50 protein-coding genes, 4 tRNA genes, 1 rRNA gene and 1 pseudogene are annotated in these 42,736 nt (G+C 56.3%); 53 read left to right on the top strand and 3 right to left on the bottom strand.

Going from position 1 to position 42,736, the window contains the following annotated elements; all coding sequences use genetic code 11:
* The first annotated feature begins 85 nt into the window (after positions 1–85).
* The 50 genes from rrf to bfr all read left to right on the top strand — a co-directional run bounded on the left by rrf (position 86) and on the right by bfr (position 35,753).
* Positions 86–201, top strand: a 5S ribosomal RNA gene (gene rrf / locus AC1DVE_RS27500).
* Positions 202–336: 135 nt separating this feature from the next.
* Positions 337–1,296 (top strand): bifunctional biotin--[acetyl-CoA-carboxylase] ligase/biotin operon repressor BirA, encoded by a 960-nt coding sequence (gene birA, locus AC1DVE_RS27495; RefSeq protein ID WP_223453686.1) that lies wholly within the window; start codon positions 337–339, stop codon positions 1,294–1,296.
* Positions 1,286–2,035 (top strand): pantothenate kinase, encoded by a 750-nt coding sequence (locus AC1DVE_RS27490; RefSeq protein WP_223453684.1) that lies wholly within the window; start codon positions 1,286–1,288, stop codon positions 2,033–2,035. The genes birA and AC1DVE_RS27490 overlap by 11 nt, the downstream gene beginning before the upstream one ends.
* 7 nt (positions 2,036–2,042) lie before the next feature.
* Positions 2,043–2,483, top strand: a complete 441-nt coding sequence (locus tag AC1DVE_RS27485; RefSeq protein ID WP_223453682.1) for a hypothetical protein — start codon at positions 2,043–2,045, stop codon at positions 2,481–2,483.
* A gap of 143 nt (positions 2,484–2,626) precedes the next feature.
* Positions 2,627–2,711: transfer RNA gene (locus AC1DVE_RS27480), tRNA-Tyr, on the top strand.
* Between the two features lie 24 nt (positions 2,712–2,735).
* Positions 2,736–2,809, top strand: a tRNA-Gly gene (locus tag AC1DVE_RS27475).
* A gap of 26 nt (positions 2,810–2,835) precedes the next feature.
* Positions 2,836–2,911, top strand: a tRNA-Thr gene (locus AC1DVE_RS27470).
* 174 nt (positions 2,912–3,085) lie between these two features.
* A tRNA-Trp gene (locus AC1DVE_RS27465) sits at positions 3,086–3,161 on the top strand.
* Between the two features lie 45 nt (positions 3,162–3,206).
* Entirely contained in the window at positions 3,207–3,575 is a 369-nt protein-coding gene (gene secE / locus AC1DVE_RS27460) for a preprotein translocase subunit SecE (protein WP_007984402.1), read from the top strand.
* A 9-nt stretch (positions 3,576–3,584) separates the two neighbouring features.
* The gene (gene nusG, locus AC1DVE_RS27455; RefSeq protein ID WP_007984405.1) at positions 3,585–4,118 is read left to right on the top strand and encodes a transcription termination/antitermination protein NusG; all 534 of its coding nucleotides are present in this window, start codon (positions 3,585–3,587) and stop codon (positions 4,116–4,118) included.
* A 117-nt stretch (positions 4,119–4,235) separates the two neighbouring features.
* Positions 4,236–4,667: a 50S ribosomal protein L11 gene (rplK, locus tag AC1DVE_RS27450; protein ID WP_007933726.1), complete on the top strand. Its 432-nt coding sequence runs from the start codon at positions 4,236–4,238 to the stop codon at positions 4,665–4,667.
* Positions 4,667–5,362: a 50S ribosomal protein L1 gene (gene rplA / locus AC1DVE_RS27445; protein WP_003186095.1), complete on the top strand. Its 696-nt coding sequence runs from the start codon at positions 4,667–4,669 to the stop codon at positions 5,360–5,362. The genes rplK and rplA overlap by 1 nt, the downstream gene beginning before the upstream one ends.
* A gap of 198 nt (positions 5,363–5,560) precedes the next feature.
* Positions 5,561–6,061, top strand: a complete 501-nt coding sequence (gene rplJ / locus AC1DVE_RS27440; RefSeq protein ID WP_007970413.1) for a 50S ribosomal protein L10 — start codon at positions 5,561–5,563, stop codon at positions 6,059–6,061.
* 75 nt (positions 6,062–6,136) lie between these two features.
* The gene (gene rplL / locus AC1DVE_RS27435) at positions 6,137–6,502 is read left to right on the top strand and encodes a 50S ribosomal protein L7/L12 (RefSeq protein WP_108218340.1); all 366 of its coding nucleotides are present in this window, start codon (positions 6,137–6,139) and stop codon (positions 6,500–6,502) included.
* 220 nt (positions 6,503–6,722) lie between these two features.
* On the top strand, positions 6,723–10,796 hold the full coding sequence (gene rpoB, locus AC1DVE_RS27430) for a DNA-directed RNA polymerase subunit beta (RefSeq protein WP_477784344.1): 4,074 nt from the start codon (positions 6,723–6,725) through the stop codon (positions 10,794–10,796).
* A 64-nt stretch (positions 10,797–10,860) separates the two neighbouring features.
* On the top strand, positions 10,861–15,060 hold the full coding sequence (gene rpoC, locus AC1DVE_RS27425; protein ID WP_150726866.1) for a DNA-directed RNA polymerase subunit beta': 4,200 nt from the start codon (positions 10,861–10,863) through the stop codon (positions 15,058–15,060).
* A 216-nt stretch (positions 15,061–15,276) separates the two neighbouring features.
* Positions 15,277–15,648, top strand: a complete 372-nt coding sequence (gene rpsL, locus AC1DVE_RS27420; RefSeq protein ID WP_003186084.1) for a 30S ribosomal protein S12 — start codon at positions 15,277–15,279, stop codon at positions 15,646–15,648.
* Between the two features lie 108 nt (positions 15,649–15,756).
* Positions 15,757–16,230, top strand: coding sequence for a 30S ribosomal protein S7 (gene rpsG / locus AC1DVE_RS27415; RefSeq protein ID WP_007994653.1), 474 nt, complete (start codon positions 15,757–15,759; stop codon positions 16,228–16,230).
* A gap of 30 nt (positions 16,231–16,260) precedes the next feature.
* Positions 16,261–18,366 (top strand): elongation factor G, encoded by a 2,106-nt coding sequence (gene fusA, locus AC1DVE_RS27410; RefSeq protein WP_007994652.1) that lies wholly within the window; start codon positions 16,261–16,263, stop codon positions 18,364–18,366.
* Positions 18,367–18,396: 30 nt separating this feature from the next.
* Positions 18,397–19,590: an elongation factor Tu gene (gene tuf, locus AC1DVE_RS27405; protein ID WP_223453680.1), complete on the top strand. Its 1,194-nt coding sequence runs from the start codon at positions 18,397–18,399 to the stop codon at positions 19,588–19,590.
* A 157-nt stretch (positions 19,591–19,747) separates the two neighbouring features.
* A complete protein-coding gene (rpsJ, locus tag AC1DVE_RS27400) occupies positions 19,748–20,059 on the top strand; it encodes a 30S ribosomal protein S10 (RefSeq protein WP_003186070.1) in 312 nt (103 codons plus the stop codon).
* An 80-nt stretch (positions 20,060–20,139) separates the two neighbouring features.
* Positions 20,140–20,775, top strand: coding sequence for a 50S ribosomal protein L3 (gene rplC / locus AC1DVE_RS27395; RefSeq protein WP_003186059.1), 636 nt, complete (start codon positions 20,140–20,142; stop codon positions 20,773–20,775).
* A gap of 12 nt (positions 20,776–20,787) precedes the next feature.
* Positions 20,788–21,390: a 50S ribosomal protein L4 gene (gene rplD / locus AC1DVE_RS27390; protein ID WP_003228735.1), complete on the top strand. Its 603-nt coding sequence runs from the start codon at positions 20,788–20,790 to the stop codon at positions 21,388–21,390.
* Positions 21,387–21,686: a 50S ribosomal protein L23 gene (gene rplW / locus AC1DVE_RS27385; RefSeq protein ID WP_002555488.1), complete on the top strand. Its 300-nt coding sequence runs from the start codon at positions 21,387–21,389 to the stop codon at positions 21,684–21,686. The genes rplD and rplW overlap by 4 nt, the downstream gene beginning before the upstream one ends.
* Before the next feature lie 14 nt (positions 21,687–21,700).
* Positions 21,701–22,525, top strand: coding sequence for a 50S ribosomal protein L2 (gene rplB, locus AC1DVE_RS27380; protein WP_003176423.1), 825 nt, complete (start codon positions 21,701–21,703; stop codon positions 22,523–22,525).
* 16 nt (positions 22,526–22,541) lie between these two features.
* Positions 22,542–22,817 carry a 30S ribosomal protein S19 gene (gene rpsS / locus AC1DVE_RS27375; RefSeq protein WP_002555486.1) on the top strand — a complete coding sequence of 92 codons (276 nt, stop codon included), beginning with the start codon at positions 22,542–22,544 and terminating at the stop codon, positions 22,815–22,817.
* An 11-nt stretch (positions 22,818–22,828) separates the two neighbouring features.
* The gene (rplV, locus tag AC1DVE_RS27370; protein WP_003103908.1) at positions 22,829–23,161 is read left to right on the top strand and encodes a 50S ribosomal protein L22; all 333 of its coding nucleotides are present in this window, start codon (positions 22,829–22,831) and stop codon (positions 23,159–23,161) included.
* A 13-nt stretch (positions 23,162–23,174) separates the two neighbouring features.
* A complete protein-coding gene (gene rpsC, locus AC1DVE_RS27365; RefSeq protein WP_008065719.1) occupies positions 23,175–23,861 on the top strand; it encodes a 30S ribosomal protein S3 in 687 nt (228 codons plus the stop codon).
* 12 nt (positions 23,862–23,873) lie between these two features.
* On the top strand, positions 23,874–24,287 hold the full coding sequence (rplP, locus tag AC1DVE_RS27360) for a 50S ribosomal protein L16 (protein WP_003232424.1): 414 nt from the start codon (positions 23,874–23,876) through the stop codon (positions 24,285–24,287).
* Positions 24,287–24,478, top strand: a complete 192-nt coding sequence (gene rpmC, locus AC1DVE_RS27355; protein ID WP_002555481.1) for a 50S ribosomal protein L29 — start codon at positions 24,287–24,289, stop codon at positions 24,476–24,478. The genes rplP and rpmC overlap by 1 nt, the downstream gene beginning before the upstream one ends.
* A gap of 2 nt (positions 24,479–24,480) precedes the next feature.
* The gene (gene rpsQ / locus AC1DVE_RS27350; RefSeq protein ID WP_003176419.1) at positions 24,481–24,747 is read left to right on the top strand and encodes a 30S ribosomal protein S17; all 267 of its coding nucleotides are present in this window, start codon (positions 24,481–24,483) and stop codon (positions 24,745–24,747) included.
* A 23-nt stretch (positions 24,748–24,770) separates the two neighbouring features.
* Positions 24,771–25,139: a 50S ribosomal protein L14 gene (gene rplN / locus AC1DVE_RS27345; RefSeq protein WP_002555479.1), complete on the top strand. Its 369-nt coding sequence runs from the start codon at positions 24,771–24,773 to the stop codon at positions 25,137–25,139.
* Positions 25,140–25,150: 11 nt separating this feature from the next.
* Positions 25,151–25,465, top strand: a complete 315-nt coding sequence (rplX, locus tag AC1DVE_RS27340) for a 50S ribosomal protein L24 (protein ID WP_003176416.1) — start codon at positions 25,151–25,153, stop codon at positions 25,463–25,465.
* Between the two features lie 22 nt (positions 25,466–25,487).
* Positions 25,488–26,027: a 50S ribosomal protein L5 gene (gene rplE / locus AC1DVE_RS27335; RefSeq protein WP_003210069.1), complete on the top strand. Its 540-nt coding sequence runs from the start codon at positions 25,488–25,490 to the stop codon at positions 26,025–26,027.
* A 13-nt stretch (positions 26,028–26,040) separates the two neighbouring features.
* On the top strand, positions 26,041–26,346 hold the full coding sequence (gene rpsN / locus AC1DVE_RS27330; protein WP_003176414.1) for a 30S ribosomal protein S14: 306 nt from the start codon (positions 26,041–26,043) through the stop codon (positions 26,344–26,346).
* A gap of 209 nt (positions 26,347–26,555) precedes the next feature.
* Positions 26,556–26,948: a 30S ribosomal protein S8 gene (gene rpsH / locus AC1DVE_RS27325; RefSeq protein ID WP_003186040.1), complete on the top strand. Its 393-nt coding sequence runs from the start codon at positions 26,556–26,558 to the stop codon at positions 26,946–26,948.
* A 12-nt stretch (positions 26,949–26,960) separates the two neighbouring features.
* A complete protein-coding gene (gene rplF / locus AC1DVE_RS27320; RefSeq protein ID WP_003176412.1) occupies positions 26,961–27,494 on the top strand; it encodes a 50S ribosomal protein L6 in 534 nt (177 codons plus the stop codon).
* 10 nt (positions 27,495–27,504) lie between these two features.
* A complete protein-coding gene (gene rplR, locus AC1DVE_RS27315) occupies positions 27,505–27,855 on the top strand; it encodes a 50S ribosomal protein L18 (RefSeq protein ID WP_003186037.1) in 351 nt (116 codons plus the stop codon).
* A gap of 3 nt (positions 27,856–27,858) precedes the next feature.
* Positions 27,859–28,359, top strand: a complete 501-nt coding sequence (gene rpsE / locus AC1DVE_RS27310; RefSeq protein WP_003186035.1) for a 30S ribosomal protein S5 — start codon at positions 27,859–27,861, stop codon at positions 28,357–28,359.
* Positions 28,360–28,361: 2 nt separating this feature from the next.
* On the top strand, positions 28,362–28,538 hold the full coding sequence (gene rpmD / locus AC1DVE_RS27305) for a 50S ribosomal protein L30 (protein ID WP_003176408.1): 177 nt from the start codon (positions 28,362–28,364) through the stop codon (positions 28,536–28,538).
* A gap of 3 nt (positions 28,539–28,541) precedes the next feature.
* Positions 28,542–28,979, top strand: a complete 438-nt coding sequence (gene rplO, locus AC1DVE_RS27300) for a 50S ribosomal protein L15 (RefSeq protein WP_003228720.1) — start codon at positions 28,542–28,544, stop codon at positions 28,977–28,979.
* On the top strand, positions 28,980–30,308 hold the full coding sequence (gene secY / locus AC1DVE_RS27295) for a preprotein translocase subunit SecY (protein ID WP_003228718.1): 1,329 nt from the start codon (positions 28,980–28,982) through the stop codon (positions 30,306–30,308).
* A gap of 24 nt (positions 30,309–30,332) precedes the next feature.
* The gene (gene rpmJ / locus AC1DVE_RS27290; RefSeq protein ID WP_002555468.1) at positions 30,333–30,449 is read left to right on the top strand and encodes a 50S ribosomal protein L36; all 117 of its coding nucleotides are present in this window, start codon (positions 30,333–30,335) and stop codon (positions 30,447–30,449) included.
* Between the two features lie 130 nt (positions 30,450–30,579).
* Entirely contained in the window at positions 30,580–30,936 is a 357-nt protein-coding gene (gene rpsM, locus AC1DVE_RS27285) for a 30S ribosomal protein S13 (RefSeq protein ID WP_009045849.1), read from the top strand.
* A 30-nt stretch (positions 30,937–30,966) separates the two neighbouring features.
* Positions 30,967–31,356: a 30S ribosomal protein S11 gene (rpsK, locus tag AC1DVE_RS27280; protein ID WP_002555466.1), complete on the top strand. Its 390-nt coding sequence runs from the start codon at positions 30,967–30,969 to the stop codon at positions 31,354–31,356.
* A gap of 18 nt (positions 31,357–31,374) precedes the next feature.
* Positions 31,375–31,995 (top strand): 30S ribosomal protein S4, encoded by a 621-nt coding sequence (rpsD, locus tag AC1DVE_RS27275; protein ID WP_003176404.1) that lies wholly within the window; start codon positions 31,375–31,377, stop codon positions 31,993–31,995.
* Between the two features lie 22 nt (positions 31,996–32,017).
* Positions 32,018–33,019, top strand: coding sequence for a DNA-directed RNA polymerase subunit alpha (locus tag AC1DVE_RS27270; protein ID WP_007970428.1), 1,002 nt, complete (start codon positions 32,018–32,020; stop codon positions 33,017–33,019).
* Positions 33,020–33,061: 42 nt separating this feature from the next.
* Positions 33,062–33,448: a 50S ribosomal protein L17 gene (gene rplQ, locus AC1DVE_RS27265; RefSeq protein WP_046041617.1), complete on the top strand. Its 387-nt coding sequence runs from the start codon at positions 33,062–33,064 to the stop codon at positions 33,446–33,448.
* Positions 33,449–33,685: 237 nt separating this feature from the next.
* A complete protein-coding gene (locus AC1DVE_RS27260) occupies positions 33,686–35,140 on the top strand; it encodes a catalase (protein WP_223453678.1) in 1,455 nt (484 codons plus the stop codon).
* A 148-nt stretch (positions 35,141–35,288) separates the two neighbouring features.
* The gene (bfr, locus tag AC1DVE_RS27255) at positions 35,289–35,753 is read left to right on the top strand and encodes a bacterioferritin (RefSeq protein WP_223453677.1); all 465 of its coding nucleotides are present in this window, start codon (positions 35,289–35,291) and stop codon (positions 35,751–35,753) included.
* A 65-nt stretch (positions 35,754–35,818) separates the two neighbouring features.
* Here the strand turns inward: bfr and uvrA are convergent, their stop codons facing one another.
* The gene (gene uvrA, locus AC1DVE_RS27250; protein WP_057713101.1) at positions 35,819–38,653 is read right to left on the bottom strand and encodes an excinuclease ABC subunit UvrA; all 2,835 of its coding nucleotides are present in this window, start codon (positions 38,651–38,653) and stop codon (positions 35,819–35,821) included.
* 191 nt (positions 38,654–38,844) lie between these two features.
* Between uvrA and AC1DVE_RS27245 the strand changes: the two genes are divergently transcribed.
* On the top strand, positions 38,845–40,242 hold the full coding sequence (locus tag AC1DVE_RS27245; RefSeq protein WP_223453675.1) for an MFS transporter: 1,398 nt from the start codon (positions 38,845–38,847) through the stop codon (positions 40,240–40,242).
* A 9-nt stretch (positions 40,243–40,251) separates the two neighbouring features.
* Positions 40,252–40,770: a single-stranded DNA-binding protein gene (locus tag AC1DVE_RS27240; RefSeq protein ID WP_223534543.1), complete on the top strand. Its 519-nt coding sequence runs from the start codon at positions 40,252–40,254 to the stop codon at positions 40,768–40,770.
* Positions 40,771–40,859: 89 nt separating this feature from the next.
* On the opposite strand, the gene AC1DVE_RS27235 is transcribed toward AC1DVE_RS27240, so the two are convergent.
* Entirely contained in the window at positions 40,860–41,408 is a 549-nt protein-coding gene (locus AC1DVE_RS27235) for a cysteine hydrolase family protein (protein ID WP_223453673.1), read from the bottom strand.
* Between the two features lie 101 nt (positions 41,409–41,509).
* On the opposite strand from AC1DVE_RS27235, the gene AC1DVE_RS27230 reads away from it, so the two are divergent.
* Positions 41,510–42,502: a GlxA family transcriptional regulator gene (locus AC1DVE_RS27230; protein WP_223453671.1), complete on the top strand. Its 993-nt coding sequence runs from the start codon at positions 41,510–41,512 to the stop codon at positions 42,500–42,502.
* Between the two features lie 51 nt (positions 42,503–42,553).
* Here the strand turns inward: AC1DVE_RS27230 and AC1DVE_RS27225 are convergent.
* A pseudogene (locus AC1DVE_RS27225) lies at positions 42,554–42,736 on the bottom strand (IS110 family transposase); the annotation flags it as partial.

Below are 42,736 nucleotides of genomic sequence, written 5' to 3'. Positions count from 1 at the left end.
TCGAGATACTCACAAAACACCGAAGCTATCACATACCCAATTTGCTGAAGCGAGACCAACCGGTCACGACTCAGTACCCGAATTTCTTGACGACCATAGAGCGTTGGAACCACCTGATCCCATCCCGAACTCAGCAGTGAAACGATGCATCGCCGATGGTAGTGTGGGGTTTCCCCATGTGAGAGTAGGTCATCGTCAAGATTAAATTCCGAAACCCCAATTGCGAAAGCAGTTGGGGTTTTGTTTTTGTCCGCGGGAAAGCCACGACTACTGGATTTCTATGCAATCGCTCGATGCGTGGCTATCATGCGGGCCTCATTGTGAGGCGAGACCTGCATGCTGACGTTGTTAAAGCTTCTTAAAGATGGCCGATTCCATTCGGGTCAAGCATTGGGTGCTGCCCTGGGCGTCAGTCGTAGTGCTGTGTGGAAGCAGCTTCAGCATTTGGAAGCTGAACTGGGTTTGTCTATTCATAAAGTTCGTGGGCGTGGCTATCAATTGTCCGCGCCATTAGCGCTGCTCGATCCTGCCGAGATAAGCGCTCAGGCGCTTTCTTGCGCCTGGCCCGTCCAGGTTTACGATTCAATCGACTCCACGAATGCCGAGGCGCTGCGTGCTATTGAGCGCGGGCAAGCGGCACCGTTTGTGGTGCTTTCGGAGCGGCAGACAGCCGGACGCGGGCGACGTGGTCGCAAGTGGGTCAGTCCATTCGCAGAAAACGTCTATTACAGCCTGGTGCTACGCATTGATGGTGGGATGCGTCAGTTGGAGGGTTTGAGTCTCGTCGTTGGGCTCGCTGTCTTGCAGACGTTGCGTGAACTCGGTATTGCAGCCGCTGGATTGAAGTGGCCTAACGATGTCCTTGTGGGCCAGAAAAAGATCGCGGGAATATTACTCGAGTTGGTTGGTGACCCTGCTGATGTGTGCCACGTGGTCCTGGGGGTTGGAATCAATGTGAACATGCAGTCCGCTGACGAGGTGGACCAGCAATGGACATCCCTGCGGCTCGAGTCGGGCAAATTGTTTGATCGCAACCAATTGGTCGCGGTGCTGGGGGAGATGCTGCAGCGATACCTGGCTCGTCACCAGGCGGGTGGTTTTTTGGCCATCCAGTCGGAGTGGGAGCAAAATCACCTGTGGCAGGGGCGAAGCGTGTCGTTGATTGCCGGTGTCAATCAAATTGATGGTGAGGTACTTGGTATCGATGGCCAAGGCGCCTTGCGCCTGAAGGTGGATGGTGTGGAGAAAGTCTTCAGTGGTGGTGAGTTGAGCCTGAGGTTGCGTGATGATTCTTGAGCTCGATTGTGGGAATAGTTTCATCAAGTGGCGTGTACTTGCTGTTAATGCTGGGCAGGTGCTCGGTGAGGGGGTCGTCGATTCCAATCTCGCATTGCTGGAGGGGTTGGGGGGGCTCAAAGGGCTTGCCCTTACGTTTTGCCGGCTGGTGAGCGTCAGGACCGCGGAGGAAACCGCTGCGCTGACGTCTTTGCTCAGGGATACCTTTGATATGCCGGTTGTGTGCGCAACGCCAGCACGTGAAATGTCAGGCGTGCGCAATGGGTATGAGGAGTTTGAGCGGCTGGGTCTGGATCGGTGGCTTGCAATGCTCGGAGGCTTTCATCTGGCTTCAGGTGCGTGCCTGGTGCTCGACTTCGGTACGGCCGTGACTGCTGACTTTATCGCTGCGGATGGGGAGCACCTGGGTGGTTTCATCTGTCCGGGGATGCCGTTGATGCGTAATCAATTGCGCACCCACACTCGCAAAATTCGTTATGGGGATCTGGCGGCCGAGCAGGCTCTGGAAAGTCTTGTTCCAGGTCGCGCGACTGTCGAGGCTGTAGAGCGTGGTTGTCTGTTGATGTTGCGCGGTTTTGTGCTGACCCAGCTCGAGTTGGCGCGCAGTTACTGGGGGGAGGACTTTGTCCTGTTCCTCACCGGAGGGGATGCGAGCCTGGTTACTGAGGTCGTGCCTCAGGCCAGGGTTGTTCCGGACTTGGTGTTTGTCGGATTGGCCATGGCCTGTCCCTTGTCCTGAGGTTTTTATGCGTTGGTTGTTTCTGCTGTTGCTTGTCCTCAATGGCTTCTACTACATCTGGCATCAACAAGAGGCTCCTCTGCGCGCGAAGGATGTCACGCCTTTGAGTCTGTATCGCGGATCTCAACAAGATATCCGCTTGTTGAGCGAAGCAAGTGACGTCTCCAAAGACAAGGGTAAGGCTGTCTCGACAGACAATGGCTGCCTTTATCTGGGCGGCTATACGCGCCAGGATGCCGCGCAGGCGGTTGAGCGTCGTTTGAGCGGGATGGAGGTCAAGTATCAGTCCCTGCCGAAAACTGCGACAGAAGGGGCAGGGTATTGGGTGCGTATCGCACCGGAAAGCCGGCGTTGGCTGGACGATTTGCAGCTGCAAAACCTTTCTAAAGAATTCAATGAGTTAAAACATAAAATAATGCCGTGCGAGGGGGTTGCACCCATCGAATAGTTTGCATAGAATGGCGCCCGCTCCACAGCGAACACCGGAAACGGTAAACGGTGTGAAGCGAGGTCAACGCAGCTAAGCTCAGGTTTTTAATGAGAAAAATGCTTGACAGAAGGCTGGCATGATGTAGAATGCCGGCTCGCTTAGGAGGGGTTCCCGAGCGGCCAAAGGGATCAGACTGTAAATCTGACGTCTACGACTTCGAAGGTTCGAATCCTTCCCCCTCCACCATTTTTAGCGAGAGCTGTAAGCCTCGCGGGTATAGTTTAGTGGTAGAACCTCAGCCTTCCAAGCTGATGATGCGGGTTCGATTCCCGCTACCCGCTCCAAGTTTACAGGTTTTGCACAGTGTTACGCTCTTGTAGCTCAGTTGGTAGAGCACACCCTTGGTAAGGGTGAGGTCAGCGGTTCAAATCCGCTCAAGAGCTCCATATAACAAGGCAGATATGAAAATATCTGCCTTTGTTTTAGGTGGTAGTGGTTGCGCCTGATTGTGTTTCTGAAGGTTGCCGGTGTCGTGGATGTCGGTGTTGCAGCCAAGGTTGCCTGGTAAGTGTTGTAAAGTCTTTTTCGGGTCGGCATAATGGTCGGCCTGATTTTGTTTTAGGTCAGTAGCTCAATTGGCAGAGCGACGGTCTCCAAAACCGTAGGTTGGGGGTTCGATTCCCTCCTGACCTGCCAGATTCACTCGGTGTGTCTGGCTTTCTTTTCACAGGATCTTCATAGATGACTCCTAAAGCTGAAGCTCAAGGCTCTCGTTTCGATCTCCTCAAGTGGCTTGTAGTAGTCGCTCTGGTGGTTGTTGGCGTTGTTGGCAATCAGTACTTTTCTGCTTCGCCGATCCTGTACCGCGTACTCGCATTGCTTGCTATTGCTGCCGTAGCTGCCTTTGTAGGCCTGCAGACGGTCAAGGGCAAGTCTTTCTTTGTACTGGTTAAGGAAGCGCGCACCGAGATTCGTAAAGTCGTTTGGCCAACTCGCCAAGAAACCACGCAGACCACGTTGATCGTTGTGGCTGTTGTTCTGGTTATGGCGTTGCTGTTGTGGGGGCTTGATTCCCTGCTCGGCTGGCTTGTTTCCTTGATTGTCGGCTAAGGGTGTCCCGTGGCTAAGCGTTGGTATGTTGTGCATGCTTACTCCGGTTACGAGAAGCATGTAATGCGCTCGCTGATCGAGCGCGTAAAGCTGGCCGGTATGGAAGATGGCTTCGGCGAGATTCTGGTTCCCACTGAAGAAGTGGTTGAGATGCGCAATGGCCAGAAGCGCAAAAGTGAACGCAAATTCTTCCCTGGCTATGTGCTGGTGCAGATGGATATGAACGAGGGTACTTGGCACTTGGTCAAGGATACTCCTCGGGTGATGGGTTTCATTGGCGGTACTGCCGATAAGCCTGCGCCAATCACCGATAAAGAAGCAGAAGCCATTCTGCGTCGCGTTGCCGATGGCAGCGACAAGCCGAAGCCGAAGACGTTGTTCGAGCCGGGTGAGTCGGTGCGTGTCAACGACGGTCCGTTTGCGGACTTTACCGGTGTTGTTGAAGAGGTTAACTACGAAAAGAGCCGGATCCAGGTCGCGGTGCTCATTTTCGGTCGCTCTACTCCGGTGGAGCTCGAGTTCAGCCAGGTCGAAAAGGTCTAGTTGAACAAAAATCCCAACCCCGCAGCCGTAGGCTGTGGGGTTTTGTCGTCACTGGGATAAACGCGCAAGTAACCGGGGAGCCTTTCGAGGCGTTTGAACCCGTAATTGGAGTGCCTCATGGCCAAGAAGATTACCGCTTACATCAAGCTGCAAGTGAAAGCCGCTCAGGCTAACCCGAGCCCACCTGTTGGTCCTGCTCTGGGTCAGCACGGCGTGAACATCATGGAATTCTGCAAGGCTTTCAACGCCCGTACTCAGGGTCTTGAGCCAGGTCTGCCGACTCCAGTGATCATCACTGTCTACAGCGACCGTAGCTTCACTTTCGAAACCAAATCCACCCCTGCTTCGGTTCTGCTGAAGAAGGCGGCCGGTCTGACCAGCGGTTCCGCTCGTCCGAACACCGTTAAGGTTGGCACCGTGACTCGTGCTCAGCTGGAAGAAATCGCGAAAACCAAAAACGCGGATCTGACTGCAGCTGATATGGAAGCAGCCGTGCGTACTATCGCCGGTTCTGCTCGTAGCATGGGCCTTAACGTGGAGGGTGTGTAATGGCTAAGCTGACCAAGCGTCAAAAGGCTATCGCCGGCAAAATCGAAGCAGGCAAGGCCTACAACTTTGTAGACGCCGCTGCCCTGCTGGCCGAGCTGTCGACTGTCAAGTTCAGCGAGTCGTTCGACGTAGCTGTAAACCTGGGTGTTGACCCGCGTAAATCCGACCAGGTCGTTCGTAGCGCTACTGTGCTGCCACACGGCACTGGCAAGACCGTTCGCGTTGCTGTGTTCACTCAGGGTCCAGCTGCTGAAGCCGCTCTGGCTGCCGGCGCTGACCGCGTAGGCATGGACGACCTGGCTGCCGAAATGAAAGGCGGCGACCTGAACTATGACGTAGTGATCGCATCCCCGGATGCAATGCGCGTTGTAGGTCAGTTGGGTCAGATCCTCGGTCCACGTGGCCTGATGCCTAACCCTAAAGTCGGCACCGTAACCCCAGACGTAGCTACCGCGGTTAAAAACGCCAAGGCTGGTCAGGTTCGTTATCGCACCGACAAAAACGGCATCATCCACACTTCCGTTGGCAAGATCGGCTTCGACGCCGTCAAGCTGAAGGAAAACGTTGAAGCCCTGATCGCTGATCTGAAGCGTATCAAGCCAGCTTCCTCGAAAGGCATTTACGTCAAGCGCGTTACCCTGAGCACCACTATGGGCCCAGGTCTGGTCATCGACCAAAGCTCGCTCGACGCGTAAGACACAGATTGGCGCAAGCGATTGCGCCAATTGAAAAATTGGGGTCCCTGCCTGGCGGGGGCTATCCAAGACCGTAGGCGACGCAAGTCTTAAACCACAAGCCTACGCAGATGGTGCTCCCGGTTCCTTACCGAATCAGACACCAAAACGACATCCGGTTTCGACCAGATGAAACGGTAACAAGCAGGAGTTAAACCCGTGGCAATTAAACTCGAAGACAAGAAGGCCATCGTCGCTGAAGTCAACGAGGCTGCCAAAGTCGCTCTGTCCGCTGTCGTGGCTGATGCCCGTGGCGTAACAGTAGGCGCGATGACCGGACTCCGTAAAGAGGCTCGTGAAGCTGGCGTTTACGTACGTGTTGTACGTAACACCCTGCTCAAGCGCGCTGTTGCTGACACTGAATTCAGTGTCCTCAACGACGTGTTCACTGGCCCTACCCTGATTGCGTTCTCCAAAGAACATCCAGGCGCTGCTGCCCGGATCTTCAAGGAATTCGCAAAGGGTCAGGACAAGTTCGAGATCAAGGCAGCTGCGTTCGAGGGCAAGTTCCTCGCAGCTAACCAAATCGACGTACTGGCAACTCTGCCGACCCGTGACGAAGCAATTTCTCAGCTGATGAGCGTGATTCAAGGCGCTACCAGCAAATTGGCTCGTACCCTGGCGGCAATTCGCGACCAGAAAGAAGCTGCTGCAGCCTAAGGCTCGTCAACTTCTCGCGTTTTTTGTTTTTTTCGATGGTCGCGTAGGCCGTCCCCAATATCAGGAATTAGATTCATGTCTATCTCTCAGAACGATATCCTTGAAGCAGTTGGCAACATGTCCGTAATGGAAGTTGTTGAGCTGATCAAAGCTTTCGAAGAAAAATTCGGTGTTACCGCTGCTGCTGCTTCGGCTGGTCCAGCTGCTGCTGCCGCTGTTGTTGAAGAGCAAACTGAATTCAACGTCATGCTGCTGGAAGCTGGCGAGAAGAAAGTTAACGTGATCAAGGCAGTACGTGAACTGACCGGTCTGGGCCTGAAAGAAGCCAAGGCTGTAGTTGACGGCGCTCCTGCCATGGTTCTGGAAGCAGTGACCAAAGATGCAGGCGACAAAGCCAAAGCAACTCTGGAAGAAGCAGGCGCTAAAGTCGAGCTGAAGTAAGCATCGACTTTGCGTCTCCAGCCCGAGCGTTAAGCGACAGGCTGATGGCTGGTGGCTCTTGCCACCGGCCTTTTTCCGTTATTGGCAGCCGACTGGGTCGGTGCCGATAACGTGCTGTAACCACCCGATGCGGTGGCGCAAACCATGGGGTTTGCACGATTTTCTGGCTGCTCCCGTCGGGAGGGGCCAAACAAGCAGGTGACCAAGCTGGGGAACGCTGATGGCTTACTCATATACTGAGAAAAAACGTATCCGCAAGGACTTTAGCAAGTTGCCGGACGTCATGGATGTGCCGTACCTCCTGGCCATCCAGCTGGATTCGTATCGTGAATTCTTGCAAGCGGGAGCGACTAAAGATCAGTTCCGCGACGTGGGCCTGCATGCGGCCTTCAAATCCGTTTTCCCGATCATCAGCTACTCCGGCAATGCTGCGCTGGAGTACGTCGGTTATCGCCTGGGCGAACCGGCATTTGATGTCAAAGAATGCGTATTGCGCGGTGTAACTTACGCCGTACCTTTGCGGGTAAAAGTGCGCCTGATCATTTTCGACAAAGAGTCGTCGAACAAAGCGATCAAGGACATCAAAGAGCAAGAAGTCTACATGGGTGAAATTCCCCTGATGACTGAAAACGGTACCTTCGTAATCAACGGTACCGAGCGTGTAATCGTTTCCCAGCTGCACCGTTCCCCGGGCGTGTTCTTCGACCACGACCGTGGCAAGACGCACAGCTCCGGTAAACTGCTGTACTCCGCGCGCATCATTCCTTACCGCGGTTCGTGGCTGGACTTCGAGTTCGACCCGAAAGACTGCGTATTCGTGCGTATCGACCGTCGTCGCAAGCTGCCTGCCTCGGTACTGCTGCGCGCGCTGGGCTATACCACTGAAGAAGTGCTGGACGCGTTCTATACCACCAACGTATTCCACGTGAAGGGCGAGACCCTGAGCCTGGAGCTGGTGCCTCAGCGCCTGCGCGGTGAAATCGCTGTCCTCGATATTCTGGATGACAAAGGCAAGGTTATTGTCGAGCAGGGTCGTCGTATCACCGCTCGCCACATCAACCAGCTGGAAAAAGCCGGGATCAAAGAGCTGGATGTGCCTCTGGACTACGTCCTGGGTCGTACAACCGCCAAGGTCATCGTGCATCCGGCAACCGGCGAAATCCTGGCAGAGTGCAACACCGAGCTGAACACCGAGATCCTGGCCAAAATCGCCAAGGCTCAGGTTGTTCGCATCGAAACTCTGTACACCAACGATATCGACTGCGGTCCGTTCGTCTCCGACACTCTGAAGATCGACTCCACCAGCAACCAACTGGAAGCGCTGGTCGAGATCTATCGCATGATGCGTCCTGGCGAGCCGCCAACCAAAGACGCTGCCGAGACCCTGTTCAACAACCTGTTCTTCAGCCCTGAGCGCTATGATCTGTCTGCGGTCGGCCGGATGAAGTTCAACCGCCGTATCGGTCGTACCGAGATCGAAGGTTCGGGCGTGCTGTGCAAGGAAGACATCGTCGCGGTACTGAAGACCCTGGTCGACATCCGCAACGGTAAAGGCATCGTCGATGACATCGACCACCTGGGTAACCGTCGTGTTCGCTGCGTAGGCGAAATGGCCGAGAACCAGTTCCGCGTTGGCCTGGTACGTGTTGAGCGTGCGGTCAAAGAGCGTCTGTCGATGGCTGAAAGCGAAGGCCTGATGCCGCAAGACCTGATCAACGCCAAGCCAGTGGCTGCGGCGGTGAAAGAGTTCTTCGGTTCCAGCCAGCTGTCGCAGTTCATGGACCAGAACAACCCGCTGTCCGAGATCACCCACAAGCGTCGTGTTTCTGCACTCGGCCCTGGTGGTCTGACGCGTGAGCGTGCTGGCTTTGAAGTGCGTGACGTACACCCGACTCACTACGGTCGTGTATGCCCGATTGAAACGCCGGAAGGTCCGAACATCGGTCTGATCAACTCCCTGGCCGCTTATGCGCGCACCAACCAGTACGGCTTCCTGGAAAGCCCGTACCGTGTGGTGAAAGACGCTCTGGTCACCGACGAGATCGTGTTCCTGTCCGCCATCGAAGAAGCCGATCACGTGATCGCTCAGGCCTCGGCCACGATGAACGACAAGAAAGTCCTGATCGACGAGCTGGTAGCTGTTCGTCACTTGAACGAATTCACCGTCAAGGCGCCGGAAGACGTCACCTTGATGGACGTATCGCCGAAGCAGGTAGTTTCGGTTGCTGCGTCGCTGATTCCGTTCCTCGAGCACGACGACGCCAACCGTGCGTTGATGGGTTCGAACATGCAGCGTCAAGCTGTACCAACCCTGCGCGCTGACAAGCCGCTGGTAGGTACCGGCATGGAGCGTAACGTAGCCCGTGACTCCGGCGTTTGCGTCGTGGCTCGTCGTGGCGGCGTGATCGACTCCGTCGACGCCAGCCGTATCGTGGTTCGTGTTGCCGATGACGAAGTTGAAACCGGTGAAGCCGGTGTCGACATCTACAACCTGACCAAATACACCCGCTCCAACCAGAACACCTGCATCAACCAGCGTCCGCTGGTGCGTAAGGGTGATCGGGTTCAGCGTAGCGACATCATGGCCGACGGCCCGTCCACCGACATGGGTGAACTGGCACTGGGTCAGAACATGCGCATCGCGTTCATGGCATGGAACGGCTTCAACTTCGAAGACTCCATCTGCCTGTCCGAGCGTGTTGTTCAGGAAGACCGCTTCACCACGATCCACATCCAGGAACTGACCTGTGTGGCCCGTGACACCAAGCTTGGCCCAGAGGAAATCACTGCCGACATCCCGAACGTGGGTRAAGCGGCTCTGAACAAGCTGGACGAAGCCGGTATCGTTTACGTAGGTGCTGAAGTTGGCGCAGGCGACATCCTGGTCGGTAAGGTCACTCCGAAAGGCGAGACCCAGCTGACTCCTGAAGAAAAACTGCTGCGTGCGATCTTCGGTGAAAAAGCCAGCGACGTTAAAGACACTTCCCTGCGTGTACCTACCGGTACCAAAGGTACTGTCATCGACGTACAGGTCTTCACCCGCGACGGCGTTGAGCGTGATGCTCGTGCCCTGTCGATCGAGAAGTCCCAGCTGGACGAGATCCGCAAGGACCTGAACGAAGAGTTCCGTATCGTTGAAGGTGCTACTTTCGAACGTCTGCGTTCCGCTCTGGTCGGCCACAAAGCCGAAGGCGGCGCCGGTCTGAAGAAAGGCCAGGACATCACCGACGAAGTTCTCGACGGTCTTGAGCACGGCCAGTGGTTCAAACTGCGCATGGCTGAAGATGCTCTGAACGAGCAGCTCGAGAAGGCTCAGGCCTACATCGTTGATCGTCGCCGTCTGCTGGACGACAAGTTCGAAGACAAGAAGCGCAAACTGCAGCAGGGCGATGACCTGGCTCCAGGCGTGCTGAAGATCGTCAAGGTTTACCTGGCAATCCGTCGTCGCATCCAGCCGGGCGACAAGATGGCCGGTCGTCACGGTAACAAGGGTGTGGTCTCCGTGATCATGCCGGTTGAAGACATGCCGCACGATGCCAATGGCACCCCGGTAGACGTCGTCCTCAACCCGTTGGGCGTACCTTCGCGTATGAACGTCGGTCAGATCCTTGAAACCCACCTGGGCCTCGCGGCCAAAGGTCTGGGCGAGAAGATCAACCGCATGATTGAAGAGCAGCGCAAAGTTGCCGAGCTGCGCAAGTTCCTGCACGAGATCTACAACGAGATCGGCGGTCGTCAGGAAAGCCTCGATGACTTCTCGGACCAGGAAATCCTGGATCTGGCTCAAAACCTGCGTGGCGGCGTTCCAATGGCCACTCCAGTGTTCGACGGCGCCAAGGAAAGCGAAATCAAGGCCATGCTGAAACTGGCGGACCTGCCAGAAAGCGGTCAGATGCAGCTGACCGACGGCCGTACCGGCAACAAGTTCGAGCGTCCGGTTACCGTTGGCTACATGTACATGCTGAAGCTGAACCACTTGGTAGACGACAAGATGCACGCTCGTTCTACCGGTTCGTACAGCCTGGTTACTCAGCAACCGCTGGGTGGTAAGGCGCAGTTCGGTGGTCAGCGTTTCGGGGAGATGGAGGTCTGGGCACTGGAAGCATACGGTGCCGCTTACACTCTGCAAGAAATGCTCACAGTGAAGTCGGACGATGTGAACGGCCGTACCAAGATGTACAAAAACATCGTGGATGGCGATCACCGTATGGAGCCGGGCATGCCCGAGTCCTTCAACGTGTTGATCAAGGAAATTCGTTCCCTCGGCATCGATATCGATCTGGAAACCGAATAACACGTGACGCGAATCGAGAGCGGGGCAGGATTGCCCGCTCTCTGCTCCGCCAGGAGGAAAGGCCTTGAAAGACCTACTGAATTTGCTGAAAAACCAGGGTCAAGTCGAAGAGTTCGACGCCATCCGTATCGGATTGGCATCGCCTGAGATGATCCGCTCGTGGTCGTTCGGTGAAGTTAAAAAGCCGGAAACCATCAACTACCGTACGTTCAAACCTGAGCGTGACGGCCTGTTCTGCGCCAAGATCTTTGGCCCGGTAAAGGATTACGAGTGCCTGTGCGGTAAGTACAAGCGCTTGAAGCACCGTGGTGTGATCTGCGAGAAGTGCGGCGTTGAAGTCGCGCTGGCAAAAGTTCGTCGTGAGCGCATGGCGCACATCGAACTGGCCTCGCCAGTTGCCCACATCTGGTTCCTGAAATCGCTGCCGTCCCGTATCGGCTTGCTGATGGACATGACCCTGCGTGATATCGAACGCGTTCTCTACTTCGAGAGCTACGTCGTTATCGATCCAGGCATGACCACCCTTGAAAAAGGTCAGCTGCTCAACGACGAGCAGTACTTCGAAGCGCTGGAAGAGTTCGGCGACGATTTCGATGCCCGCATGGGTGCCGAAGCTGTCCGCGAACTGCTGCACGCTATCGACCTGGAACACGAGATTGGCCGCCTGCGTGAAGAAATTCCGCAAACCAACTCCGAAACCAAAATCAAGAAGCTGTCCAAGCGTCTGAAGTTGATGGAAGCCTTCCAGGGTTCCGGCAACCTGCCAGAGTGGATGGTGCTGACCGTTCTACCGGTTCTGCCGCCAGATCTGCGTCCACTGGTCCCGCTGGATGGCGGTCGCTTCGCGACTTCCGACCTCAACGATCTGTATCGTCGAGTGATCAACCGTAACAACCGCTTGAAGCGCCTGCTTGATCTGTCCGCTCCGGACATCATCGTGCGCAACGAAAAGCGTATGTTGCAGGAAGCTGTCGACGCACTGCTCGACAACGGTCGTCGTGGCCGCGCTATCACCGGTTCCAACAAGCGTCCTCTGAAATCCCTGGCTGACATGATCAAGGGTAAGCAGGGTCGTTTCCGTCAGAACTTGCTCGGTAAGCGTGTTGACTACTCCGGCCGTTCGGTAATTACCGTAGGTCCGACCCTGCGCCTGCATCAGTGCGGTCTGCCGAAGAAAATGGCTCTCGAGCTGTTCAAACCGTTCATTTTCGGCAAGCTTGAAATGCGTGGTCTCGCTACCACCATCAAGGCTGCCAAGAAGATGGTCGAGCGCGAGCTGCCGGAAGTCTGGGACGTTCTCGCTGAAGTGATTCGCGAACACCCGGTTCTTCTCAACCGTGCACCGACCCTTCACCGTCTGGGTATCCAGGCGTTTGAACCGGTACTGATCGAAGGTAAGGCTATCCAGCTGCACCCTCTGGTCTGCGCCGCGTACAACGCCGACTTCGACGGCGACCAAATGGCCGTGCACGTACCGCTGACGCTGGAAGCCCAGCTCGAAGCGCGTGCGTTGATGATGTCGACCAACAACATTCTGTCGCCAGCCAACGGTGAGCCAATCATCGTTCCGTCGCAGGACGTTGTATTGGGTCTGTACTACATGACGCGTGAAGCGATCAACGCCAAGGGCGAAGGTCGTGTGTTCGCGGATCTGCAGGAAGTTGACCGTGTGTTCCGTGCCGGCGAAGCCGCACTGCACGCCAAGGTTAAAGTCCGGATCAACGAAACCGTCAACGACCGTGATGGCGGCAGCGTGAGCAACACCCGTATCGTTGACACCACTGTCGGCCGTGCTCTGTTGTTCCAGGTTGTGCCAAAAGGTCTGTCGTACGACGTCGTCAACCTGCCGATGAAGAAAAAGGCGATCTCCAAGCTGATCAACCAGTGCTACCGCGTGGTTGGTTTGAAAGAGACCGTTATTTTCGCTGACCAGTTGATGTACACCGGTTTTGCTTACTCGACCATTTCCGGCGTTTCCATCGGTGTTAACGACTTCGTTATCCCGGATGAGAAAGCCCGCATCATCGCGGCTGCAACCGATGAAGTGAAAGAGATCGAAAGTCAGTACGCCTCGGGCCTGGTAACTCAGGGCGAGAAGTACAACAAAGTAATCGACCTTTGGTCGAAAGCTAACGACGAAGTCTCCAAGGCAATGATGTCGAACCTCTCGAAAGAGAAGGTTATCGACCGTCACGGCAACGAAGTTGAGCAAGAATCGTTCAACTCGATGTACATGATGGCCGACTCCGGTGCTCGAGGTTCTGCTGCGCAGATCCGTCAGCTGGCCGGTATGCGTGGTCTGATGGCCAAGCCGGACGGCTCCATCATCGAAACGCCGATTACTGCGAACTTCCGTGAAGGTTTGAGCGTACTTCAGTACTTCATCTCCACTCACGGTGCTCGTAAGGGTCTTGCGGATACTGCGTTGAAAACCGCTAACTCCGGTTACTTGACGCGTCGTCTGGTAGACGTTGCGCAGGATCTGGTTGTGACCGAAGTTGACTGCGGGACCGAACACGGTCTGCTGATGACTCCGCACATTGAAGGCGGTGACGTTGTAGAGCCGCTGGGTGAGCGCGTATTGGGTCGTGTTATCGCCCGTGACGTATTCAAGCCGGGTACCGAGGACGTCATCGTTCCTGCCGGCACCCTGGTAGACGAGAAGTGGGTCGAGTTCATCGAGCTCAACAGCATCGACGAAGTGATCGTGCGTTCGCCGATCAGCTGCGAAACCCGCTTCGGTATTTGCGCCAAGTGCTACGGTCGCGATCTGGCTCGTGGTCACCAGGTGAACATCGGTGAAGCGGTCGGCGTTATCGCTGCCCAGTCCATCGGTGAGCCGGGTACCCAGCTGACGATGCGTACGTTCCACATCGGTGGTGCGGCAAGCCGGACCTCCGCTGCGGACAGCGTCCAGGTGAAGAATGGCGGTACTGTTCGTCTGCACAATTTGAAGCACGTGGAACGAGTGGATGGTTGCCTGGTTGCCGTGTCCCGTTCCGGTGAGCTGGCCATCGCGGATGACTTCGGTCGTGAGCGTGAGCGTTACAAGCTGCCGTACGGTGCCGTGATTTCGGTTAAAGAAGGTGACAAGGTCGAAGCTGGCGCCATCGTGGCCAAGTGGGATCCGCACACTCACCCGATCGTTACCGAAATGAAAGGTACCGTGACCTACGTGGGCATGGAAGAAGGCATCACGATCAAGCGTCAGACTGACGAATTGACCGGTATGACCAACATTGAAGTACTTGATGCCAAAGATCGCCCAGCTGCCGGTAAGGACATCCGTCCTGCCGTGAAGATGGTCGACGACAACGGCAAGGATCTGTTGCTGCCAGGTACTGACGTTATCGCTCAGTACTTCCTGCCAGCCAACGCCCTGGTCGGTGTAGCGGACGGTGCGAAGATCGCGATCGGTGATGTTATCGCTCGTATCCCGCAAGAGACTTCGAAAACTCGCGACATCACCGGTGGTCTGCCGCGTGTTGCCGACTTGTTCGAAGCCCGTCGTCCGAAAGAAGCGTCGATTCTGGCTGAAGTCAGCGGCACCATCGCGTTCGGTAAAGAGACCAAAGGCAAGCGCCGTCTGGTCATCACCCCGAACGACGGTACCGACCCGTATGAAGAGCTGATTCCGAAGTGGCGTCACCTGAACGTCTTCGAAGGCGAACAGGTAAACCGCGGCGAAGTTATCTCCGACGGTCCGAGCGATCCACACGACATCCTGCGTCTGCTGGGTGTGAGTGCGCTGGCCAAGTACATCGTTAACGAGATCCAGGACGTTTACCGTCTGCAAGGCGTGAAGATCAACGACAAGCACATCGAGACCATCCTGCGTCAGATGCTGCGTAAAGTTGAGATCGCTGAATCCGGCGATTCCAGTTTCATCAAGGGCGACCAGATGGAATTGACTCACGTTCTGGTAGAGAACGAGCGTCTGAGCGGCGAAGACAAGTTTGTCTCCAAGTTCACTCGCGTTCTGCTGGGTATCACCAAGGCGTCGTTGTCCACCGAATCGTTCATCTCGGCGGCTTCCTTCCAGGAAACCACTCGCGTACTGACCGAAGCGGCGGTAACCGGCAAGCGCGATTACCTGCGCGGCCTGAAAGAAAACGTGGTCGTGGGTCGTCTGATCCCGGCCGGTACCGGTCTGGCTTATCACAGCGAGCGTAAGCGCCGCCGTGATGCAGACAAGCCGTTGCGCGTAAGCGCCAGTGAAGTGGAAGCTGCACTGACCGAAGCGCTGAACTCGAGCGGTAACTGAGTTCTGCGGTAAATGAGTGTGAGGCCCTGGTCACTCCGTTCATCGAATCGAGACAATTTGTCGAGATTGGATGAGCGGGGAGGGCGGGGCCTTGCCTTGACTGGGGACAAGATCCTCTTTAGACTCTTGTACCCCTAAATTTGGCGGGAACTCGTTCCTGCCATTTTGCTTTTCTTGCAAGACAATAGCGTCGCAAGACAACAGTGGAGCTAGTAGATGGCAACTATCAACCAGCTGGTACGTCAGCCGCGTAAGCGTATCGTCGAGAAATCCGACGTGCCTGCGCTGCAGAACTGCCCGCAACGCCGTGGCGTGTGCACCCGTGTGTACACCACCACGCCGAAAAAACCTAACTCGGCACTGCGTAAAGTATGCCGTGTGCGCCTGACCAACGGTTTCGAGGTTTCCTCGTACATCGGCGGTGAAGGCCACAACCTGCAAGAGCACAGCGTGGTACTGATCCGCGGCGGTCGTGTAAAAGACTTGCCAGGTGTTCGTTACCACACCGTTCGCGGTTCGTTGGATACTTCCGGTGTTAAAGGTCGTAACCAGGGTCGTTCGAAGTACGGTACCAAGCGTCCGAAATAATCGGCCGTTTTGCAGTTTTTCATTTTATTGAGTCGATAAGAGTAAGGTCGGGCACGCATCCACAGGAGCTGTCCCGGGCTAACCTGAAGACCGTTTGAGGGCTTATCAATGCCAAGACGTCGCGTAGCAGCCAAGCGTGAGATTCTGGACGATCCGAAATACGGAAGCCAAATCCTCGCCAAATTCATGAACCACGTAATGGAAAGCGGCAAGAAAGCCGTTGCCGAGCGTATCGTTTATGGTGCCCTGGATACCGTGAAGGCTCGTAAGGCCGGCACCGATCCCCTGGAACTCTTCGAAAAAGCACTCGACGCCATCGCTCCGCTGGTCGAAGTGAAGTCGCGCCGCGTTGGTGGTGCTACTTACCAGGTTCCGGTCGAGGTTCGTCCTTCCCGTCGTAACGCTCTGGCAATGCGCTGGTTGGTAGACTACGCCCGCAAGCGCGGCGAGAAGTCTATGGCTCTGCGTTTGGCTGGCGAACTGTTGGACGCTGCCGAAGGTAAAGGTGCTGCAGTTAAGAAGCGTGAAGACGTTCACCGTATGGCTGAAGCCAACAAGGCTTTCTCGCACTACCGCTTCTAATTTTAGCGTCACTCATTTTGCGAGGGCTTTATGGCTCGTACAACACCGATTAATCGCTACCGTAACATTGGTATCGTTGCACACGTGGATGCTGGTAAAACCACCACCACTGAGCGCGTCCTTTTTTACACTGGCAAAAGTCACAAAATGGGCGAGGTGCATGACGGCGCCGCGACCACAGACTGGATGGTGCAGGAGCAGGAGCGTGGTATTACCATTACTTCTGCTGCCATTACCGCCTTCTGGCAGGGTTCTGCGAAGCAGCACAAGGACCAGTACCGTTTCAACGTCATCGATACCCCGGGCCACGTAGACTTCACTATTGAAGTTGAGCGTTCCCTGCGCGTACTCGACGGCGCGGTCGTTGTGTTCTGTGGTACTTCCGGCGTTGAGCCTCAGTCCGAAACCGTATGGCGTCAAGCCAACAAGTACGGTGTTCCACGTATCGTTTACGTGAACAAGATGGACCGTGCCGGTGCGAACTTCCTGCGTGTGATCGCTCAGATCAAGCAGCGTCTGGGTCACACTCCGGTGCCTATCCAGTTGGCTATCGGTTCCGAAGACAACTTCCAGGGTCAGATCGATCTGATGACCATGGAAGCGGTTTACTGGAACGATGCCGACAAGGGCATGACCCCTCGTCGTGAAGCCATCCCTGCTGAACTGCAGGAACTGGCTGAAGAGTGGCGCAACAACATGGTTGAGGCTGCGGCCGAAGCCAGCGAAGAGCTGATGAACAAGTACCTTGAAGGTGAAGAGCTCACCATCGAGGAAATCAAGGGTGCTCTGCGTCAGCGTACTATCGCTGGTGAGATCGTTCTGGCTGTTTGCGGTTCTTCCTTCAAGAACAAGGGTGTTCCCCTGGTTCTCGACGCCGTTATCGACTACCTGCCGGCTCCAACCGACATTCCTGCCATCAAGGGTACCGACCCTGATGACGAGGAAAAGCAAATGGAGCGTCATGCAGACGACAACGAGCCGTTCTCGGCTCTGGCGTTCAAGATCGCTACCGACCCATTCGTGGGTACCTTGACTTTCGTCCGTGTTTACTCGGGCGTGTTGGCCTCCGGCGACGGCGTGATCAACTCGGTCAAAGGCAAGAAAGAGCGCGTGGGCCGTATGGTGCAGATGCACGCAAACGCCCGTGAAGAGATCAAGGAAGTACGCGCTGGTGACATCGCGGCCTTGATCGGCATGAAGGACGTCACCACTGGTGAAACCTTGTGCAACGCTGACAAGCCAATCATCCTGGTTCGCATGGACTTCCCGGAGCCGGTTATTTCGGTTGCCGTTGAGCCTAAGACCAAGGATGACCAGGAAAAAATGGGTATCGCTCTGGGCAAACTTGCTCAGGAAGACCCGTCTTTCCGCGTCAAGACTGATGAAGAGACTGGTCAAACGATCATCTCTGGCATGGGCGAGTTGCACCTGGACATCCTGGTTGACCGGATGCGCCGTGAGTTCAACGTCGAAGCCAACATCGGCAAGCCTCAGGTTTCGTATCGTGAGCGCATCACGAAGAATTGCGAAATCGAAGGCAAGTTCGTTCGTCAGTCCGGTGGTCGTGGCCAGTTCGGCCATTGCTGGATCCGTTTTGCTCCTGCTGACGAAGGTCAGGAAGGTCTGCAATTCGTGAACGAAGTAGTGGGTGGTGTGGTTCCTAAGGAATACATCCCGGCTATCCAGAAGGGTATCGAAGAGCAGATGAAGAACGGCGTTGTTGCCGGCTATCCGCTGATCGGCCTGAAGGCTACCGTGTTTGATGGTTCTTACCACGACGTCGACTCGAACGAGATGGCGTTTAAGGTGGCTGCTTCCATGGCGACCAAGCAACTGGCCCAGAAGGGTGGTGGTGAGTTGCTCGAGCCGATCATGGCGGTAGAGGTTGTTACGCCTGAAGACTATATGGGTGACGTGATGGGCGACCTTAACCGTCGTCGCGGCATGATTCTGGGTATGGAAGACACGGTCTCCGGCAAGGTGATCCGTGCTGAAGTTCCGTTGGGCGAGATGTTCGGTTATGCGACCGACGTTCGTTCGATGTCCCAGGGTCGCGCAAGCTACTCTATGGAATTCAAAAAATACAATACAGCTCCGTCGCACATCGTCGAAACTGTAACCAAAAAACAAGGCTGATTCAGTCCTTTAGGCAAGGAGTTAATTGTCGTGGCTAAAGAAAAATTTGATCGTTCCCTACCGCACGTCAACGTTGGCACCATCGGTCACGTTGACCACGGTAAAACCACTCTGACCGCAGCTCTGACTCGCGTTTGCTCCGAAGTTTTCGGTTCTGCAATCGTTGATTTCGATAAAATCGACAGCGCGCCAGAAGAAAAAGCTCGTGGTATCACCATCAACACCGCTCACGTTGAGTACAACTCGGCCATTCGTCACTACGCTCACGTTGACTGCCCAGGTCACGCTGACTACGTGAAGAACATGATCACCGGTGCTGCCCAGATGGACGGCGCGATCCTGGTTTGCTCGGCCGCTGATGGTCCGATGCCGCAAACCCGTGAACACATCCTGCTGTCCCGTCAGGTAGGCGTTCCGTACATCGTGGTTTTCCTGAATAAGGCTGACCTGGTAGACGACGCTGAGCTGCTGGAACTGGTCGAGATGGAAGTTCGCGACCTGCTGTCCACCTACGACTTCCCGGGCGATGACACTCCAATCATCATCGGTTCGGCTCGTATGGCGCTGGAAGGCAAAGACGACAACGAAATGGGTACTACCGCTGTTAAGAAGCTGGTAGAGACTCTGGACAGCTACATCCCAGAACCAGTTCGTATGATCGACAAGCCATTCCTGATGCCAATCGAAGACGTATTCTCGATCTCGGGTCGTGGTACTGTTGTGACTGGTCGTATCGAGCGCGGTATCGTTCGCGTTCAAGATGCGCTGGAAATCGTTGGTCTGCGTGACACTACCACCACCACCTGCACCGGTGTTGAAATGTTCCGCAAGCTGCTCGACGAAGGTCGTGCTGGCGAGAACTGCGGCGTTCTGCTGCGTGGTACCAAGCGTGACGACGTTGAGCGTGGCCAGGTTCTGGTTAAGCCAGGTTCGGTTAAGCCGCACACCAAGTTCACCGCAGAAGTTTACGTTCTGAGCAAGGAAGAAGGCGGTCGTCACACTCCGTTCTTCAAAGGCTACCGTCCACAGTTCTACTTCCGTACTACTGACGTGACTGGTAACTGCCAGCTGCCAGAAGGCGTTGAAATGGTAATGCCAGGTGATAACATCCAGATGGAAGTTACCCTGATCAAGACCATCGCGATGGAAGACGGCCTGCGTTTCGCTATCCGTGAAGGCGGTCGTACCGTCGGCGCTGGCGTCGTAGCCAAAATCATCGAGTAAGCATCTCCTTTGAGATAGCTTCGATGCTTTGAAAAGCCCCCGCTCAGCGGGGGCTTTTTTATTGGGTTGACACCTATCTGGGGCGTCTATAGAATTGCGCCTCCTTTTAACGGGCGTATTGCGCTCGCTGGGAATAGCAGCCGGAGTCTGAAATCCAATGCAAAATCAGCAAATCCGTATCAGGTTGAAGGCTTTTGACCATCGCCTGATCGACCAATCCACCCAGGAAATCGTGGAAACCGCGAAACGTACTGGTGCACAAGTGCGTGGTCCAATTCCACTGCCTACCCGTAAAGAGCGGTTCACCGTTCTGGTCTCCCCGCACGTCAACAAAGACGCGCGTGACCAGTACGAGATCCGTACTCATAAGCGCGTACTGGACATCGTCCAGCCAACGGATAAAACCGTTGATGCACTTATGAAGCTTGATCTGGCGGCCGGTGTGGAAGTACAGATCAGCCTCGGCTAAGACTCGGTCTTAGTCGTGTAACGCTCTGAAATGGGCGGCCATAGCGGGTGAAAGCCCCGTACACTCATGAGGTTTACAACATGACTATTGGTGTAGTCGGTCGTAAATGCGGTATGACCCGTATTTTCACCGAAGAAGGTGTCTCCATTCCGGTCACGGTCATTGAGATCGAGCCGAATCGCGTCACCCAGTTCAAAACTGAAGAGACCGATGGCTATCGTGCAGTGCAAGTCACTGTCGGCGAGCGTCGTGCTTCGCGTGTAACAGCAGCTCAGGCTGGCCACTTCGCTAAAGCGAACGTTGCCGCTGGTCGTACCGTAATGGAATTCCGCCTTGAAGAAGGCGAGTACCAGGCCGGCGATCTGATCAACGCTGAAATCTTCGCCGCTGGTCAACTGGTTGATGTAACCGGTCAGTCCAAGGGTAAAGGCTTCCAGGGTACGATCAAGCGTTGGAATTTCCGCGGGCAAGATAACACCCACGGTAACTCCGTATCCCACCGCGTTCCAGGCTCTATCGGCCAGTGCCAGACTCCTGGTCGTGTATTCAAGGGCAAAAAAATGTCCGGTCATATGGGCGCTGAGCGCGTGACCGTGCAGTCCCTCGAAGTAGTGCGCGTGGACGCTGAACGCAATCTGTTGTTGGTCAAGGGCGCTGTTCCTGGCGCTACTGGCGGCAACTTGGTTGTACGTCCAGCAGCCAAGGCTCGCGGTTAAGGGGAAGCTGACATGCAATTAAATGTAAATGACGCTCAAGCGATCGAAGTTTCCGAACTGACATTTGGCGGCGAATTCAACGAGACGCTGGTTCACCAAGCAGTCGTAGCCTACATGGCTGGCGGTCGTCAGGGTTCCAAGCAGCAAAAGACCCGTTCCGACGTTCGTGGTGGCGGTAAGCGCCCATGGCGTCAGAAAGGTACTGGCCGTGCTCGTGCCGGTACTATCCGTAGCCCAATCTGGCGTGGCGGCGGTACCACTTTCGCAGCTCGTCCTCAGGATCACTCCCAGAAGCTGAACAAGAAGATGTATCGCGCAGCAATGCGTTCCATCCTTGCTGAGCTGGTGCGTACTGATCGTCTGGTCGTGGTTCAGGATTTCGCCGTTGAAACGCCGAAAACCAAAGACCTGCTGGGCAAGCTGAACAACATGAGCCTGACCGACGTTCTGATCGTGTCCGACGCTGTTGATCAGAACCTGTACCTGGCTGCTCGTAACCTGCCACACGTAGATGTACGTGACGTGCAAGGTTCCGATCCAGTTAGTCTGATCGCATACGACAAGGTGTTGATCACCGTGTCGGCCGTGAAGAAATTCGAGGAGCTGCTGGGATGAACCAGGAACGCGTATTTAAAGTTCTGCTTGGCCCGCACGTTTCCGAGAAGGCTACGGTTCTGGCAGACAAGAAAGGCCAGTTCGTTTTCAAGGTTGCTACCGACGCAACCAAGCTGGAAATCAAGAAGGCCGTCGAAAGCCTGTTCAGCGTGAAAGTAGAGCGTGTTACTACCTTGAATGTTCTGGGTAAGAGCAAGCGCACTGCTCGCGGTCTGGGCAAGCGTAATGACTGGAAGAAGGCAGTTATCTCCCTTCAGCCAGGCCAAGATCTCGATTTCAGCAGCAGTGCTGAGTAAGGAAGGGGTGCATCATGGCAATCGTTAAATGCAAACCGACTTCCCCTGGCCGCCGTTTTGTGGTCAAGGTGGTCAACCAGGAGCTGCATAAAGGCGCTCCTCACGCACCGCTGCTCGAGAAGAAATCGAAGACTGGTGGTCGTAACAACAATGGCCGTATTACCACTCGTCACATCGGTGGTGGTCATAAGCAGCATTATCGTCTGGTCGACTTCCGTCGCAACGACAAAGATGGCATCTCTGCCACTGTCGAGCGTATCGAATACGATCCAAACCGTACTGCTCACATCGCTCTGCTGCTGTACGCAGATGGCGAGCGTCGCTACATCATCGCCCCTAAAGGCGTGAGCGCTGGCGACCAGCTGATCGCAGGTGCCCTGGCACCGATCAAGCCGGGCAACGCTCTGCAACTGCGCAACATTCCAGTTGGTAGCACCGTACACGGCATCGAATTGAAGCCAGGTAAAGGCGCTCAGATCGCTCGTTCCGCTGGTGCTTCGGCTCAGCTGATCGCTCGTGAAGGCGTGTACGTTACCCTGCGTCTGCGTTCCGGTGAAATGCGTAAAGTCCTGGCTGAATGCCGTGCGACCCTGGGCGAAGTCTCGAACTCCGAGCACAGCCTGCGTTCGCTGGGTAAAGCTGGTGCCAAACGCTGGCGTGGCGTTCGCCCAACCGTTCGTGGTGTTGCCATGAACCCGGTTGACCACCCACATGGTGGTGGTGAAGGTCGTACCTCTGGTGGTCGTCATCCGGTATCGCCATGGGGCTTCCCGACTAAGGGCGCGAAGACTCGTGGTAATAAGCGTACCGACAAAATGATCGTCCGTCGTCGCAAGTAAATAGAGGGATACGACAGTGCCACGTTCTCTGAAAAAAGGTCCTTTTATCGATCTTCACCTACTGAAGAAGATCGAAGTGGCGGCGGAAAAGAACGATCGCAAACCGGTGAAAACCTGGTCGCGTCGTTCGATGATCCTGCCACAAATGGTCGGTTTGACCATCGCAGTACACAACGGTCGTCAGCACGTCCCAGTTCTCGTGAACGAAGACATGGTCGGCCACAAACTGGGCGAGTTCGCCGGTACCCGCACTTATCGCGGGCACGTGGCAGACAAGAAAGCCAAGCGTTAAGGGGTTAGGAAATGGAAGTAGCCGCTAAGTTGTCGGGCGCTCGAATCTCCGCCCAGAAAGCCCGCTTGGTCGCCGACCAGATCCGCGGGAAGAAGGTGGGCGAAGCGCTCAACCTGTTGGCTTTCAGTAGTAAGAAAGCCGCCGAGATCATGAAGAAAGTGCTGGAGTCGGCCGTAGCCAACGCCGAGCATAACGAAGGCGCAGACGTTGATGACCTGAAGGTCAGCACCGTTTTCGTCAACGAAGGGCGTTCGCTGAAGCGCATCATGCCACGTGCCAAAGGCCGTGCTGATCGCATCGTCAAGCGGTCTTGCCATATCACTGTCAAGGTTGCTGACAAGTAACGGAGTCGAAGAGATGGGTCAGAAAGTACATCCCATTGGCATTCGCCTGGGAATCGTCAAGGAGCACACCTCCGTCTGGTACGCAGACGGTCGGACTTATGCGGACTATTTGCTCGCAGATCTGAAGGTGCGTGAGTATCTCCAAGACAAACTAAAAAGCGCGTCCGTAAGCCGTATCGATATCCATCGTCCGGCCCAAACTGCACGTATCACCATCCACACCGCTCGTCCAGGTATCGTTATCGGGAAGAAGGGTGAGGATGTTGAGAAACTGCGTCAGGACCTGACCAAGCAAATGGGTGTGCCTGTGCACATCAATATCGAAGAGATCCGCAAGCCGGAGCTCGACGGTATGCTGGTTGCGCAGAGCGTAGCTCAGCAGCTGGAGCGTCGCGTAATGTTCCGTCGCGCTATGAAGCGCGCTGTACAGAACGCCATGCGCATTGGTGCCAAAGGCATCAAAATCCAAGTGAGCGGTCGTCTCGGCGGTGCTGAAATCGCACGTACTGAATGGTATCGCGAAGGTCGTGTGCCATTGCACACCCTGCGTGCCGACATCGACTATGCCAACTACGAAGCTCACACCACTTACGGTGTGATCGGTGTAAAGGTTTGGATCTTCAAAGGCGAAGTAATTGGTGGTCGCCAAGAAGAACTGAAACCACAAGCACCAGCGCCTCGTAAAAAAGCTGCTAAGTAAGGGGTACGCCAAATGTTGCAACCAAAGCGTACGAAGTTCCGCAAGCAGATGACAGGCCACAACCGTGGTCTGGCTCAGCGCGGTAGCAAAGTCAGCTTCGGCGAGTTCGCGCTGAAGTCTGTAGCTCGTGGTCGTCTCACCGCTCGTCAGATCGAGTCAGCGCGTCGTGCACTGACCCGTCACGTTAAACGTGGCGGCAAGATCTGGATCCGTGTATTCCCGGACAAGCCGATCTCCAAAAAACCTCTCGAGGTTCGGATGGGTAAAGGTAAGGGTAACGTCGAATACTGGGTAGCCCAGATTCAGCCAGGCAAAGTCCTGTATGAAATCGAGGGTGTAACTGAAGAGCTGGCGCGTGAGGCTTTTGCCCTGGCTGCTGCAAAGCTGCCGCTCGCCACCGCCTTTGTTAAACGGACGGTGATGTGATGAAAGCGAATGAACTTCGTGAAAAATCCGCACAGCAGCTGAACGAGCAACTGCTCGGCTTGCTGCGCGACCAGTTCAATCTGCGTATGCAGAAAGCAACTGGCCAGTTGGGGCAGTCTCATCTGCTCTCGCAAGTTAAGCGTGACATCGCTCGCGTGAAGACTGTGCTCAACCAGCAGGCAGGTAAGTAATCATGGCTGAAGCCGAAAAAACTGTCCGTACGCTGACTGGCCGTGTTGTCAGCGACAAGATGGACAAAACCATCACCGTTCTGATCGAGCGTCGCGTTAAGCACCCGATCTACGGTAAATACGTTAAGCGTTCGACTAAGCTGCACGCGCACGACGAAACCAATCAGTGCCACATCGGCGACAAAGTCACTATTCGTGAAACTCGTCCTTTGGCCAAGACCAAGTCTTGGGCGCTGGTTGATGTTCTCGAACGCGCTGTGGAAGTCTAAGGACTAGGGGTCGGAGAAATTATATGATTCAGACTCAATCCATGCTCGATGTGGCCGATAACAGCGGCGCTCGCCGTGTTATGTGCATCAAGGTGCTGGGTGGCTCCCATCGTCGTTACGCTGGTATCGGTGACATAATCAAAGTTACCGTGAAGGAAGCAATTCCTCGCGGTAAAGTGAAAAAAGGCCAAGTGATGACTGCTGTTGTAGTCCGCACTCGTCACGGCGTACGTCGTGCTGATGGCTCCATTATCCGCTTTGATGGCAACGCTGCTGTTCTTCTGAACAACAAGCAAGAGCCGATCGGCACCCGTATCTTTGGGCCAGTGACCCGTGAACTTCGTACTGAGAAGTTCATGAAGATCGTCTCGCTCGCCCCAGAAGTGCTGTAAGGAGATCCGACATGCAAAAGATTCGTCGTGACGACGAGATCATCGTGATCGCCGGCAAAGACAAAGGTAAGCGCGGTAAGGTGCTTAAGGTTCTCGCTAACAACCGTCTGGTTATTGGTGGTCTGAACCTGGTCAAGCGTCATACCAAGCCTAACCCGATGTCGGGCGTGCAGGGCGGTATCGTCGAAAAAGAAGCTCCACTGGATGCTTCTAACGTCGCCATTTTCAACGGCGAAACCAACAAGGCTGACCGCGTTGGTTTCAAAGTAGAAGACGGCAAGAAAATTCGTGTCTTCAAGTCGACCCAAAAAGCGGTTGATGCTTGAACACTGCTAGGTAGATGAGACCATGGCACGACTAAAAGAGATTTACCGGAAGGAAATTGCTCCGAAACTTAAGGAAGAACTTAAGCTTTCGAACGTGATGGAAGTTCCGCGCGTTACCAAAATCACCCTGAACATGGGTCTGGGCGAAGCGATCGGCGACAAAAAAGTCATCGAGCACGCTGTTGCTGACCTGGAAAAGATCACCGGCCAGAAAGTCGTTGTGACCTACGCTCGCAAATCCATCGCTGGCTTTAAAGTCCGTGAAGGTTGGCCGATCGGCGTCAAAGTGACCCTGCGCCGTGAGCGTATGTACGAGTTCCTGGATCGTCTGCTGTCGATCTCCCTGCCTCGGGTTCGCGACTTCCGCGGCCTGAATGCCAAGTCCTTCGATGGTCGTGGCAACTACAGCATGGGCGTGAAAGAGCAGATCATCTTCCCGGAAATCGACTACGACAAGATCGATGCTCTCCGCGGTCTGGACATCACCCTGACCACCACTGCCAAGAACGATGATGAAGGCCGCGCTCTGCTGCGTGCGTTCAAATTCCCGTTCCGCAACTGATTGGAGTAGGACCATGGCCAAGATGAGCATGAAAAACCGCGAGCTGAAGCGTCAGCTCACGGTTGCCAAGTACGCCAAGAAGCGTGCAGCACTGAAAGCTATCATCGTTGATCTGAACGCAAGTCCAGAAGCGCGTTGGGAAGCTACAGTAGCCCTGCAGAAGCAGCCACGTGACGCAAGCGCTTCGCGCATGCGTAACCGCTGCCGCCTGACCGGTCGTCCACACGGCGTTTACCGCAAGTTCGGCCTCGGCCGTAACAAGCTGCGTGAAGCTGCCATGCGTGGTGACGTACCGGGTCTGGTTAAAGCCAGCTGGTAAGTACTGTCAAAGTCTCGGTGTCCAGGATCGCAAGATCCTGACCGCCGGTGGCCTTGAATCTGGATCAAGCCCCTTTTGGGGCTTGATTCATTTCTGGGGTGTGTCTAGAATACCCGGCTCGCCTGAGCCCGTGTTTTTCATGCTCGGAGATTCTCGGCGACACGTAATAGCCGCAAGGCTAATTTTTTTGTATTAGGAGCGTCTAGCCCATGAGTATGCAGGACCCGTTAGCGGACATGCTAACTCGTATCCGTAATGCCCAGATGGCTGAAAAGTCCGTCGTAAGCATGCCATCTTCCACGTTGAAGGTAGCTGTTGCCAAAGTCCTGAAGGACGAAGGTTACATTGCGGGTTATCAGATCAGCAGCGAAATCAAACCACTGCTGTCCATCGAGCTGAAGTACTTCGAAGGCCGTCCGGTTATCGAAGAAGTGAAGCGCGTTAGCCGTCCAGGCCTGCGTCAGTACAAGTCCGTCGATGATCTGCCAAAAGTTCGTGGCGGTCTCGGTGTGTCTATCGTCTCCACCAACAAAGGTGTGATGACGGATCGTGCTGCGCGCGCTGCCGGTGTCGGCGGCGAAGTTCTTTGCACTGTGTTCTAAGGGGGGATAAGCATGTCTCGCGTCGCTAAGAACCCCGTTAAGCTGCCAGCCGGTGTCGAAGTAAAATTCGCAGGCCAGCAGCTTTCGGTGAAGGGTGCCAAGGGTACTCTTGAACTGAACATCCATTCGTCCGTTGAGATCGTTGAAGAAGCTGGTGAGCTGCGTTTCGCTGCTCGCAATGGCGATCAACAAACTCGCGCAATGGCCGGTACCACGCGTGCGTTGGTAAACAACATGGTCCAAGGCGTAAGCCAAGGCTTCGAGCGCAAGCTCCAGCTGGTCGGTGTTGGTTACAAGGCGCAAGCAAAAGGCACGGTTTTGAACCTGGCCCTTGGCTTCTCGCACCCAGTGGATTACGAACTGCCGGAAGGCATCACCGCTGAGACTCCTAGCCAGACCGATATCCTGATCAAGGGCATCGATAAGCAGCTGGTAGGTCAAGTGGCCGCTGAGATCCGCGACTTCCGTCCACCAGAGCCGTACAAAGGCAAAGGTGTGCGCTACGCGGACGAAGTCGTCCGTCGTAAAGAAGCCAAGAAGAAGTAGGGCATAGCAAATGACCGACAAAAAAGTTACTCGACTGCGTCGCGCTCGCAAAGCACGCCTGAAAATGCACGAACTCGAAGTCGTGCGTCTCTGCGTGTTCCGCTCGTCGCAGCACATCTACGCCCAGGTCATCTCGGCCGACGGCAACAAAGTCCTGGCAAGCGCCTCGACTTTGGATAAAGAACTGCGTGATGGTGCCACCGGCAACATCGACGCGGCCACAAAGGTTGGCCAGCTGGTCGCTACGCGTGCTAAGGCCGCTGGCGTCTCGCAAGTGGCTTTCGACCGCTCTGGCTTCAAGTACCACGGCCGCGTTAAAGCGCTGGCTGATGCTGCTCGTGAAGCTGGGCTGGAGTTCTAAGTTATGTCAAATAACGACCAAAAGCGCGACGAAGGCTACATTGAGAAGCTGGTTCAAGTTAACCGCGTAGCCAAAACCGTTAAAGGCGGCCGTATCTTCACTTTCACCGCGTTGACCGTGGTTGGTGATGGTAAAGGGCGTGTTGGCTTCGGCCGTGGCAAGTCGCGTGAAGTGCCTGCTGCGATCCAGAAGGCAATGGAAGCTGCTCGCCGCAACATGATTCAAGTTGACCTGAACGGCACTACTCTGCAGTACGCAATGAAGTCCGCTCACGGCGCTTCGAAGGTGTACATGCAGCCTGCTTCTGAAGGTACCGGTATCATCGCTGGCGGCGCTATGCGTGCTGTCCTCGAAGTTGCTGGCGTTCAGAACGTTCTGGCCAAGTGCTACGGCTCGACTAACCCGGTAAACGTGGTTCACGCCACTTTCAAGGGTTTGAAAGCAATGCAGTCTCCTGAATCCATTGCCGCCAAGCGTGGCAAAAGCGTCAAGGAGATCTTCTGATCATGGCTACCGTAAAAGTAACGCTGATCAAAAGCATGACCGGCCGCATCCCTAACCACAAACTGTGCGTTAAGGGTCTGGGTCTGCGTCGCATCGGTCACACTGTAGAAGTCCAGGATACTCCCGAGAATCGCGGGATGATCAACAAGGCTTACTACATGCTGCGTGTCGAGGGTTAATCGATGAAACTCAATGATCTGAGTCCAGCGCCGGGTTCCCGTCGCGAAAAGCATCGTCCGGGCCGTGGTATCGGTAGCGGTTTGGGTAAGACTGGTGGCCGTGGTCACAAAGGTCAGACCTCCCGCTCCGGTGGCACCATTGCTCCAGGCTTTGAAGGCGGTCAACAGCCGCTGCATCGTCGCCTGCCGAAGTTCGGTTTCGTTTCCCTGAAGGCCATGGATCGCGCAGAAGTGCGTCTGTCCGAGCTGGCTAAAGTGGAAGGCGACATCGTCACCGTGCAGTCCCTGAAAGATGCCAACGTGATCAACGTCAACGTACAGCGTGTGAAAATCATGCTGTCCGGTGAAGTGACTCGCGCTGTCACTATCGGCAAGGGAATCGGCGCCACCAAAGGTGCGCGTGCGGCTATCGAAGCAGCTGGCGGCAAGTTCGAGGAATAAATGGCTAAGCAAGGTGCTCTCTCTGCGCTCGGCAAAGGCGGTATGTCTGAACTCTGGGCTCGTCTGCGTTTTCTGTTCCTGGCGATTATCGTCTACCGAATAGGCGCACACATCCCGGTTCCAGGTATCAACCCGGACCGACTCGCGGACCTGTTTCGACAGAATGAGGGGACCATTCTTAGCTTGTTCAACATGTTTTCCGGCGGCGCGCTGGAACGGATGAGCATCTTTGCACTGGGGATCATGCCGTACATCTCGGCATCGATCATCATGCAACTGATGACCGCCGTCAGCCCGCAGCTGGAGCAGTTGAAGAAGGAAGGTGAAGCTGGCCGTCGCAAGATCAGCCAGTACACCCGCTACGGCACTGTCGTCCTCGCTCTCGTCCAGGCCATTGGCATGTCCATTGGTCTGGCGGGGCAGGGCGTTGCGTTCACTGGTGACTTTGGCTTCCATTTCGTCGCGGTATCCACGTTTGTGGCTGGTGCGATGTTCATGATGTGGCTGGGTGAGCAGATTACTGAGCGTGGTGTTGGCAACGGTATCTCGATGTTGATTTTTTCGGGTATCGTCGCCGGTCTTCCGAGAGCGATCGGGCAGTCTTTCGAGTCTGCACGTCAGGGTGATATCAACATCTTCGCCCTGGTTGCCATCGGTTTGCTGGCAGTAGCGATTATCGGTTTCGTGGTGTTCATTGAGCGTGGTCAGCGTCGTATTGCTGTTCACTACGCCAAGCGTCAGCAGGGCCGCAAGGTCTTCGCTGCGCAGACCAGCCACTTGCCGCTGAAGGTGAACATGGCCGGTGTTATTCCGGCTATTTTCGCGAGCAGCATTTTGCTGTTCCCGGCTTCGTTGGGTGCCTGGTTCGGTCAGTCTGAAGGTATGGGCTGGTTGCAGGACATCTCGCAGTCGATCGCTCCTGGTCAGCCGTTGAATATTCTGCTGTTTAGTGCAGGGATTATTTTCTTCTGCTTCTTCTATACGGCGTTGATGTTCAATCCGAAAGACGTAGCGGAAAACCTGAAGAAGTCCGGTGCCTTTATTCCGGGCATCCGTCCAGGTGAGCAGTCTGCGCGCTACATTGATGGCGTTCTGACTCGCTTGACCATGTTCGGTGCTCTTTACATGACGGCCGTCTGCCTGTTGCCCCAGTTCCTGGTGGTTGCAGCCAACGTACCGTTCTACCTTGGCGGGACCTCGTTGCTGATCGTCGTCGTGGTTGTGATGGACTTCATGTCCCAAGTACAATCGCACCTCGTTTCGCACCAGTACGAATCCCTGATGAAGAAAGCCAACCTGAAGGGTTACGGCAGCGGCATGCTGCGCTGACCCATAAGGTTCGAGGAGTTGGTGATGAAAGTTCGTGCATCGGTGAAAAAGCTGTGCCGTAACTGCAAGATTATTCGCCGCGAAGGTGTTGTTCGAGTAATTTGCAGCGCGGAACCGCGTCACAAACAGCGCCAAGGCTGAGTGTGATTGTGCTTCAAGCCCGGCAGCTAGTGCGCTGCCGGGTTGATTATTTGTTATTACAGCGATATTATCTCGCGCCCTATTTCTTGGCTTCCGGGGCGTAGGTAGCTGTCAATTGGAGTCCCACTGAATGGCCCGTATTGCAGGCGTTAACATTCCAGATAACAAGCATACTGTTATCTCGCTGACCTACATCTATGGTGTTGGTCGCACTACTGCACAGAAAATTTGTGCAGAGACTGGGGTAAACCCAGCAGCAAAGATCAAAGATCTGAGCGACGAGCAAATTGAACAGCTGCGTGGCGAAGTGGCGAAGTTCACCACTGAAGGTGACCTGCGTCGCGAAATCAACATGAAAATCAAGCGCTTGATGGACCTCGGTTGCTATCGCGGTCTGCGTCATCGTCGCGGTCTTCCAGTACGCGGTCAGCGTACCAAGACCAACGCGCGTACCCGTAAAGGTCCGCGTAAGCCGATCCGCAAGTAATCGCCCCAGCGAATCGACAGGAATTTAATCATGGCAAAACCTGCTGCTCGTCCTCGTAAAAAAGTTAAAAAGACAGTGGTTGATGGCATCGCCCACATCCATGCATCTTTTAACAACACCATCGTGACCATCACCGACCGTCAAGGTAACGCTCTTTCCTGGGCTACCTCCGGTGGTTCGGGTTTCCGCGGTTCCCGCAAGTCCACCCCGTTTGCTGCTCAAGTAGCTGCTGAACGTGCTGGTCAAGCTGCGCTGGAATACGGCCTGAAAAACCTCGACGTCAACGTCAAAGGTCCAGGTCCAGGTCGTGAATCCGCAGTCCGCGCTTTGAACGGCTGTGGCTACAAGATCGCCAGCATCACCGACGTGACGCCAATCCCGCACAACGGGTGCCGTCCGCCGAAGAAGCGCCGCGTGTAATCCAGGAGATTGTAAAGAATGGCTCGTTACATTGGTCCAAAATGCAAACTCGCTCGTCGCGAAGGCACCGATCTCTTCCTGAAGAGCGGCGTGCGCGCGATCGAATCGAAGTGCAACATTGAAGCAGCACCTGGTATCCACGGCCAACGCCGCGGTCGCCAGTCCGACTACGGCACCCAACTGCGTGAAAAGCAGAAGGTCCGTCGTATCTACGGCGTTCTCGAGCGTCAATTCAGCGGCTACTACAAAGAAGCTGCTGGCAAGAAAGGTGCAACCGGTGAAAACCTGCTGCAACTGCTCGAATGCCGTCTGGACAACGTTGTATACCGTATGGGCTTTGGTTCGACTCGTGCCGAATCCCGTCAGCTGGTATCGCACAAGTCGATCAGCGTAAACGGTCAGACCGTTAACGTTCCGTCCTACCAGGTTCGTGCTGGTGACGTGGTCGCTGTTCGCGAGAAAGCAAAAAATCAACTTCGCATTGTCCAAGCTCTCGATCTGTGTGCCCAACGTGGCCGCGTAGAATGGGTAGAAGTAGACACTGAGAAGAAGTCGGGCGTTTTCAAGAACGTTCCAGCTCGCAGTGATCTGTCCGCCGACATCAACGAAAGCCTGATTGTCGAGCTCTACTCCAAGTAAGGGCTAGAAAATAGGTGCATCCATGCAGATTTCGGTAAATGAGTTCCTGACACCCCGCCACATTGATGTGCAGGTTGTCAGTCCAACCCGCGCCAAGATCACTCTCGAGCCTCTCGAGCGTGGCTTTGGCCATACCCTGGGCAACGCGCTGCGCCGCATCCTGTTGTCCTCAATGCCCGGCTGTGCAGTAGTCGAGGCCGAGATTGACGGTGTGCTCCACGAGTACAGCGCCATCGAAGGTGTACAGGAAGACGTAATTGAAATCCTGTTGAACCTTAAAGGTCTGGCTATCAAGCTGCACGGTCGTGACGAAGTTACGCTGACCTTGTCGAAGAAGGGTTCGGGGGTGGTTACCGCTGCCGATATTCAGCTGGATCATGATGTCGAGATCGTTAATCCCGATCACGTAATCGCTAACCTGGCGTCTAACGGCGCCCTGAACATGAAGCTCGTAGTAGCTCGTGGTCGTGGTTATGAACCGGCAGATTCGCGTCAGAGCGATGAAGACGAAAGCCGCAGCATCGGTCGCTTGCAGCTTGACTCTTCGTTCAGCCCGGTTCGCCGTATCGCATACGTGGTGGAAAACGCCCGTGTCGAGCAGCGTACTAACCTGGACAAGCTGGTTATTGATCTGGAAACCAACGGTACTCTGGATCCTGAAGAGGCAATTCGCCGCGCTGCAACCATCCTGCAACAGCAGTTGGCTGCGTTCGTCGACCTCAAGGGTGACAGTGAGCCAGTGGTTGTCGAGCAGGAAGACGAGATCGATCCGATCCTGCTTCGCCCGGTTGACGATCTGGAACTGACTGTACGTTCGGCTAACTGCCTTAAGGCGGAAAACATCTACTACATCGGTGACCTGATTCAGCGTACCGAAGTAGAGCTGTTGAAGACTCCGAACCTGGGCAAGAAATCCTTGACTGAAATCAAGGACGTTCTGGCCTCCCGCGGTCTGTCCCTCGGCATGCGCCTCGACAACTGGCCGCCTGCAAGTCTTAAGAAGGACGACAAGGCGACTGCCTGATCGTCGTAATCACCGAACGTAGTGTTTGGTAAGGAATGAACCATGCGTCATCGTAAAAGTGGTCGTCACCTGAGCCGCACCAGCTCGCACCGCAAGGCCATGTTCCAAAACATGGCGGTGTCGCTGTTCGAGCACGAGCTGATCAAAACTACTCTGCCAAAAGCTAAAGAACTGCGCCGCGTTGCCGAGCCGCTGATCACTTTGGCCAAGATAGATAGCGTTGCTAACCGCCGTCTGGCTTTCGACCGTACTCGTTCGAAAGCTATCGTTGGTAAGCTCTTCAACGACCTGGGCAAGCGTTACGCTACCCGTGAGGGTGGCTACCTGCGCATCCTCAAGTGCGGTTTCCGCGCTGGCGACAACGCGCCTATGGCGTACGTCGAGTTGGTTGATCGTGCTACTGCTGGCGAAGCTGTATCTGCCGAGTAAGACGTCAGTCTGAAACAAAGAACCGGGCCTAGTGCCCGGTTTTTTGTGCCTGTAAGAAACGCGCTGTTTGTACAAGCGTCTCCTTCGTCCACATCGTCATGATGTGATGGGGATGATCATTAGTTTTTCTCTATCGATGTCTGCAAGTTAATGAATTTGTGGCTGTCATATTGATGATCAATACTCCCTCTCAGCCGATAGCCGGCAGTTCAAGACCGACAGAGGAAGGAAGATCGCATGAGCCAAAACACAACGCTTACCACCGCCAGTGGCGCTCCTGTTGCCGATAACCAGAATTCCCGTTCCGCCGGCCCTCGTGGCCCGCTGCTGCTCGACGACTTTCACCTGATCGAGAAGCTGGCCCACTTCAACCGTGAAAACATCCCTGAGCGCCGTGTACACGCCAAAGGCTCGGGTGCCTACGGTACGTTCACCGTGACGCGCGATATCACTCAATACACCAGCGCGAAGCTGTTTGAGGCAGTCGGCAAGCAAACCCCGACTTTCCTGCGGTTTTCCACCGTGGGCGGTGAACGCGGTTCGGCCGATACCGAGCGTGATCCGCGCGGGTTTGCCTTGAAGTTTTACACCGAGGAAGGCAACTGGGACATCGTCGGCAACAACACCCCCGTGTTCTTCATTCGCGATCCACTGAAGTTTCCAGACTTTATCCACACCCAGAAGCGTTTGCCGCAAAGCAACCTGAAGAGTGCCCAGATGATGTGGGACTTCTGGTCGCATTCGCCCGAGGCGCTGCACCAGGTCACCATCCTGTTCTCCGACCGGGGTATTCCTGACGGATACCGCCACATGCACGGCTTCGGCAGCCACACTTACAGCCTTATCAACGCCCAAGGTGAGCGTCACTGGGTGAAGTGGCACTACAAGACCAAGCAGGGGATCAAGAACCTTGCTCCTGCTGAGGCTGCGCGCCTGGCGGGTACTGATCCGGATTACGCCCAGCGCGACTTGTTCAATGCCATCGAGCAGGGTGATTTCCCGAAATGGCGCGTGTGCATTCAGATCATGAGCGAGGCTCAGGCGGCGGCGCACTACGAGAACCCGTTTGATGTCACCAAAACCTGGTCGCAGAAAGAGTTTCCACTGATTGAAGTCGGAGAACTTGAGCTCAATCGCAATCCGCAGAACTACTTCGCGGAAGTCGAGCAAGCGGCGTTCGGTCCCAGCAATATGGTCCCGGGTGTTGGTCTGTCGCCGGATCGTATGCTGCAAGGTCGGGTCTTCGCCTACGCGGACGCTCATCGCTACCGTGTCGGCACCAATCACCAGCAGTTGCCCGTCAACGCTCCGCGGAGTCCGGTCAACACTTACCAGCGCGATGGCTCGATGGCTTTTGGCAGCAATGGCGGCTCGACGCCGAACTACGAGCCGAACAGCTACGTCGAGTCGCCGAAGCAGGCGCCTCGTTACGCAGAGCCCGCGTTGGCCCTCAGTGGTGCCGCCGATCGTTACGACCACCGTGAAGATACTGATTACTACAGTCACGCCGGCGCGTTGTTCCGCTTGATGACTGAAGAGCAGAAATCACTGTTGGTTGGCAATATCGCCGGTGCGATGGCGGGTGTGTCGAGTGATGTGGTTGACCGTCAGTTGCAGCACTTCTACAAGGCCGACCCGGCGTATGGAGAAGCAATCGCAAAGCTGCTCAACGTACAGCTTAACGAAGTCTAAATGAGAAGCAGAACCGCCCTTGTTTGGGCGGTTTTTGCGTTATTTCGGCTGGTTTTCTCAGAATATCTTCGCTTTTATTGCGTCTTGCGAGTGACGATACGGGCATGTTGGTTCAAACTACAACTTTCAAGCAGGGAGATGTAGGGCGATGCAAGGCCACCCAGATGTGATCGATTACCTCAACACGTTGCTGACCGGCGAACTGGCCGCGCGTGATCAATATTTCGTCCACTCGCGGATGTATGAGGACTGGGGTTTCACCAAGCTCTACGAACGAATCAACCACGAGATGGAAGAGGAAGCAGGGCACGCCGATGCCCTGATGCGCCGGATTCTGATGCTCGAAGGCACGCCGCGCATGCGTCCGGACGATCTCGATATCGGCACCACGGTGACCGAGATGCTCGAAGCGGACTTGCGCCTGGAATACAAGGTCCGTGCTGCGCTGTGCAAGGGCATCAAGCTCTGCGAGCAGCACAAGGACTATGTCAGCCGCGAAATGCTGCGGGTTCAATTGCATGACACCGAAGAAGATCACACCTACTGGCTCGAGAAGCAGTTGGGTCTTATCAAGTTGATCGGGCTTGAGAACTACCTGCAATCCCACACCTGATTGCTGCGAATACAAAAAAGCCCCTGTCACTGATGAAGTGACAGGGGCTTTTTCATGGGGCCCGGTTAAGCCCGGTCACGTTCCAGCAGCGGCTTGAGGTAGTAACCGGTATGAGATTGCTTCATCTCTGACACTTCCTCCGGCGTGCCGACGGCAATAATCTGCCCGCCCTTGGAACCGCCCTCCGGACCCAGGTCCACCAGCCAGTCAGCGGTCTTGATCACGTCCAGGTTGTGTTCGATCACTACCACTGTGTTGCCGTGGTCGCGCAGGCGATGCAACACGTCCAGCAGTTGCTGGATATCTGCGAAGTGCAGCCCGGTGGTGGGTTCGTCGAGGATGTACAGGGTCTTGCCGGTATCGCGCTTGGACAGCTCGCGGGACAGTTTCACCCGCTGGGCTTCACCGCCGGACAGCGTGGTCGCCGATTGCCCCAGCTTGATGTACGACAGGCCGACGTCCATCAACGTTTGCAGCTTGCGCGCCAGGGCCGGTACGGCATCGAAGAACACCCGCGCTTCCTCGATGGTCATCTCGAGGGTTTCGTGGATGCTCTTGCCCTTGTACTTGATCTCCAGGGTCTCGCGGTTGTAACGCTTGCTCTTGCACACGTCGCAGGGCACGTAGATGTCCGGCAGGAAGTGCATCTCGACCTTGATCAGGCCGTCGCCCTGGCAGGCTTCGCAGCGGCCGCCCTTGACGTTGAAGGAGAAGCGCCCCGGCCCGTAGCCCCGGGAGCGGGACTCCGGTACGCCGGCGAACAACTCGCGGATTGGTGTGAACAATCCGGTGTAGGTAGCCGGGTTGGAACGCGGTGTACGGCCGATCGGGCTCTGGTCGATGTCGACGACCTTGTCCAGGTGCTCCAGGCCCTTGATGCTGTCGTGGACGGCCGCTTCAAGGGTAGTGGCGCCATTCAGCGCCGTGGCGCTCAGCGGGAACAGGGTGTTGTTGATCAGCGTCGACTTGCCGGAGCCGGACACGCCAGTCACGCAAGTCAGCAGACCAATCGGAATCTCCAGGTCGACATTGCGCAGGTTGTTGCCGCGCGCGCCCTTGAGCGACAGCGTCAGCTTCTTGTTGCGCGGCGTGCGCTTGGCCGGGACTTCGATCTTCACCCGGCCCGACAGGTATTTGCCCGTCAGCGAGTCCGGGTGCGCCATGACCTCGGCCGGTGTGCCTTCGGCGACGATATGCCCGCCGTGCACGCCAGCGCCCGGGCCGATGTCCACCACGTAGTCGGCCAGACGGATCGCGTCTTCATCGTGCTCGACCACGATCACCGTGTTACCGATATCGCGCAGGTGCTTGAGGGTGCCCAGCAGCCGGTCGTTATCGCGCTGATGCAGGCCGATGGAGGGTTCGTCGAGGATATACAGGACGCCCACCAGGCCGGCGCCAATCTGGCTGGCCAGACGAATACGCTGGGCCTCGCCACCGGACAAAGTGTCCGCGCTGCGATCCAGCGACAGATAGTCGAGGCCGACGTTGACCAGGAACTGCAGGCGTTCGCGGATTTCCTTGAGGATCTTGTCGGCAATTTCGCCACGCCGGCCGGTGAGCTTGAGCCCGCCAAAATAATCGGACGCATCGCCGATCGGCAGGTTGGTCACCGCCGGCAGGGTTTTCTCGCCAACCCATACATGCCGCGCCTCACGCCGCAGGCGGGTGCCGCGGCAATCCGGGCACGACTGGGTGCTGAGGAACTTGGCCAGTTCTTCGCGCACCGATGCCGATTCGGTTTCGCGGTAACGGCGTTCCAGGTTCGGCACGATGCCTTCGAACGGGTGCGAGCGTTTGACGATATCGCCACGGTCGTTCAGGTATTTGAAGTCGACGTTTTGCGAACCGCTGCCGTGCAGGATGAATTTCTGCTGATCGGCTGGCAGTTCGTTGAACGGCACTTCCAGGCTGAACTTGTAGTGCGAGGCCAGCGAGCCGAGCATCTGGAAGTAATAGACGTTGCGTCGATCCCAGCCACGAATCGCCCCTTCGGCCAAGGTCAGTTCGCCATTGACCAGGCGCTTGATGTCGAAGAATTGCTTCACCCCCAAACCATCGCAGGTCGGGCAAGCGCCAGCCGGGTTGTTGAAGGAGAACAGCTTGGGCTCCAGTTCGCTGATCGCGTGGCCGCAGATCGGGCAGGCGAAGCGTGCGGAGAAGATCATCTCTTCACCCGGCTCGTCGTCCATCGGTGCCACCAGGGCGATGCCGTCCGCCAGTTTCAGCGCGGTCTCGAAGGATTCGGCCAGGCGTTGTTGCAGGTCGGCGCGAACCTTGAAGCGGTCGACCACGACATCGATGGTATGTTTTTTCTGCTTGTCGAGCTTGGGCGCTTCGTCCAGCTCATAGAGCTTGCCGTTGATTCGGGCGCGGACGAAGCCCTGCGCGCGCAGCTCTTCGAAAACCGACAGGTGCTCGCCTTTGCGCTCGCGGATGACGGGCGCCAACAGCATGAGCTTGCTGCCCTCCGGTTCGGCGAGGACCAGGTCGACCATCTGGCTGACGGTCTGCGCTTCCAGCGGGATGTCGTGATCCGGGCAACGGGGAATACCCACGCGTGCATAAAGCAGGCGCAGGTAGTCGTAGATTTCGGTGATGGTGCCGACCGTCGAGCGCGGGTTGTGCGAGGTGGACTTCTGTTCGATGGAGATCGCCGGCGACAAGCCTTCGATGGTGTCGACGTCGGGCTTTTCCATCATCGACAGGAACTGCCGGGCGTAGGCCGACAGCGATTCGACGTAGCGACGCTGACCTTCGGCGTACAGGGTGTCGAAAGCCAGGGACGACTTGCCGGAGCCGGACAGGCCGGTGATGACGATCAGCTTGTCCCGTGGCAGGGTCAGGTCGATGTTCTTCAGGTTGTGGGTTCGAGCCCCACGAATCAGGATCTTGTCCAAAGTGGCCTCGCTTGGCGGGCGTCGAAAACGTAGGAGTATACGGCCAAATACTGGATGGATGCACACTATCGAACGAGTGGGCTACTGTCTTACATGAAGAGTGTGTCAGCAATGCGCGTCAAAGCGTCGCGATATACCCTGCCAATCGATGGGACTGGTAGAATCGCCGCCGGTTCACATGAGGTTTTTCCATGCACGATCCCCACAGCGAGCGCATGAGTGGCAGCGAGACCCGCGCGGCAAGCGGTCTGGCCCTGGTGTTCGCCTTCCGTATGCTTGGCATGTTCATGGTGTTGCCGGTACTGGCGACCTATGGGATGGATCTGGCTGGAGCCACGCCGGCCCTGATCGGTCTGGCGATTGGCGCTTATGGCTTGACCCAGGCAGTTTTCCAGATTCCGTTCGGTTTCATTTCCGACCGCATCGGTCGCCGCCCGGTGATTTACCTGGGCCTGATCGTCTTTGCCCTCGGCAGTCTGCTGGCAGCCAATGCCGACTCGATCTGGGGCGTGATTGCCGGCCGGATCCTGCAGGGCGCCGGAGCGATTTCCGCAGCGGTCATGGCCTTGCTGTCCGACCTGACCCGCGAGCAGCACCGGACCAAGGCCATGGCCATGATCGGCATGACCATCGGCCTGTCGTTTGCGGTGGCCATGGTGGTCGGTCCGCTGCTGACCCGTGCCTTCGGGCTGTCCGGGCTGTTCCTTGCCACCGGCGGTATGGCACTGTTCGGCATCGTGATCGTGATGTTCATGGTGCCGCGCTCCACCGGCCCGTTGCAGCACCGTGAGTCCGGTGTCGCGCGCCAGGCGCTGATCCCGACCCTCAAGCATCCGGACCTGCTGCGCCTGGATCTGGGCATTTTTGTGTTGCACGCGATGTTGATGTCCAGCTTCGTCGCCTTGCCGCTGGCGCTGGTCGAGAAAGCCGGGCTGCCCAAAGAGCAGCACTGGTGGGTGTACCTGACCGCGCTGCTGATTTCTTTCTTCGCCATGATCCCGTTCATTATCTACGGCGAGAAGAAACGCAAAATGAAACGAGTTTTAATCGGCTCCGTCGTGACGCTGATGCTCACTGAGCTATTCTTCTGGCAGTTCGGCGACAGCTTGCGGGCTCTGGTGATTGGTACGGTGGTGTTCTTCACCGCGTTCAATCTGCTGGAAGCTTCGTTGCCATCGCTGATCAGCAAGGTTTCACCGGCCGGCGGCAAGGGCACGGCGATGGGGGTTTATTCCACCAGCCAGTTCCTCGGGTCGGCATTGGGCGGCATTCTTGGCGGCTGGCTGTTCCAGCATGGCGGTCTGTCGGTTGTGTTCCTCGGATGCGCCGGTCTGGCTGCCCTCTGGCTGGCCTTTGCTGTTACCATGCGCGAACCTCCCTACGTCACGAGCCTGCGCTTGCCGTTGTCGCCCGAGGCGATGCGCGAAGCGGGTCTGGTCGAGCGCCTGAAGGCGGTCGTAGGGGTAACAGATGCAGTCATCGTCGCAGAAGAGGCGGCGATTTACATCAAACTGGACACCGAACTATTGGATCGCACCACCCTTGAGTGCCTGGTGAACAACCCGGCCGGGGCAGCGTGCGTAGCCTAGGAGAACGTTATGGCCCGTGGGGTTAACAAAGTCATATTGGTCGGCACTTGCGGCCAGGATCCCGAAGTTCGCTACTTGCCTAACGGTAACGCCGTGACCAACCTGAGTCTGGCGACCAGCGAACAGTGGACCGACAAGCAAACCGGTCAGAAAGTCGAAAAGACCGAATGGCACCGTGTGTCGATGTTCGGCAAGGTTGCAGAAATCGCTGGCGAATACCTGCGTAAAGGTTCGCAGGTCTACATCGAAGGCAAGCTGCAGACCCGCGAGTGGGAAAAAGACGGTATCAAGCGTTACACCACCGAAATCGTGGTCGACATGCAAGGCACCATGCAACTGCTGGGCGGCCGTCCACAGGGCGACCAGCAGGGCCAGGGCGGCGGTAACAACTACCAGCAATCCGCTCCGCGCCAGCAGGCTCCGCGTCCACAGCAGCCGGCGCCGCAACAGTCGCGCCCGGCTCCACAGCAGGCTGCTCCTCAGCCGGCTCCGGATTTCGACAGCTTTGATGACGATATTCCGTTCTAGAGCGGCTGCAAGTCTCAAGCTGAAACACAAAACCCGCACTTCACTTGGAAGTGCGGGTTTTTTATGGGCGGTGAAATTTAGTTGCAGACTCAGGCAGACAGGAACTCGTCGGTCGACACCACGCTGGCATAGGCAAACGCCAGGGCCGCCATGAACGCCGCATGAACCTGCGCCGCCGGAACCGTCACACCATTGAACTCCAGGTCGCGGGTGGCGCAGGCGTCGTGGATCACGGTGACCGTATAGCCGAAATCCGCCGCCGCACGGGTGATGCCGTCGACGCACATGTGGCTCATGCTGCCCACGACCACCAGCTCCTTGATGCCTTGTTCGTCGAGGATCGATTTCAGTTCGGTTTCGCGGAACGAGTTGACGAAGTGCTTGAGTACCACCGGTTCGTCGGCGCGGTTGAGCACTTTCGGGTGCAGCTTGGCGCCCTCGGAGTTCGGGGTGAAAAACGGCGCCTCTTCGGAGGTGAACTCGTGGCGGATGTGCACCACCGAATCCCCCGCGTCGCGGAAGGCCTTGATCAGGCGGACGGCGTTGTCGGCGGCGGCGTCGGCACCGACCAGCGGCCACTTGCCTTGGGGGAAGTAGTCGTTCTGGATATCGACTACGATGAGCGCTTGCTTGGCCATGACTGTTTCCTCGAAGTGTGTGTTGGTGTGGAATGAAGTATTGGCTCTGGCAGGCGATCCGAGGATTGGCCGCACCGACAATAGAAGGGGGAAAACTGACAATGGACGCAGAAAGGGCAATCGCCGAACTCGGTGTGCTGATCTATCCCGGCGCGCAGATGGCGGCGGTGCATGGCTTGACGGATTTGTTCGGGGTGGCCAACCGGATTGCCGCCGAACATCAGTCTGCGCAGTTGCCGCTGTTGCGGGTCAGCCATTGGCAGGTCGAAGGCGATCAGCTGCCGGTTCGGGTCTTCGACAGCCATCCCGGCCCGGAGCGCGCCCTGGTGGCCGTGTTGATTCCGCCGTCGATCGGCGGTTTTTCCGCGGGCCAAGCACCACAGGGACTGATCCGCTGGTTGCGTAAGCAACATGCCAACGGTGCGACACTGGGCGGGGTTTGCGTGGGTTCTATCCTGTTGGCCGAAAGCGGTTTGCTCGACGGTCGCAGCGCCACCACTCACTGGACTTCGGCCAAAGCCTTCGCCGAACGTTATCCGGCGATCCGGCTCAATGCCGATACGCCGATTGTCGATGACGGCGACCTGATTACCACCGCCGGGCTGATGGCCTGGTCGGAACTGGGTCTGCGCCTGGTCAACCGGCTGCTGGGGCCAAGCATCGCCACCAACACCGCGCGTTTTCTGGTGGTGGAGCACAGCGACAGCGCCAGTGAGTGCGGCAGCAATTTTGCGCCGATCCTCAGCCACGGCGATGCGGCGATCCTCAAGGTGCAACACTGGCTGCAAAGCACCGGGGCGACCGATGTGTCGCTGGCGGCGATGGCTGAAAAAGCAGGGTTGGAAGAACGTACCTTCCTGCGCCGTTTCCGCGCGGCCACCGGGCTCAAACCCACGGAATACTGCCAGCATCTGCGAGTCGGCAAGGCCCGGGAAATGCTTGAGTTCACCAACGGCACCATTGACCACATCGCCTGGACCGTGGGTTATCAGGACCCCGGGGCGTTTCGCGCGACGTTCAAGAAAATCACCGGGCTGGCGCCGAGTGATTATCGGACGCGGTTTGGGGTGACGCCGGGTGCCGCGGCACGGTAAGTGGAACACCGAAAATCCAGTGTGGGAGATTCTATGGTTGAGGGAAAGCCCTCAACCTGCTTTTGGTTGGTATTCGCTCTGCCCTTTCAGCAGTGCAAATACGATCCGGGCAAGTTTGCGGGCCAGTATCACCAGTGCCTGCGTAGTGCTGAACCCTTTGGCTCTTTGCTCTTCATAAAAGCCTTTCCAGGCGGCTGTGCGGCTGGCCGACATGGCGGCGTTGTGCAGCAGTCG

This window comes from Pseudomonas sp. P4_B4 (assembly GCF_056402255.1).
This window is presented reverse-complemented; position numbering and strand designations above follow the sequence as displayed.

Bases quoted from the DNA above. Each gene is read 5' to 3' on its own strand.
- rpsN (WP_003176414.1), top strand. From the start codon at position 26,041: ATGGCCAAGATGAGCATGAAAAACCGCGAGCTGAAGCGTCAGCTCACG.
- bfr (WP_223453677.1), top strand. From the start codon at position 35,289: ATGCAAGGCCACCCAGATGTGATCGATTACCTCAACACGTTGCTGACC.
- secE (WP_007984402.1), top strand. From the start codon at position 3,207: ATGACTCCTAAAGCTGAAGCTCAAGGCTCTCGTTTCGATCTCCTCAAG.
- rplW (WP_002555488.1), top strand. From the start codon at position 21,387: ATGAACCAGGAACGCGTATTTAAAGTTCTGCTTGGCCCGCACGTTTCC.
- rpsM (WP_009045849.1), top strand. From the start codon at position 30,580: ATGGCCCGTATTGCAGGCGTTAACATTCCAGATAACAAGCATACTGTT.
- rplO (WP_003228720.1), top strand. From the start codon at position 28,542: ATGAAACTCAATGATCTGAGTCCAGCGCCGGGTTCCCGTCGCGAAAAG.
- rplN (WP_002555479.1), top strand. From the start codon at position 24,771: ATGATTCAGACTCAATCCATGCTCGATGTGGCCGATAACAGCGGCGCT.
- rplC (WP_003186059.1), top strand. From the start codon at position 20,140: ATGACTATTGGTGTAGTCGGTCGTAAATGCGGTATGACCCGTATTTTC.
- rplD (WP_003228735.1), top strand. From the start codon at position 20,788: ATGCAATTAAATGTAAATGACGCTCAAGCGATCGAAGTTTCCGAACTG.
- AC1DVE_RS27230 (WP_223453671.1), top strand. From the start codon at position 41,510: ATGGACGCAGAAAGGGCAATCGCCGAACTCGGTGTGCTGATCTATCCC.
- rpsJ (WP_003186070.1), top strand. From the start codon at position 19,748: ATGCAAAATCAGCAAATCCGTATCAGGTTGAAGGCTTTTGACCATCGC.
- AC1DVE_RS27245 (WP_223453675.1), top strand. From the start codon at position 38,845: ATGCACGATCCCCACAGCGAGCGCATGAGTGGCAGCGAGACCCGCGCG.
- rpsD (WP_003176404.1), top strand. From the start codon at position 31,375: ATGGCTCGTTACATTGGTCCAAAATGCAAACTCGCTCGTCGCGAAGGC.
- rpsK (WP_002555466.1), top strand. From the start codon at position 30,967: ATGGCAAAACCTGCTGCTCGTCCTCGTAAAAAAGTTAAAAAGACAGTG.
- rplQ (WP_046041617.1), top strand. From the start codon at position 33,062: ATGCGTCATCGTAAAAGTGGTCGTCACCTGAGCCGCACCAGCTCGCAC.
- rplP (WP_003232424.1), top strand. From the start codon at position 23,874: ATGTTGCAACCAAAGCGTACGAAGTTCCGCAAGCAGATGACAGGCCAC.
- rplE (WP_003210069.1), top strand. From the start codon at position 25,488: ATGGCACGACTAAAAGAGATTTACCGGAAGGAAATTGCTCCGAAACTT.
- AC1DVE_RS27490 (WP_223453684.1), top strand. From the start codon at position 1,286: ATGATTCTTGAGCTCGATTGTGGGAATAGTTTCATCAAGTGGCGTGTA.
- rpsH (WP_003186040.1), top strand. From the start codon at position 26,556: ATGAGTATGCAGGACCCGTTAGCGGACATGCTAACTCGTATCCGTAAT.
- rplK (WP_007933726.1), top strand. From the start codon at position 4,236: ATGGCCAAGAAGATTACCGCTTACATCAAGCTGCAAGTGAAAGCCGCT.
- rpsE (WP_003186035.1), top strand. From the start codon at position 27,859: ATGTCAAATAACGACCAAAAGCGCGACGAAGGCTACATTGAGAAGCTG.
- AC1DVE_RS27260 (WP_223453678.1), top strand. From the start codon at position 33,686: ATGAGCCAAAACACAACGCTTACCACCGCCAGTGGCGCTCCTGTTGCC.
- rplF (WP_003176412.1), top strand. From the start codon at position 26,961: ATGTCTCGCGTCGCTAAGAACCCCGTTAAGCTGCCAGCCGGTGTCGAA.
- rplA (WP_003186095.1), top strand. From the start codon at position 4,667: ATGGCTAAGCTGACCAAGCGTCAAAAGGCTATCGCCGGCAAAATCGAA.
- AC1DVE_RS27240 (WP_223534543.1), top strand. From the start codon at position 40,252: ATGGCCCGTGGGGTTAACAAAGTCATATTGGTCGGCACTTGCGGCCAG.
- rpsC (WP_008065719.1), top strand. From the start codon at position 23,175: ATGGGTCAGAAAGTACATCCCATTGGCATTCGCCTGGGAATCGTCAAG.
- secY (WP_003228718.1), top strand. From the start codon at position 28,980: ATGGCTAAGCAAGGTGCTCTCTCTGCGCTCGGCAAAGGCGGTATGTCT.
- rpsQ (WP_003176419.1), top strand. From the start codon at position 24,481: ATGGCTGAAGCCGAAAAAACTGTCCGTACGCTGACTGGCCGTGTTGTC.
- birA (WP_223453686.1), top strand. From the start codon at position 337: ATGCTGACGTTGTTAAAGCTTCTTAAAGATGGCCGATTCCATTCGGGT.
- AC1DVE_RS27235 (WP_223453673.1), bottom strand. From the start codon at position 41,408: ATGGCCAAGCAAGCGCTCATCGTAGTCGATATCCAGAACGACTACTTC.
- rplV (WP_003103908.1), top strand. From the start codon at position 22,829: ATGGAAGTAGCCGCTAAGTTGTCGGGCGCTCGAATCTCCGCCCAGAAA.
- AC1DVE_RS27270 (WP_007970428.1), top strand. From the start codon at position 32,018: ATGCAGATTTCGGTAAATGAGTTCCTGACACCCCGCCACATTGATGTG.
- rplR (WP_003186037.1), top strand. From the start codon at position 27,505: ATGACCGACAAAAAAGTTACTCGACTGCGTCGCGCTCGCAAAGCACGC.
- rpsG (WP_007994653.1), top strand. From the start codon at position 15,757: ATGCCAAGACGTCGCGTAGCAGCCAAGCGTGAGATTCTGGACGATCCG.
- rpmD (WP_003176408.1), top strand. From the start codon at position 28,362: ATGGCTACCGTAAAAGTAACGCTGATCAAAAGCATGACCGGCCGCATC.
- rplX (WP_003176416.1), top strand. From the start codon at position 25,151: ATGCAAAAGATTCGTCGTGACGACGAGATCATCGTGATCGCCGGCAAA.
- rpsL (WP_003186084.1), top strand. From the start codon at position 15,277: ATGGCAACTATCAACCAGCTGGTACGTCAGCCGCGTAAGCGTATCGTC.
- rpmJ (WP_002555468.1), top strand. From the start codon at position 30,333: ATGAAAGTTCGTGCATCGGTGAAAAAGCTGTGCCGTAACTGCAAGATT.
- fusA (WP_007994652.1), top strand. From the start codon at position 16,261: ATGGCTCGTACAACACCGATTAATCGCTACCGTAACATTGGTATCGTT.
- AC1DVE_RS27485 (WP_223453682.1), top strand. From the start codon at position 2,043: ATGCGTTGGTTGTTTCTGCTGTTGCTTGTCCTCAATGGCTTCTACTAC.
- rplL (WP_108218340.1), top strand. From the start codon at position 6,137: ATGTCTATCTCTCAGAACGATATCCTTGAAGCAGTTGGCAACATGTCC.
- rplB (WP_003176423.1), top strand. From the start codon at position 21,701: ATGGCAATCGTTAAATGCAAACCGACTTCCCCTGGCCGCCGTTTTGTG.
- rpmC (WP_002555481.1), top strand. From the start codon at position 24,287: ATGAAAGCGAATGAACTTCGTGAAAAATCCGCACAGCAGCTGAACGAG.